Genomic DNA, 55,419 nt, shown 5'->3' with positions numbered 1-55,419 from the left:
GCGGCGGGAGGGCGCAGGGGCGTCAGGGCCGGGCGCCGTGGGGCGGCCGGAAGGATGCTCGTTCATGTTCCCCGTTCCTTCGAGTGCGGGAGTGCCGCCGTGCGGACGATCACGGCGGATCACGGGGAACAGTAGACGCGGCGTGCCCGGCCGGCGGACACGGAGACCCGATCGGGACAGGGCCGTCGCAAACGTGCCGGTCCTGTCACGCGCCGTCGACCCGGCGGTGGGCGGACGGCGCCTGCGCGCGCCGCCCGCCCACCGGGTCACCGCCAGGTCAGCCGGGAACGGCCGACCGGGCGGGAGCGGGGGAGGAGGTGACGACGACCTCGACCAGGGCCGGTTCGGACTCGGGAACGGGCGCCGGTTCGGGCGGCCGGACGTCGACCAGGATCGGCTGCGAGACCGGCTCCCCGAAGGCGTCGTCCGCGGCGGGCAGGGTGAACCAGACGACCTTGCCGCAGTCGCCGTCCGGACGCGCTCCCCAGCTCTCGCTGAGAGCGGCGATCATGGCCAGGCCGCGGCCGCAGGTGGCCAGGGACTCGGCCAGGGAGTCGGCGTCCCCCACCACGGGAAGCTGGGGGTCGTGGTCGTGGACCGACACGGTGAGCCGGTCGAGCAGGAGCTCGAGCCGCACCGTGCAGGTCTTGTCCGGCCGGGCGTGCCGGTGGACGTTGGTCAGCAGTTCGGTGACACCGAGCGAGGCCCGCTCGATGAGGGAGTCCAGATGCCAGTAGCGCAATTGTGCCGAGACGATTCTGCGGACCTGTCCGATCCGCGACGGCAGGGCCTGGAGCTCCACCGCGCAGTGCCTGCTCGGGTGACTGATCACGGCTGCAACTCCCCGACGTAGAGGTCCGGAAGATGGCGACGGCCGGGAGTCGGCGTGGTCGCCGGTAAACCGAGAGTGACGTATGGACAGCGTGACCCAGCGCCCGCGGCGCCGCAACTCGCGGCGTCCCGCGGGGCCGGCGGCCGCTCCCGCGGCGGACGATCGGGCCTGCTCAGTGGGGTCGGGCGGCCAGCCGGACCGTTCGGGCCAGGCGCGCCGCCGGGGATTCGACGCCTTCCGGCCGCCGCTCGACGGCCGCCTCGGCGAGGCCGAACTCGGGGTCCTCGTCACGGAGCGTCAGGAAGTAGTGGGCGCCGCCCAGCTCCAGCAGGACGCGGTCGCTCCGCCCGAACCGCATCCGCAGGAGCCTGGCCTTTCGCGCCGGCGCGGAGGCGAGGACGCGGCCTCCGCTGCTGAGCAGCTCCACCAGCCCGCCCCGCACCCGCACCTGGCCGGCGCGGGTCAGCGAGCGCAGGCCGCGCTCGATGCGCACGCCCGTCGCCGTGAACTCGACCTGACCTCCCGGCTGTTCCATGTCGTCGGGCCCTGTCGGGAGGAACTCCTCGGTGGTGGTGAACTCCGGCTCCGGCATGGGTGACGCCCCCCTTCGCGCTTGTCCGCTGCGTCCCGATGTACCCCCTACGAGCAGTCTGCCCGGACGCGCGGCCGGACGCCAGGGCCTCACGAGGTCCCGGGCGCGGCGCGCGCGGCACGCCGGCCGGGTCCACCGTGGTGTTTGTGCGCCCCTTGTCACCGGCGCGCTCCCAAGGCCGTGCTTGAGGACTCCAAAGATGCGTTTATGCAGGTGAGAAGCGTGTGCAAGGTGTCTATGATCGGGGCTCCCGGTGCTGCCGGGCCGTTCGAGGAGACCGCCATGCCCCGCCCCGTACCCCTGGTCGGCGCCGACGCCACGCCGGACGTCGACCGCAGTGACGTGACCTACCGCGCCTGGCTGAAGGAGGCGGTGCGCCGGGTCCAGGCCGACGCCAACCGCTCCGCCGACACCCACCTGCTGCGCTTCCCGCTGCCCGAGCGGTGGAACATCGACCTCTACCTCAAGGACGAGTCGACCCACCCCACCGGGAGCCTCAAGCACCGGCTGGCCCGCTCGCTCTTCCTCTACGGCCTGTGCAACGGATGGATCCGCCCCGGCCGGCCGGTGATCGAGGCGTCCAGCGGCTCCACCGCCGTCTCGGAGGCCTACTTCGCGAAGCTCATCGGGGTGCCGTTCATCGCGGTGATGCCGCGTACCACCAGTGCCGAGAAGTGCCGGCTCATCGAGTTCCACGGCGGCCGCTGCCACTTCGTGGACGACCCGCGCCGCATGTACGAGGAGGCCGCGCGCCTGGCGGCGGACTCGGGCGGCCACTACATGGACCAGTTCACCTACGCGGAGCGCGCCACCGACTGGCGGGGCAACAACAACATCGCCGAATCGATCTTCCGCCAGCTGGAGCTCGAGCGCTTCCCGGTGCCCGCCTGGATCGTCGCCACCGCCGGCACCGGCGGCACCTCGGCGACGCTGGCCCGCTACGTGCACTACATGCAGTACGACACGCGGATCTGCGTCGCGGACCCGGAGAACTCGGTGTTCTTCGACGGCTGGACGACCGGTGAACCCGAGCCGGTCTGCGAGGGCGGCTCGCGCATCGAGGGGATCGGGCGGCCCCGGATGGAACCCAGCTTCGTGCCCGGCGCGGTGGACCGGATGATGAAGGTGCCCGACGCGGCGAGCGTGGCCGCGGTGCGCGCGCTGGAGCGGGTCATCGGCCGCAAGGCGGGCGGCTCCACCGGCACGGGACTGTGGAGCGCCCTCAAGATCGTCGCGGAGATGGTGGCCGCGGGACGCTCGGGCAGCGTGGTGACGCTGCTCTGCGACCCCGGTGACCGTTACCTCGACAAGTACTACTCGGACGCCTGGCTGGCCGAGCAGGGGCTGGAGATCGGCCCGTACACGCAGGTGCTGGAACGGGTGATCAGCACGGGCGTCTGGCCGCGATGACCGGCGGGGCGGCCCGTCGCCTCAGCCCGCGCGGGGCGCCCGGTGGTTCTCCTGCGCGGTCTCCGGCGGCGCGGCGTCCTCCTCCCCGGCCACCACCAGCCGCAGCGGCAGCTCGGACAGCTCGGCGCGGGTGACCGCGGGCAGCCCGGCGTCGGTCACCAGGACGTCCACCTCGGACAGCGAGGCGAAGGAACTCAGCCCCACCGTCCCCCACTTGGTGTGGTCCGCGACCACCACGACGCGCCGGGCGGAGGCCACCAGCCGCCGGTTGGTCTCCGCCTCGGCGAGGTTCGGGGTGGACAGCCCCGCCTCCACCGAGATGCCGTGCACGCCGAGGAACAGCAGGTCGAAGTGGAGCGCGGCTATCGCCCGGTCGGCCACCGGGCCGACCAGGGAGTCGGAGGGCGTGCGCACGCCGCCGGTGAGCACCACGGTCGGCCCGCCCGCCTCCGCCCCGTCCGCGGCGCCGCCGGTGTGCAGCACGTCGGCCACCCGCACCGAGTTGGTGACCACCGTCAGGTCCGGCACCCCGGCCAGCACCCGGGCCAGCGCGTAGGTGGTCGTGCCCCCGGAGAGCGCCACCGCGGAGCCGGGGGTCACCAGCGAGGCGGCCGCGCGGGCGATCTCCTCCTTGGCGGCGGGCTCCCGGCCGGTCTTCTCCTCGAAGCCCGGTTCGTGCCCGGTGGGCTCTGTGCCCTCCACGGGCACCGCGCCGCCGTGCACCTTCTCCAGCGCGCCCAGGCGGGCCAGCGCGTCCAGGTCACGGCGCACGGTCATGTCGGACACGCCGAGCCGCTGGGTCAGCTCGTTCACCCGCACCCCGCCGCGGCGGCGGACCTCGTCCAGGATCAGCGCCCGCCGTTGCTCCGCGAGGAGGTTCTGCCGCTCAGCCACCTCTACCCCTCGTCCCTTCTCCCGCGCGGCCGCTCCCGCGCCCCCGGCCGCGCCCCTCGGGCGCTGTGACCAGGCGTTTCCCGCGCCGGCACCGGGCCCGGCGACATTCCATCCTCGCACGACACGCCGAAGCGCGGTCAGGTGACCGCAGGTGCCGCCGGATCACCGCACTCACCCGATCGGGGGGAGATTCGGTCACGAAGGGTTGAGGCGGTGCGGGAACGGAGATCCCACGGGCGGAGCACCGCATCACATGTTCGAATGTCACGGGCCGGGAGGGCACGCCGGACACCGCGGCCACCACACGTCACCGGGGGAGCAGCAGTGGTATCTGGACAGGCGACGCAGAGCACACCGGCGCCGCGGGCACAGAACCCGCCGGCGGACGGAGCCACCCTGGAACTGCTCGTGCACGGCGTGGGCGGCACCACCCCGGCGGAGATGCTCGACGACCCGCGGACGGTCCGCGTCACGGGCGACGGCACCGCGGCGGTGTTCCGGCGCGCCGACGACGTGGACGCCGAAGGCGCCGTCCGGACCGGCGCGACCGCCCCCGCGGGCGACGGCACCGCCCCCGTCCAGGAGGCCTATGTCTGGTGCAACCTCACCTCCGGCAACGGCAGCCGCGCGCTGTGGCTGCTGCTGCTCCCCTTCATGGTCGTCAACCTGGCCCACTGGATGCGTCCCGCCGCCCACGGCCTAGGCCGCGCCGTCCGTCTGCACGGGACGCTGGTGCGGCTCGCCGGGCTGAGCCTCACGGTGCTGCTGGTCGCCGCCGCCTGCGAGGTCGCCCTCGACCTGACCGCCTGGCAGTGCGCCGGCACGCCCGCCTGCGCGACCGCCCACTCCTGGCTCGGCTTCCTCACCGGGGGCTGGTGGAGTGCCCCGGGCCGCCGCCTGGCCCTGGCCGCCGTGGTGCCCACCGCCCTCACCGTGCTGCTCTGGTACCTCTCGCACCGCACCTGGAGCGAGTACGAGTCCCAGCAGCCGCCGGCCGCCGCCGAGCCCCAGGAGGGCGCCGAGGCCACACCGCTGGGGCGGCCCGGGTTCTGGTACGGCCGCCGCCTGGTCGCCCGGCTGCGCGCCGCGCACACCGCGGCCGCGCTGCTCACCGTCGCCGCGGCGGTCACCGCGGCCGCGGCCCGCCACGACCGCGGCCCGGGCGGCCCCGCCCTGCTCGACCTGCTCGGCCGGCTGCTGGAGACCACCCTGGCCGTCGCCGGCCTCGCCGTGGTGGCCGTGGTGTGCCGCCGCGGCCGCAGCGAGCACCGGATCGACCACGGCCTCGACGCCCGTCTGCAGCGGGTGCTGCCGCTCGGAGCCGCCGCCCTGCTGCTCCTCGCCCTGGTGTACGCCTCCTGGTCACGGCCCGGCTGGCGATCGGCCGGACTGCTGGCCGGGGACGCGGTCTTCGGGGCGATCTGCCTCGTCCAAGGGCTGCTGGTGGTGGCCCTGGCCGCCGTGGCCCGCACCCTGCATCGCTCCCGCCCCGACCCGCGCGCCGCCCTGCGCGGACTCGCGGGTCCGGCGGTCGCCCTGCTGGCCTGCGCGCTCGGCGGGGTGATGTCCGGCGGCGTCGCCCAACGGGTCGCCGACTGGCTCGACGGCCGCAGCGGCACCCTCGCCGGCCCGCCCGTGGTGCTGACCTGGCAGGCCTCCGTCATCCCGCTGCTGCCCGTCGTGGTCCTGGTGCTGCTGGCCGTCCTCGGCCACCGGGCCTGGCGCTCCGTGCGCGGCGAGATCCCCGCGGTGCTGCGCGACCACCCCGGCGAGCCGCACGACCCGGTGCGGGTGCGCCGGGTGGCCCGGGTCCGCGCGCTGGCCGCACTGACCGACCGGGCCCCGCTGATCATCGGCGTCGTCGCCGCCGTCACCTTCCTGCTCGGGGCCGGCGCGCTGGCCGGCGCCCTCGGCACCGGCCGGGCGCCCGCCGACGCGGCACAGGGCGCGCCCGCCCCCGTGGAAGGGCTCGCCGAGGTGGCCCAGGCCATCGGGTCCTGGCTGATCGGTCTGGGCTTCATACTCTTCGTCACCTTCGGCCGCCGGGCCTACCGGGACGCGTCCGCCCGCCGCACCATCGGCATCCTGTGGGACGTCGGCACCTTCTGGCCGCGCGCCGCCCATCCCTTCGCGCCGCCCTGCTACGCCGAGCGGGCCGTGCCCGACCTGACCTGGCGGATGGCGACCTGGACCGCCGCCACCGGCGGCCGGCTGGTGCTCTCCGGGCACTCGCAGGGCAGCGTGCTGGCCGCGGCGGCCGCCTGGCAACTGCCCGCCCCGGTACGGGCCCGGGTCGCGCTGCTCACCTACGGCTCCCCGCTGGAGCGCCTGTACGGGCGCTGGTTCCCCGCCCACTTCGGCCCCGAGGCGCTCGGCCGTCTGCACCAGGAGGTCGACTGCTGGCGCAACCTGCACCGCCGCACCGACCCGATCGGCGGCCCCGTCCTGGTGGGCGAGGGAGGAGGGAAGGACACGGCGGACGCGGCGCACGCGACGGATGCGGCGGCGGGCGGGGCCGGCCACGTGGGCTGCCCGCCGTGCGCGCCGGTCGACCGGGAGGCGCTCAAGGACCCGCTCTCCCTCGGCCGGACGGCCGAGCATCCGCTGCCCTCGCCCATCCTCGGCCACGGGGGCTACCAGGCCGACCCCGTGTTCGCCGAGGAACGCGCCGCGCTGCTCGCCCGGTTGCCGCACGGTCTGCCCGCGCCCCGTGACGGGGGCGGCGGGCAGGACGCGCCGGCGGGGACGCCCGTCAGTCCAGCGCCGGGAGATCCTCCGGGTGGAGCAGGCTGAGCTCCTCGGTGCTCGGGTCGGGGAGCTGCGCCACCCGGCCCGCGTGCCGTTCCACCATCGCCTCGAAGGTCTGGCGGGCGGTGCGGCCGTTGCCGAACGCGGGTCCCTTGGGGATCTCCGCGAAGTACTTCAGCAACGCCTCGTCCGTGCCGTCCGCCAGCCGGTACTCGTGCTCCTCGGCCTGCTGCTCCACGATCCGCAGCAGCTCGCCGGGCCCGTAGTCGCCGAACCTGATGGTCCGCGAGAAGCGGGACGCCACACCGGGGTTGACGGACAGGAAGCGCTCCATCTCCTCCGTGTAGCCCGCGACGATCACCACCACCGCCTCGCGGTGGTCCTCCATCAGCTTCACCAGCGTGTCGATCGCCTCGCGGCCGAAGTCCCGGCCCGAGTCCTCCGGCGAGAGGGCGTACGCCTCGTCGATGAACAGCACACCGCCCCTGGCCCGGTCGAAGGCCTCCTGGGTGCGGATCGCCGTGGAGCCGATGTGCTCGCCGACCAGGTCGACCCGGGACACCTCGACCAGGTGCCCCTTCTCCAGCACGCCCAGCGAGGCCAGGATCTCTCCGTACAGCCGCGCCACCGTCGTCTTGCCGGTGCCGGGGGAGCCGGTGAAGACCAGGTGACGGCGCACCGACGCCGCCTTGAGGCCCGCCTCCCTGCGCCGCCGGCCCACCTCGATCATGTCGGTGAGGGCCCGGACCTCCCGCTTGACGCTCTCCAGTCCGACCAGCGCGTCGAGGGCGCCCAGCACCTCCTGCGCGGCCCGCACCGGCGCGCCGCCGCCCGCCTCGTCCGCCGGACCGGCTGGAGCCCCGGCTCTCGGCGCCGGAACGGAACCGAGCAGCCCGCCCGTGCTCGCCCGCGCCGGAGCGGTCAGCACCGTGCCGTCGCCGGAGGCGGACTCCTGCGCGAGGGAGGAGCCGGCGCCGAGGCTCTCGTCGCCGGTGCAGTCCTCCACGTCAGGTCCGTCCGCGCCGCCCGCCCCGCCCTCCGCGAACTCGTAACCGCCGCGCGCGCACCGCTCGGTGCGGCACTTGCGCAAGGTGGTGCGGCAGCCGTCCAGCACGTGGAACCCGTAGCCGCCGCTGCCGGTCACCTTGCAGCCGACGAAGGTGCCCCGGCCGCCCGCCGACACGTAGAACCCCGCCTCGGCCGGCCCGTCGACGGTGCACCGCTCCACCGTCGGGTCCGCGCCCTTGGTGACGATGACGCCCGTCTGGGTGCCGTCCAGCGAGCAGTTGGCGAGCGTGCCTCCGCTGCCGTGGTCGCGGAACCAGGCGCCGGTGGCGGCGTCCCGGATGCGGCAGTCGTCCAGCTGCGCGGTCGCGCCGTCGCTGACCGAGACCGCCGTGTTGCGGACCTGGCTCAGGTCGCTGTCCACCACGTCCACCCGCGAACCGCGGTCCAGCACGAACAGCGCGTCCGGCACGTCGTGCACCCGGCAGGAGTCCAGCACCGCCGTCGCGCCGTCGCTCACCCAGACCGCCGGGTAGTCCCCGGTCGAGTCGAAGATCTCGCACCGATGGGCGTCGACCCGGGTCCCCGGGTCCCACACCGACAGCCCGTTGCGCCCGAACTGCCGGACGGTGGTGCGGGTGAGCGTCAGCACCGAACGCGAACGCAGGTCCATCGCGTTCTCGGGGATGTCGTGGATCCGGCAGTCGGCCAGCGTGAGGACCGCGTCGGTGTCCATGGTGACGCCGTCCCCGGCCGTACGGTGCACGTCGCAGTCGGTGAGCTGGCCGGTGGCCCGGCCGGTGATCTGCACCCCGCTGCCGCGCACCTCGTAGATCTCGCAGCCGACCGCCTCCACGAAGGAGTTCTCCCCGGTGGCGCTCAGGCCCGCCCCGGCGGCGTGGTGCACCCTGCAGCGCTCCAGCCGGGGCCGCGCCCCGCCGTGCACCGCCACACCCGCCTGCCCGGCCGCGGTCACCTCGCACTCCTCGAAGAGCCCGCCCGCGCCGTCGGTGACGGCGATGCCCACGCCCGCCGGGTTGTCGACCGAGCAGCGGCGCACCGTGGGGCGCGCGGAGCCGCGGACCTCGATGCCGGACGCCGAGCGGGTCATCACACGGATGTCGGAGATCTCCGGGGTGCCCTCCTCGACCAGCAGCGCCGGAGCCGAGGAGTCCTGCCCCTCCAGGTGCAGTCCCTGCACCACGGCGGACCCGCGCACCGTCAGCGGCACACCGTCGGCGGGCGCGATGCGCACGGCCCCCGGCTGTCCCTCGGGCCCCCGGAGCGTCACCGCCCGCTGGACGAGGAGGTTCTCCCGGTAGGTGCCGGGGGAGACGGTGAGCACGTCCCCGTCGCCCGCGGCCTCCAGGGCCGAGGCGAGCGAGGAGTACTCTCCCGTGCGGCGCCGCCACCGCGACGTGCCGGTGTGCGTCACCTGGACCGTGCCCTGTGCCATGGTGCTTTTCTGTCCCCACCTCGTCGTACACGGGATGTAGCGGATTGGGCCGAACGGGTCGGCCCGACCACCGTAGCGCGCGCGTCGCCGGTGGGTTGCCCGGTGAACGATCGTGATCAGCTTCCGGTACCGGCCCTGCCCCAGTCGGGTCCGGCCCGCTCCCACGCCCGGTCGAGCCGCTCGAAGCGAAGCCGCATCAGGTGACGAAGGGTCATGCGACGGGCTCCCTCGGCGATCGCCGTGGTCAGCAGGGCCGCGCCGACGCCGGCCAGACCGGCCTGCAGCGTCAGGTCGCCGGTGTCGAGGGGGCGGCCGGCGGGCCGTCCCCGGGTGTCGGTCCACAGCGTGAAGTGCCGCCCGGGGACCGGGACCCGCAGGTTCGTCCAGGTGTGCGCCTGCCGTGGGGTGCCGTCGGGCGCGGTCCAGGCGGCGAGCACGCGCTGCCGGTTGCCGCGCTCCGCGGTGCGGCCGGTCGTCGCGGGGAGCTGCGCGGAGACCGCCGGGTCCTTCAGGACGGTGGCCGTCACGCGGTGCCGCGAGGCGTGCTGCTGACGGGCCGTACGGCTGAGCGAGTCGTGCGCCGCGGAGCCCGCGAGCACACCGGCGAGCGGCGCGGCGACCGCGATCAGCAGCAGGGCGGCCAGCGCCGCCCACGCCTCCACCAGATCGGTCGTGCGCCGCAGCGGATTGTGCCGCCACCGCCAGATCCCACGCATCGCTCCCACCGCGTCCCCCCGTCTTCCTTCTCCGTGATAGCCCTCCCGCCGGCCGGTTACGCGCCGAACGCCTGCAAAGAGAGCGACCTCACCCTTTCGGTACATCGGCCCCGCGACCGTCCGCGCCCCGGCGCACCGCGACCGTCCGCAGCCGGTACCGGGCCCGAGCGGGCCGGGGACCCGGTCACTCCAGGACCGTGACCGGGTCCCCGACCCGCACGACGCCCGTGGTCAGGGGCACCAGGTACTGGCCGAACACCAGTTGCGAGCCGAAGCGGCGGACGCGGCCGAGGGTGAGCAGCGGCTCCCGCCCACGGCGGGCGGTCTCCTGGTCGGTGGTGGTCACCACGCACCGCCCGCACGTCCGGGCGACGCGGAGGTGGACGCCGCCGACGGCCAGGCGGTTCCATCCGTCCTCGGCCCAGGCCGCGAAGCCGTCCACCATCAGGTTGGGGCGGAAGCGGTTCATCGGCAGCGGGCCCTCCCCGGGGTGGTCGCCCCGCGCCACCTCCGCGTTGAGCGCCTCGAGCGAGGCGAGGGTGGTCAGCAGCAGGGGGTAGCCGTCCGCGAAGGAGACGGTCTCGCCGGGCAGGGCGTACTCGGGGTCGACCGGACGGACGACCGCCGGGTCGTCCATGTGCAGCAGGCGCACGGGGGCGTCCAGATAGGCGCTGCACCAGGCGTGCGCCGCCTCCTCGGCGAGCACTCCCCGCACCCGGGCGCCGAAGACGTCCACCTCCGCCGCCCCGGAGGCCGCCGGGTCGGGCACGGGAACCGACAGCGGCTCCATGCCGGGCGCGGACAGACGGACGCCGCCGGGCAGGAGCTCGGCGGCGGCCAGGGCCAGACGGGGATGCCGGCGCCGGGTGACGACCTTTCCCCCGTCGTCGACCAGGGCCCAGCGCCGGTCCCCCTCCGGCCCCCAGGGCTCGATCAAGGCCTCCCGGAGAGGGTGTCCCCGGAAGGCCTTGACCGGATGTACGTGAATCGAATGAACTTCCGCTTTCCCCATGCGGTCATCGTGCCATCGGGCCCGGACCGCCCTCCCGGTTCAGTAGCCGCGGTACTCCTGCTGGCCGTACTGCGGCTGGTAGGAGACCGGCGCCTGCTGGCCGTACTGCGGGGTGTACGGGGCCTGCTGACCGTACGGGGCCTGCTGCTGCGCCGGAGCCGGGGCGGGGCGCGGAGCGGCCGGACGCATCGCCTCGTACCCGGTGCCGGCGTGCGGCGCGGGACGGGGCTGCTGCTGCGTCGGGTAGCCGCGCGGTCCGGCCGCCTGCTGCGGGATGTACGGGGCCGGGACCGGCGAGGGCGCCGGAGGCAGCGCGGCCTGGGCGGCGGGGAGCGCCGGGTGCGCCTGCGGGTACCCGTAGGACGGCGCGGGCGGCTGAGGGGCCGGCGGCTGGTAGGACGGGCCCGACGGCAGGGCGGGCAGGGCCGGCAGGTGGCTGCCGCCGGCGCCGTAGGAGGAGTGGGTGGTGTACGACGGCGTGTCGTACATCGGCGGCACCCGGATGGGCGCGATCTGAGGGGTACCCCGCTCGGCGACCAGGGAGTCGTAGATCGGGGTGTCCGGGAACGCGGCTGAGGAATAGCCGCCGCCGTAAGGGGAGCGGGGGGAGGTCATACCCATAAGTTAAGCCCACGATGTGGTCGTTGGGGAGACAGATAAGAAGGTTGTTTTCCGTGTCGGCGGTGATGTTGGATACCCAATCCGAGCGAATTTGGCAAAAAGGGGCTTCCTGTCCATCGCGAATCGTGTATGAGGGCCGGTATCGGACACGTTACCCACGGTTAACTTCAGTCACGGGAGCGTTCCCTGAGAGCGTTACGGGGGATTTGTGGCAGTCCGTCAGGCGTCCTGGCCGCTGGTGCCCGTTCGGCCGTTCGGAGCCCTCCGCGAACGGGTGACGGAAAGGGGCTCGGGGCGGCCGTAGGTGCGCCCCTTCCAGGCCGCGCCCCGCCCCCGGCAGTGGCGCACCGCGGAATCCACCGTCATCAGCGTGTAGAGCGACGCGGTGAACGGCAGCAGCACCGCCGCCCAGGGCGGCTGCCGGTGGTACCGCACCATCGGCAGGTAACTCGCCGCCATCAGCAGCCAGGCCGCGCCCCCGCAGACCGCCGCGGCCGGCACACCCGCCACCAGACCGGCCGCCAGGGCCGCCGGCGGCGCCAGGTAGACCAGGCACAGACCCGCCGCCGTGCCCGCCAGGAGCGCGGGGCTGTGGCGCAGTTGGGCGTAGGCGCTGCGCGCCACCATCCGCCACAGGTCCCGCAGCCGGGGGTACGGGCGCACGCTGACCACGCCGTCGGCCAGCCCGAGCCAGATCCGCGCGCCGGGGGAGCGCCCCTTCACCGCACCCGCCAGCGCCACGTCGTCGATCACCGCGCCCCGGATCGACTCCGGGATCCCCGCCTCCTCGGCGGCCGAGGCGCGCAGCAGGACGCAGCCCCCGGCGGCCGCCGCGGTCCGGCACTCCGGCCGCGCCACCCGGCGGAAGGGGTAGAGCTGCGCGAAGAAGTACACGAAGGCAGGCACCACCAGACGCTCCCAGGCGCCCGCCACCCGCAGCCGGGCCATCAGCGACACCATGTCGAAGCCGCCGGTGACCGCGGCGGAGACCAGGGAACGCAGGCTGTCCGGTGCGTGCGCGATGTCCGCGTCGGTCAGCAGCACGAACTCGGGGGAGCCGGCACGCGCCACGGCGAGCCCGTGCCGGACCGCCCAGAGCTTGCCGGTCCAGCCGTCCGGCGGCTCGCCGGGCGAGGCGACGGTCAGCGGCAGCCCTCCGGGGCGGCGGGCCATCTCCCGGGCCAGGTCGCCGGTGCCGTCGGTGCTGCCGTCGTCCACCAGTACCACGGAGGCCTCGCCCGGATAGTCCTGGGCCAGCAGCGACGGCAGGCTGAGCGGGAGGACGTCCGCCTCGTCGCGGGCCGGGACCACGACCGCCACCCTCGGCCACGCCGCCGGCTCCCGCCGCTCGGGGAGCCGCACGTCGGTGCGCCAGAAACGCCCGTGGCCGAGCAGCAGCCAGAGCCAGACGGCGAGGGACACGGCGGAGATCCACACCACGACGCTCATCGCCGCAGTCTGCATCACGGAACCGGGCGCTCCACGCCCATCGACTATGGTGACGGAGTGAAGATCGCGCTCATGGACTCCGGAATCGGGCTGCTGGCGGCGGCCGCCGCGGTGCGCCGGCTGAGGCCCGACGCCGATCTGGTCCTCTCCTCCGACCCCGGCAGCATGCCCTGGGGCCCCCGCGGCTCCGAGGACATCGCCCGGCTCGCCCTGGCCGTCGCCGAGGCCGCCGCGGCCCACCGCCCCGATGCCCTGATCGTGGCCTGCAACACCGCGTCGGTGCACGCGCTGCCCACGCTCCGGGCCCACCTGGAGCCCGCGCTGCCGGTCGTCGGCACGGTGCCCGCGATCAAGCCCGCGGCCGCCGGCGGGGGCCCGGTCGCCATCTGGGCCACCCCCGCCACCACCGGCAGTCCTTACCAGCGTGGGCTGATCGAGCAGTTCGCCGCGGGTGTCGACGTCACCGAGGTGCCCTGCCCCGGCCTGGCGGACGCGGTCGAGCACGCCGACGAGACCGCCGTGGAGGCCGCCGTCGCGGCCGCCGCCGCACTCACCCCGGCGCGGGTGCGCACCGTGGTGCTGGGCTGCACCCACTACGAACTGGTCGCCGGACGGATCGGCGCCGCCCTCGAGCGCGTCGTCGGCCACCGGCCCGAGCTGCTCGGCTCCGCGGGCGCGGTCGCCGCCCAGGCTCTGCGGCGCGTCGGCGAGCGTCACGCCGCTGCGGGCGACGCCGGCGCGGAGAGCGGCGCTGCCCCGGCCGGCTCGGGCACGCTGACCGTGCTGCACGGCGGCGTCGAGTCGCGGCTCACCGAGGCCGCCCTCTTCTACGCCGAGGGCCGCGGACTCCGCGAGGTCAGCGCGGCGCGCTGAGCCACCATGGCGCCGGCCGCGCGGCCGGCGCGGAACCGGGGCGAGGCCGGCGTCGGGCGCTGAGGCGCCGCGCGGGCGATCGCGGTTCCGGGCGAGGCCGACGGCAGCGCCGAGATGCCGCGTCGGTGGCAGCCGGGCCGGGCGAGACCAACGTCACCGGACCGGGGCCGGGCCGGAGGCAGAGCGGCCCGGGTACCGTCGAAGCCGTCCGACTCCTCCCGGTTCTCGCCGGTTTCCGCCCGCCCGGCGGCGATACACCGTCCTCGGCACCCCGCCGACCGGTCCGCCGGCCTGATCCGGGCCTCTGACATGCGCCTTAGACTCCACCAGGTGACCGTCACCGCACCCACCACCGAAGCCTCGGGCGACCAGCCCGCGGGCGGGTCCGCCGCGCCCCGCGGCCGGACCGCGGCCCGGCTTCGCCGGCTCCTGCCGGCCGTGGCCGCCGTCCTCTCCGGCCTGCTGCTCTACGCGAGCTTCCCCCCGCGCACCCTGTGGTGGCTCGCCCTGCCCGCCTTCGCCGTCCTCGGCCAGGCGCTCCGCGGCCGCCGCTGGAAGCCCGCCCTCGGGCTCGGCTACCTCTTCGGCCTCGGCTTCCTGCTGCCGCTGCTGGTGTGGACCGGCATCGAGGTCGGTCCCGGGCCGTGGCTCGCCCTGGTCGCCGTGGAGGCCCTGTTCCTCGGCCTCACCGCGGTGGGCGTCGCGGCCGTGTCCCGGCTGCCCGCCTGGCCCCTGTGGGCGGCGGCGGTGTGGACGGCCGGCGAGGCCGTGCGGGCGCGTTTCCCGTTCGGGGGCTTCCCCTGGGGCAAGGCCGCGTTCGGCCAGGCCGACGGCGTCCTGCTTCCGCTGGCCGCCCTGGGCGGCACCCCGCTGCTCGGCTTCGCGGTGGTGCTCAGCGGCTTCGGACTCTGCGAGGCGGTCCGGCAGGCGTGGTCGGCACGCCGCACCCGGATCGTGCGCCGCGGCGCCGCGGTCGCCGCGCTGCTGAGCCTGCTCGCCCCGTTCGGCGCCGCGCTGGTCGCGCGCGCCGCGGTGGACGCCGGCGCCGAGGACGGCACGGCCACCGTCGCCGTGATCCAGGGCAACGTGCCGCGCCTGGGCCTCGACTTCAACGCCCAGCGGCGCGCGGTGCTCGACTACCACGTCCGTGAGACCGAGCGCCTCGCCGACCGCATCGCGGCAGGCGAGGCGGAGCGGCCCGACCTGGTGCTGTGGCCGGAGAACTCCTCGGACATCGACCCCTTCGCCAACGCCGACGCCGCCGAGGTCATCGACCGCGCCGCCAAGGCCGTGGGCGCCCCGATCGCCGTCGGCGGCGTGGTCGAGCGGGACGGCAAGGTCTACAACGAGCAGATCCTCTGGGACCCCGAGAAGGGCCCGGTCGACACCTACGACAAGCGGCAGACCCAGCCCTTCGGTGAGTACCTGCCGCTTCGCCCCCTGATCGGCGCGATCAACGAGACCTGGACCAGCATGGTCCGGCGGGACTTCAGCCGCGGCACCACCCCGGGCGTCTTCGAGATGAACGGCACCGGCGTCGGGCTCATCACCTGCTACGAGGCCGCCTTCGACTGGGCGGTGCGCGACACCGTGACCTCCGGCGCCCAGCTGCTCTCGGTGCCGAGCAACAACGCCACCTTCGGCCGCAGCGAGATGACCTACCAGCAGCTCGCCATGTCCCGGGTGCGGGCCGTCGAGCACGGCAGGACGGTGACCGTGCCGGTGACCAGCGGGGTCAGCGCGATCATCCTGCCCGACGGCCGGGTGACCGCGCGCACCGGCATGTTCGTCCCCGGCACCCTCGTGCAGGAGGTGCCGCTGCGGTCCTCCAGCACCCCGGCGACCACCCTGGGCACGCTGCCCGAGTGGGCCCTGGTCCTGGTCGGCGCCGCGGGCGTCGCCTGGGCGGTCGGGCGCACCGTGCGGACCCGGCGGGCCGACACGGGCCGATAGGGTTCGAAGCATGGCAACTCCGGACTTCATCCGCACGCTGCGCGCCAGCGCCGGGCACCAGCTGCTGTGGCTGCCCGGCGTCACCGCGATCGTCTTCGACGAGGACGGCGGCCGCGTCCTGCTCAACCGGCGCGCCGACACCCGCCGCTGGGCGGTGATCGGCGGCATCCCCGACCCGGGGGAGGAGCCCGCGGCCTGCGCCGTGCGCGAGGTGTTCGAGGAGACGGCCGTGCGCTGCGTCCCGGAGCGGGTGCTGAGCGTGCAGGCGCTCAAGCCGGTGACCTACGAGAACGGCGACATCTGCCAGTACATGGACATCACCTTCCGCTGCCGCGCGGTGGGCGGCGAGGCCCGGGTGAACGACGACGAGTCCCTGGACGTGGCCTGGTTCCCGGTGGACGCCCTGCCGGAGCTCGACGCGTGGGCCGTGACGCGGATCAAGCAGGCGCTGTCGGACGCCCCCACATGGTTCGACCCTATGAGCTGAGCCGGAAGTATGGTCGCTGACCACATGGGTCGGGGTGGGGCGGCTGCCTAGGGTCTGACCATGACCGAGCAGCCCAGCACCCCCGGGGGCCTCGACTCCCCCCTCGATCCGTCCCCGCCCGACCTCTGCGGCCGCACCGCCCTGGTGACCGGCGCCGCCGGCGGCATCGGGCGCGCCTGCACCCTGCGTCTGGCCGCGGCCGGCGCCACGGTGCGGGCGGTGGACCGTGACGGACACGGCCTCGCCGAGCTGGCCGGGCAGGCGTCCGGGCTCAAGGGGACCGTCGAGCCCCAGATCCTCGACCTCACCGACCTGGACGCCGCCGAGCGGGCCGCCGCCGGCGTCGACGTGCTGGTCAACAACGCCGGGATCCAGCTGGTGCGGCCGGTGCACGAGTTTCCGCCGGACGTCTTCCACACCGTGCTCACGGTGATGCTGGAGGCCCCGTTCCGCCTCATCCGCGGGGCGCTGCCGCACATGTACGAGCGGGGCTGGGGGCGCATCGTCAACATCTCCTCCGTGCACGGCCTGCGCGCGTCCGCCTTCAAGTCGGCCTATGTGTCCGCCAAACATGGGCTGGAGGGCCTCTCCAAGACGGTGGCCCTCGAGGGTGCGCCCCATGGCGTCACCTCGAACTGTGTGAACCCCGGCTATGTGCGCACCCCGCTGGTCGAGCAGCAGATCACCGACCAGGCGGCGGTGCACGGCATCCCCGAGGACCGGGTGGTCTCCGAGATCCTGCTCCGCGACACCGCCGTGAAGCGGCTGATCGAACCGGCCGAGGTCGCCGAGACGGTGGTCTTCCTCTGCGGCCCGGCCGCCGCCACGATCACCGGATCGTCGTACGTGATGGACGGTGGCTGGACCGCCCACTGACCGGCTTGAACCATTGCGCGCGGGGCGGCGGACCACTGCCGTCCCGCGCCCGAGAGGCCGTTGTCCACAGGGGTGTCCCAGGGCCCCGGCCATGGTGAATCCTGTGCCCATGCCCCACGATCACCCGCAGAGCGTGCCGCCGCCGGTCGCCCGGCCGTCCGCGGAACCGTCCGCTCCACCCCGGCCCGCCGACGCGGCGGCCGCGGCGCCGTCCGGCGCCCCCGACGCCGCGTCCGCCACGGGGCCCGTACCGGCGTCCGCCGTCGAGCCCGGTCCCGAGGCGGCGGCCAAGACCCCGGCCGTGCCCGGTCCGGCCGCGGCACCCGACGCCGGGGACGGCGAGGCGGCGGGCGGGGCCGAGACGCCCTTCCTGGAGCTGCTGGCCCGCGGCGCCTCCGCCGACGCCTACGACCGCCCGGTGCTGGTCGCCCGGGCCGAGGGGCGTCCCGCCCCCGAGGTCGCCGCCCTGCGCCGGGCCCGGGACCTCGCCCTGCGGGTGCGCTCCGAACTCGAGGGCCGGCGCCGCCGCGAGGAGGAGCTCTCCGCGCTCTTCGCCACCGCCCACGACCTGGCGGGCCCCCGCGACCTCGACGCCGTGCTGCGGGCCATCGTCCAGCGAGCCCGCTCCCTCCTCGGCACGGACGTCGCCTACCTCTCCCTGCACGACCCGGCCCGGGGCGACACCTACATGCGCGTCACCGAGGGGTCCGTCGCCGCTCGGTTCCAGCAGCTGCGCCTGGGCATGGGCGAGGGGCTCGGCGGCCTGGTCGCCCAGACGGCGCGGCCCTACGTCACCCAGGACTACTTCAAGGACGAGCGGTTCCTGCACACCGGGACCATCGACGCCGGCGTCCACGACGAGGGCCTGGTCGCCATCCTCGGCGTCCCCCTGATGCTGGGCGACCACGTCATCGGCGTGCTGTTTGCCGCGGACCGCCGCGCCCGCGTCTTCGAACGCGGCCAGATCGCCCTGCTCAGCAGCTTCGCCGCCCTCGCCGCGGCCGCCATCGACACGGCCAACCTGCTCACCGAGACGCGCTCCGCCGTCGCCGAGCTGGAGCGGGCCAACGAGATCATCCAGGACCGCAGCGCCGTGATCGAGCGCGCCTCCGAGGTCCACGACCGCCTCGCCGAACTGGTACTGCGCGGAGGCCAGGTGCACGACGTGGCCGCCGCCGTCTCGGAGGTGCTGGACGGCTCGGTGTCCTTCGCCGACATCACCGCCGTCCCCGCCCAGGCGTTGGAGGCGTCCCGCGCCGAGGGCCACGCAGTGCCGCACGGCGACGACTGGATCGCCGCCGTGACCGCGAGCCGTGAGCTCCTCGGCGCCCTCGTGCTGCGCGGACACCCCGTCCTCGACCCGGTCGACCAGCGCACCCTGGAGCGCGCCGCCATGGTGACCTCCCTGCTGCTGCTCGCCCGCCGTTCCGCCGCCGAGGCCGAGCAGCGGGTCCGCGGCGAGCTCCTCGACGACCTCCTCGACGCCCGCGACCACGACCCCCGGCTGCTGCGGATGCGCGCCGCCCGTCTGCACGCCGACCTCGACGTCACCCACGTCGTCCTCGCGGCCCGGCTGGACGCCACCGCGCCCGGCGGCGACGCGGAGGCCGAGGCCCGCCGCAGGCTCTGGTCCGCCGCCTCCCACCTCGCCTCCACCCGGCACGGCCTGGCCGCCGCCCGCGACGGCGGGACGGTGCTGCTGCTCCCGCTGCCGTCCGGCCACAGCGCCACCGCGCTGGCCCGCGACGTCGCGCGCAGGCTGAGCACGGCGGTGCACGACGCGGTCACCGTCGGCGCGTCCGCGCCGCAGGAGGTGCTGTCAGCGGGGCCCGACCAGGTGGCGGTCGCCTACCAGGAGGCCCGCCGCTGCCTGGACGCGCTGCGGCTCCTCGGCCGGCCCGGCGACGGCGCGGCCGCCGAGGACTTCGGCTTCGTCGGCCTGCTGCTCGCCGGTGACCGGGACATCTCCGGCTTCGTGGACCGCACGATCGGCGAGGTGATCTCCTACGACGAGCGGCGCGGCACGGACCTGGTGCGCACCCTCGACGCCTACTTCGCCTGCGGGATGAGCCCCGCCCGCACCAAGGACGCGCTCCACGTCCACGTCAACACGGTGGCGCAGCGCCTCGAGCGGGTGGGCCGCCTGCTCGGCGAGGACTGGCAGCGCCCCGACCGGGCCCTGGAGATCCAGCTCGCCCTGCGCCTGCAACGCCTGGCCTCGGCACCGCGCGGCTGACCCCGGCGTGGTGCGCGAGGTCCCGCGCACAACGCCGAGGCCCCGCACACCACTCGGGTGTGCGGGGCCTCCGCCGTACCCGGGGGCGGCCGGTGGGCCGCCCCCGGGCCGGGCGTCAGACGGTCTGCTCGCTGCGCGCCGCGTCGGCCGGCGCGGTGGGGGAGCCCGCCGTCGCGGTGCCGGTGCCGTCGATGTCGTTCAGGTCGCGGTCGCGAGTCTCCTTCGCGACGGCCACCGCGATCAGCGTGATGACCGCCGCGGCGATCACGTACAGCGAGATCGGCGTGGACGTGCCGTAGCTCGTCAGCAGCGCGGTCGCGATCAGCGGAGCCGGGGCGCCCGCCGCCACCGAGGCGAACTGCGCGCCGATCGAGGCGCCCGAGTACCGCACCCGGGTGGAGAACAGCTCGGAGAAGAACGCGGCCTGCGGCGCGTACATGGCACCGTGCAGGACGAGCCCCACCGTCACCGCGGTCAGCAGGGCGAGGAAGCTGCCCGAGTCGATCAGCGCGAAGAAGGGGAACACCCACAGGCCGATGCCGGCCGCGCCGAGCATGTAGACCGGGCGGCGGCCCCAGCGGTCGGACAGCGCGCCCCATGCGGGAACCGCGCAGAAGTGGATCGCGGAGCCGATCAGCACCGCGTTCAGCGCGGTCTGCTTGGACATCTCGGCCGCCTCGACGGCGTACACCAGGATGAACGCGGTGATCACGTAGAACGAGATGTTCTCCGCCATGCGGGCGCCCATCGCGATCAGGATGTCCTTCCAGTGGTACCGGAAGACGGCGACCAGCGGGAGCTTCTCGGCGGCGCCCTCGGCCTTGCGGGCGTCGGCGGCGGCGAGCGCCTGCTTGAAGACGGGCGACTCGTCGACCGACAGGCGGATCCACAGACCGACCATGACCAGCACGCCGGACAGCAGGAACGGGATGCGCCAGCCCCAGGACTCGAAGGCGCTCTCCGACAGGGTGGCGGTCAGCAGCGCCAGCACGCCGGTGGCCAGCAGCTGGCCGGCCGGCGCGCCGGTCTGCGGCCACGAGGCCCAGAAACCGCGCCGCTTGGGATCGCCGTGCTCCGACACCAGCAGCACCGCGCCGCCCCACTCGCCGCCGAGCGCGAAGCCCTGCACCAGCCGGAGCACCGTCAGCAGCACAGGGGCCGCCGCGCCGATCGTGGCGTGGGTCGGGAGCAGGCCGATCAGGAAGGTCGCGCCGCCCATCATCAGCAGGCTGATCACCAGCAGCTTCTTCCGGCCCAGCCGGTCGCCGTAGTGACCGAACACCAGGGCGCCCAGCGGGCGTGCCAGGAAGCCGACCGCGTAGGTCAGGAACGCCAGGAGGGTGCCGACGAGTGGGTCCTCGTCCGGGAAGAACAGGGTGTTGAACACCAGCGCGGCGGCCGAGCCGTAGAGGAAGAAGTCGTACCACTCGATGGTGGTGCCGATGAGACTCGCGGCGACGATCTTCTTCAGGCTGTTCGGCGTCGGAGGCGCGGGCGCGGCTGCCGGTGAGGCCATGGTGACCACTTCCAGAAAGGGGATGGGGACGTCTACGTGTCGCCACACCGTAGGAATCCGCAGGTCAGGCGCACATGTGGCGGGGCAACATAGTTCGGGGGTTGGTTATGCGTGTGGCCACCATGCCTGCCCAGGGAGCGAAACGGAGGGGCGGGGTGGTGGCCTACACCGCGTACGTAACGAAGCGCGCAGCCAGGAACCACGCCGACGCCCGGCAGCCCGACGCCCGGCTGCCCGACGCCCGGCGGCATGACGGCATGACGGCACGGCGGCACGGCGGTTCGACGCACGTCATGCCGTCAGGGGATCAACTCGACTCACGGACCACGAGTTCGTTCGGCATGATCACCGGGCTGGTGGGGCCGCCGTCGATGAGGCTGAGGAGGAGGTGGACGGCGGCGGTCGCCTGGTCGGCCATCGGGCTGCGCACCGAGGTGAGCGCGGGGGTGGTGTAGGAGGCGGCCTCTATGTCGTCGAAGCCGACGACGGCGACGTCTTCGGGGACGCGCCGTCCCGCTTGGTGGAGTGTGCGCAGGGCGCCGATCGCCATCAGGTCGTTGGCGGCGAACACGGCATCGAGCTCGGGGTCGTCCTCCAGGAGCTGGCGCATGGCCGCGGCGCCGGACGCCCTGGTGAAGTCCCCCAGTGCCACGATGGAACGCCGGCCGGTGCCGCGCAGAGTGTCGCGGTAACCGTCGAGACGTTCGCGGGCCTCGTGGAGCTCGAGCGGCCCGGTGATGGTGGCGATACGGCGACGGTCGCGCTCCAGGAGGTGACGCACGGCCAGTGCCGCTCCGCCGGCATTGTCCAGGGCCACGTACGGGACGTTCGGCGCGGATGTCCGGTTGAAGGAGACGACCGGCAGGCCCTGTCTGGCCAGGGCGGCGGGCAGCGGGTCCGTGCCGTGCAGAGCGACGAGCAGCACGCCGTCCACGTGCCCGCCGGCGATGTGCTGCTCCACTCTCGTGCGGCTCTGGTCCGATTCGGCGAGCATCAGCACCAGCCGCTTCCCGGCGGTCTCCAGTTCCCTGCTGACGGCACGGACCACGGCGGAGAAGAGGGGGTCGTCGGAGACGACTCCCTGGGGCGGGTCGGAGACGACCACGGCAAGGGTGTCCGTGCGACGGGTGACGAGGTTGCGTGCCGCCCCGTTGGGGACGTAACCCAGTTCCTGGACGGCTCGCATGACGATGTCGCGGATCTGGGGGGCGACCGTCGTCTCGCCGTTGATGACGCGGGAGACGCTCGACTTGGACACACCCGCCCGGGCGGCGACCACCTCAAGAGTGGGGCGCTTCATGCCTGTCCGTCCTTGGCGCCGTCGCCGGGGTCACTGCTCGGGGAGAGGTGTCTCATCAGGGTGACCTCCGGCTCTGCGTCATGGCGATGCGATCAGCGTATCCGCAGGCGAGAGCGGAGTGAGCGTCCTGAGACCTCAACTCTCTTTGCACGACGCCTGTGTTGTCCGCCCCGCGCGAGAGTCGTGAGAAATCGCTCCCCGGGCGGGACGCGCCGGTTCCGGCCACGTTCCTCCTGGATGACAGGTCCCTTGACAGTCGTGACCGACCCCTCCATTCTCCGTTGAGGGAGCGCTCCCTCAGCCCGCCAACGCCAGAGGAGTCGCACGTGCAAACCCTCTTACGTCGCTTCGGCCTGCTTCTGGCCGTCGCGTCCTCACTGCTCGCCTTCGTCGCCCTGCCGGCTCCCGCCGCTCAGGCGGCGGACGTGTTGCTCTCCCAGGGGAAGACCGCCACCGCCTCGAGCACGGAAGGCGTCTTCAGCGCCCGCAGCGCCGTCGACGGCGACGCCGGCACCCGGTGGTCCAGCGCGTTCGCGGATCCCCAGTGGATCCGGATCGACCTCGGAGCCACGGCCCGGATCAGCCGGGTCGCCCTCAACTGGGAGACCGCGTACGGCAAGGCGTTCAGGATCGAGGTGTCGAACGACGCCGCCAGGTGGACCGTCGTTCACCAGACGGCCACGGGTACCGGCGGCGCCCAGAGCCTGTCCGTCTCCGGCAGCGGGCGTTACGTCCGCATGTACGGCACCGAGCGAGCCACTGCCTACGGGTACTCCCTGTGGGAGTTCCAGGTGTTCGGCGCCTTCGGGTCCGGCGACCCGGGCGGTGACACCGACAAGCTGCTCTCCTACGGCAGGACGGGCGCGGCCTCTTCGTCACAGACCGACTCCAACTGCTGGGAGTGCTCGCCCGCCAGGGCTTTCGACCGCGATCCGGCCTCACGCTGGGCGACGAGTCCCACCACGGGGTGGACGGATCCGGGCTGGATCTCCGTCGACCTCGGCGCGACGGCGCAGATCGACAAGGTGGTGCTGCAGTGGGATCCCGCCTACGCCAAGTCCTTCCAGATCCAGGTCTCGCCGAACGGGTCCGACTGGACGCCGATCTATTCGACGACCGCCGGGACGGGGTTCAAGCAGACCTTGTCCGTCTCCGGCAGCGGGCGTTACGTCCGCATGTACGGCACCGAGCGCGCCACCCCGTACGGCTACTCGCTGTGGGAGTTCCAGGTGTACGGCACCGGCGGTGACCCCGTACCGGCCCCGCCCCTGCCGAGCGACCCCGCGAACCCGCCCCGGCTGGTGTGGAGCGACGAGTTCGACGGAGCCGCCAACAGCAGGCCCGACGCCTCGAAGTGGCGGCCGGACCCCGGCACCGGACCCAACAACGAGTTGGAGTACTACACCGACCGCACCGCCGCCCTGGACGGGTCCGGGCACCTGGTGATGGAAGCACGCAAGGAGACGACCGCCGGATCGACGTGCCCGCGTGATCCGCTGAGCGGGAGCGGCACCTGCCAGTACACGTCGGCGCGGATCAACACGGGTGCGACGTTCCAGTTCACCTACGGACGTGTCGAGGCCCGCATCAAGGTGCCCAAGGGCAACGGCCTGTGGCCCGCGTTCTGGATGATGGGCGCGGACTTCCTCACGGGCCGACCGTGGCCGTACAACGGCGAGGTCGACATCGTGGAGGTGCTCGGCAAGGACGTGAAGACCGCGTACTCGACCGTCCACGCACCGGCCTACAACGGTGGAGGCGGGATCGGAGCGCCGTACACGCTGCCCGGGAACGCCGACTTCTCCGACGACTTCCACACCTGGACCGCCGACTGGAACAGCAAGGGCATCACCTACAGCCTGGACGGCCGGACCGTTTTCTCCCTCGACAAGGACGAGGTGGAGCGGACCCGCGGACCATGGATCTTCGACCACCCGCACTACATGATCCTCAACCTGGCGGTCGGAGGGGACTGGCCGGGCCCGCCGGACGCCGGTACGCCCTTCCCCTCGAAGATGCTCGTCGACTACGTGAGGGTCTACCAGTAGTCGCTCCGGGCTCCGGGCTCCGGGCTCCGGGCTCCGGGCTCCGGGCGACGCGAAGCGCCCGCGCCGCACCACACCCAGGGCACGATCCTCCGGTCTGCTGCCCTGCCCCCTTATCCCACGGCCGTGCCCGCAAGGAGCCGGCCGTGCCGTTCCCTCTCGATCCGACGCACGTGAGGAAGTGACATGGGCAGACATTCCCTCTCGCTGTACACGCTGTTCGCGGGCGCTTTGGCGGTGGTGCTGGCCGCCGCCCTGAGTCTGACGGTCTCGGCTCAGCAGGCGCAGGCCGCCACGGTCACGGTCCAGGCCGAGTCCTACGCCGCCCAGTCGGGCGTCGTGCTGGAGGCGACCGGGGACACCGGTGGCGGGCAGAACGCGGCGTTCCTCGCCGACGGCGACTGGATGCGTTTCGACAACGTCGATCTCGGCGCGGCCGGTCGCCTGACCGTGTCCGCCAGGATCGCCTCCGCCACCGGCTCGGGCACGGTGGAGTTGCGCACCGGCAGCCTGGCCGGTCCGCTGCTCGCCGTCGTGCAGACGTCCCCGACCGGGGGCTGGCAGAGCTGGGTGACCCGGACGACCGAGGTCACCACCCACCCCACCGGGTCGCAGACCGTGTTCGCCGTGCTGCGCGGCGCGACCGGCGGCGACTTCCTCAACATCAACTGGTTCTCCTTCGCCGGTGCGGGGGACGGCACAGCGACCGGATGGGTCCCTGTCGACCAGGCCAGATGGAACGCCCAGCTGGCACAGTTCCGTGCGATGACTCCGGCCGCGGTGCCCGCCGGGACGGTCCGTGTTCCGGAGTTCAACGCCACCTGCACCTACAGCCACTCCAAGCCGGACGACCCCATCGTCCTGCCGGGCCTTCCCGGCGCGTCCCACATGCACAGCTTCTTCGGCAACAGGAGCACGGACGCGTTCTCCACCACCCAGTCGCTGCTGGCCGCCACACCGACCACCTGCGCCCCCGCCAAGGACCTCTCGGCGTACTGGATTCCCACCCTCTACGAAGGCGACAAGGCCGTCGAGGCAGAGGGCATGATCGTCTACTACGGTTCGCGGTTGCCCGATCCGTCGGTGACCGTGCCCTTCCCCGAGGGATTCCGCATGATCGCGGGCGATGCCAAGGCGCAGACGCCCACGCCCGCGGGATCTCCCGGACAGTTCTGGTGCGCCGGCGAGGGCGGCGAGACCGGCCGCAGCGCCGACGGCAACTGGCCGGTCTGCGCCCCGAAGGCCCACCTCACCCACCAACTCGTCTTCCCCGACTGCTGGGACGGGAAGCACCTGGACAGTCCCGACCACAAGTCGCACGTCGCGTTCGCCTACGACGGCAAGTGCAGCGGCGCCTACCCCGTCGCCATACCGAACCTCTCCTTCGTCGTCAGCTACCCCACCGGTGGCAGCGCGGCAGGTTTCCGGCTGGCCTCGGGCATGGCGTCGTCCATCCACGGCGACTTCTTCAACGCCTGGGACAACGCCGCGCTCGGGCAGCGTGTGAAGGACTGCATCACCCAGAAGGCCAAGTGCAACTCCGCCGGCACCTTCTGACCCTGCGGTCGGCATGCGCCGTGGCCGCGGTACTGCTGGCTGTCGGCTGCTCCACGCAGCCGCCGGCCGGCACGTCGCCGCAGGCCACCGGCGCATCGCCGGCGGCCGCCGGTGTGTCCCCGCCGGCCGGCGCGTCGCTGTCGGCGGCCTTCAACGCCACCGACACCGCGTGGATCCAGCTCATGATCCCCATGGCCGAGCGTGCGCGACTCCTGACCGATCTGGCGCCTTCGCGCACGGCCGACCCGGCCCTGGCGGCGCTGGCGGCCAGGCTCGGATCGGGACTGCGCGAAGACGAGCGACGCCTGCGCGCCTTGCTGGAGCTCTCAGGCGTCCCCGACACCCGCCCGCACGAGGGGCACGACATGCCGGGCATGGTCGCCCTCACCACCATCGAGAAGGCGAGCGCCGCGAGGGGGCACGAGTTCGACGAGATTCTCACCGAGGCGCTGCGGGCCCACCTGACGCAGTCCCGGACGCTCTGCGCCGGCGAAGGCGCCAACGGCCGAGCCGGAACGGCGAAGGAACTGGCCACGACCATCGCGAGGAACACGGCCGAACAGATCACCTGGCTGGACCGGCTGCGCCCGGCGCGACCTGGGCCGGACGGCACCACGGCGAGGCCAGGGCCGTAGACGGGCGGACGGGCTTGCGCCCGAAAGCCGATCGCGTCCCTGGTCCGTGCCCGTGGGGGAGGCGTCAGTCCGTGCCCGTGGGGGAGGCGTCCGCCGTGGTCCCGCTCTCTCCCCGGGTGAAGCCGTCGAGCGCCTCGGTCAGCCGGTCGAGCAGTGCGCGCAGCGCGAGGGCGTCCTGGTGGTCGAGGCCGGTGGCCGCGGCGATGCGGGGCGGGACCCGGCGGGCCCGCTCCCGCAGGGCCTCGCCCTCGGCCGTCAGGTGGACCTGGACCGACCGCTCGTCCTCGGCCGAGCGCTCGCGGCGCACCAGTCCCGCCGCCTCCAGGCGCTTGAGCAGGGGGGACAGCGTTCCGGAGTCGAGCCGCAGACGCTCACCCAGGCCCTTCACCGGCGTCGTGCCGTGCTCCCACAGCACCAGCATCACGAGGTACTGGGGGTAGGTGAGGCCGAGTTCCTTGAGCACGACGCGGTAGACGCCGTTGAAGGCCCGCGAGGCCGCGTTCAGGGAGAAGCAGATCTGGCGGTCCAGGACGAGGAAGTCGTCCTCGAGGGCGGCGTCACCACGGCCGGTGTCGGCGGGGCGGGGCTCCTGGTGGCTCATGGGGACAAGCCTAGCCAAGGACGAGCCGCGTGCATTTTGATTGTGCGCAACTTAATTGTGTGCTTCACTTGGTCGTGCCGCGGTCACCCGACCGCGGGAACACCTGGGGAAGGCATGCACATGGACGCGCTCTACACCGCGGTCGCCACCGCCACGCACGGCCGGGACGGCCGGGCGGTCGCCTCCGACGGAAAGCTGGACGTCCAGCTGGCGTCGCCGCGTGAGCTGGGCGGCAACGGTGAGGGGACCAACCCCGAGCAGCTCTTCGCGGCGGGATACGCCGCCTGTTTCGCCAGCGCGCTGGGCGCGGTCGGCCGACAGGCGAAGATCGACGTCTCGGACGCCGCGGTCACCGGAGAGGTGTCGATAGGCAAGGAGGGCGTCGGCTTCGCCCTGGCCGTCACGCTGCGCATCGAACTGCCCGAGTCGGTGGACGAGGAGACCGGCCGCAAGCTCGTCGAGCAGGCCCACCAGGTCTGCCCCTACTCCAACGCCACCCGCGGCAACATTCCGGTGGACCTCGTCATCGAGTAGTCACGGTCCCGCGGACGGCCGTCCGTCGACGCCACGCCGACCCGCCGACCTGCCACCGACGCCCCGGCCCCTGCGGCCCGGGGCGTCAGTGGCCTGCCAGCAGTTTGACCGAGACCACCGCCAGGCCGATCACGGTGTTCAGGACGGCCGTCACCGTGGCGCGCCACGGCCCCGCCCCGACCCGCCGGCCTCCCGCGAACCCCCACAGGGCCAGCGCCGCGACCTCGCTGCCCACCGACACCCACAGTGCCGTCGTCAGTCCCAGCAGGCCGGCCGCGGACAGGCCGATCATCAGCACGGGGCCGACGGCGCAGGTCAGCAGCGGGCTGCTGGTGAACAGGACGTGCTTGACCTCCCGCGGGGTCGGCCACCGCCGGTGGGCGACCGGGTGGGCCTGCAGGTCCGCGACCAGCGTCGCCAGCCACAGGCCCAGCGCGGTCACCACGACGGAGACCAGGGCGCCCGCGTGAGTGGGGTGTCCGCCCTGCGCGAGTCCCACCAGTACGGCCAGCAGGGTGAGCGAGGCGTAGATGCGCTCCTTGAGCCGCTCCTCCAGCACCTCGGCACGGCCACCGTGCGCGGCGTCGTGCGGCGGCGTGCTTCCGCTCATGGGCGCACCCCGGTGCCGCTTCGCGTCGTGATCGGCGTGTGCACCCTGGGAGCGTAGCCGGTCGGCTCCGGCGCGCCGGCCATGACCGGGGCGAGGTGCGGCACGGTCACGGGGGCGTCGGAACGCCGGGCGGAGTGGACGGCGACGAAGCGGGTGCACGGTGTGCGGACCTGCACTCCCTCAGGAGTTGGCTCCCCCGTCGGCCGACCAGGTGAAAGCCGGCCTTGGTCCATGCCTTGACGGCCCTGCGGTTGGACGCCTCGGGGTCGACGGTCACCCGGTCCCAGCCCACGACGGTATGGAGGTGCCGGACGAGGGCCCGGGCGGCGTCAGGGCCGAGCCCTCGGCCCTGTACGTCGGGCAGGAGCACCATGTCGACACCGCCTTCGTGCGGGCCGGAGACGACGTGCTGGGCGTAGCCCACGGGAACGCCGTCATCGAGCACCAGCAACGAGACCACAGCAGGGCGCCGCCCTCCGATGTACTTGGCGGCCACCTCCTCACGGGTGAGGGGCCGTCCGCCCCAGCCACGGACGAACTCGGGGTCGGCGAACCACTCGGCGAGCAGTGTCAAGTGCTCCTCCGTGGCGGGAACGAGCACCGTGGCCTCGCCCGCGATGCCGCCCATCGGAGTGTTCTGCATGGAAGCCGACTCCTTCTCCGCGCGTGTCCCGGCCATCCTTCCAGAGCGGAAATACGCGTTGCGCCGCTTCCAGGTGAGGGAGGATGCTGACTCGTCGGAGGTGGACCAAGTGACCACTCTTGCCTTGGAGCTGACCGTCCGTGACCTCGTGCAGGCGGACCTGGCGGCGTGCGGATGGGCCGGCTCCGCGCGTCATCTCGCCGTAGTGGGTGAGCAGTTGGAGCGCAGGCGGCTCGGCGAGGTGGACTACCTGGCGGTCTGCGCCCGCGCGGACGTTCCGATCGCCAAGGGCGGTGTCGACTACCGGGCCAAGGAGGGCGTGGGCACACTGTGGCAGCTCGCCGTCCACCCCGCACTGCAGTCCTGCGGCGTGGGCACGTTTCTCATCGAGGCCGCGGAGCAGCGCATCAGGGACCGAGGGTCCACCCCCGGGCGGCCTTCGTGATCCGGCCGTCCGGGGGCGGAGCGGGTGAGGAGACGTCAGCGGGAGACGTTCTCCGAGGCCGTGAGCAGGCCCAGTTCGCGGCGGGTCGGCAGACCCTCCCAGTCGCCCGGGACCGTACAGGCGAAGGCCCCGGTCGCGGACGCCGTGGTCAGCCGCTCCGACAGCGGGCGGCCCGCTAGGAGCTCGGCCAGGTAGCCGGCCACGAAGGCGTCGCCCGCCCCCACCGTGTCCACCGCGTCGACCCGCAGCGCGGGCATCCGCACCCGCTCGCCGTCCGCGACCGCCGCGCACCCGTCCGCGCCCAGCTTCACGACCGCCTGCGACGGCCCCAGCGCGCACAGCGCCGCGGCCACCTCGAGCGGATCGTCGTCCGCGGCCACGAACAGCTCGGCCTCCTCCGGCCCGGCGAACACGACGTCCGCCTCCCGGACCAGCCAGGCCAGCGCTTCCGCCGCCTGGGCCGGACTCCACAGCTTGGTGCGGAGGTTGACGTCGAAGGACACCAGCAACCCCCGCTCCCGGGCCGCCGACACCGCGTGCCGCACCGCCTCGGCGGCCGACGCCGACAGCGCCGGGGTGATGCCCGTGACATGCAGCAGACGCGCGTCGTGGAAGACCTCGTCCGGCACGTCGGCCGGGGAGAGGCGGGACCCCGCGCTGCCCGCGCGGTAGTACCAGACCCCCGCCGTCCGGGCCGTACGCCGCTCCTTGACCATCAGCCCGGTGGGCGCGCCAGCGTCCACCACCGCCCGCACGTCCAAGCCCTCGCCGCGCAGCTCGCGCAGCACCCGCTGCCCGAACGGGTCGTCGCCGACCCGCCCGATCCAGGCCGCGGACACGCCGAGCCGCCGCAGGCCGACGGCCACGTTGCTCTCCGCGCCGCCTATGCCCAGGCTCATCCCCGGCACGTGCGCCAGGGCGCCCACCCGGTCGGGCGCGAGCAGCGCCATGGTCTCCCCGAGGGTGACGACCTCAGCCACCGGACACCTCCGCCGCCGCCTCGCGCACGCTCCGCACGACCTCGCGCGCCCGCACCCGCAGCGCGCCCAGGGCGCCGCCGGACAGCGCGTCGCCGAGCAGCGGACCGCCCAGGCTGACGGCCGGGCAGCCGACCCGGATCCACTCGCCGGCACTCGCGCGGTCCACGCCGCCGGACGGGATCACCGGCATCGCCGGGAACGGCCCGTGCAGGTCCTTCACGTAGCGCGGCCCCACCGCGGACGCCGGGAACAGCTTCACCGCGCTCGCACCGGCCGCCCAGCCTGTGCGCAGCTCGGTCGGCGTCAGCCCGCCGGGCACGATCGGCACGCCCCGCTCCACGGCCGCGCGGATCAGCTCCGGGTCGGTGTGGGGCGTGACCACGTATCGCGCCCCCGCCGCCAGCACCGCGTCCAGGTCCTCGAGCGTGAGGACGGTGCCCGCGCCCACCTCGACGTCGGGCCCCAGGGAGGTCGCCAGCTCGGCGATCGCGTCGACGCCCCCGGCGGTCGTCAGCGTCACCTCGAAGCTGCGCACCCCCTCCTCGGCCAGGGCCTCCGCCGCCGGCCGCAGGTACGAGGCGTCCGCGGCGCGCAGCACCGCGATCACCCGGCTCTCCAGCAGGATCGGACTCAGGGGAATGCTCATCGGTGCTGCTCCTTCGTACGGGGCCGGCGGCGCGGAGGTGCGGAGTCCTCGCCGTCGAACAGTTCGGGGTGGCGGTCGCGGATGGTCTCGACGTCGGCGAACACCTGCCGCAGGTGGCCGCGGAGCGCGCCGTCCGCGCCGCCCTCGTCGCCCCGCTCCAGGGCGTCGACCACGTCGGTGTGCTGCTGCACCAGCAGTGTGATCCGGTCCTCCAGGGGGAGGGACAGCCGCCGAGCCCGGTCCAGGTGCGCCTTGGCGTGGCCCACCACCGACCAGGCGTCGCCGTGTCCGCCGACCGCCATGAGGCGGGCGTGGAACTCTTCGTCGAGCCGGAAGAACGTCTCCGGGTCGCCGCGCCGGTCGGCCTCGGCCTGCCCGGCCAGCAGGGCCCGCAGCTCCAGGACGTCGCGCTCGGTGGCCTGCGCCACGCCGTCGCGCAGCGCGGCCAGCTCCAGGGCCTCACGGACGAACTGGGCCGAGGCCACGGCCTGCGGCCGGATCCGCGAGACGAAGGTGCCCAGCTGCGGATAGACGTCCACCAGGCCCTCCTCGCCGAGCAGTATCAGGCTCTCGCGGACCGGGGTCCGGCTCACGCCAAGCTCGGCGGCCAGGTCGTTCTCCGACAGTGCCGCGCCGGGGCGCAGCTCCAGCCCGACGATCCGTGCCCGCAGCAGCTCGTACACCAGCTGCCTGGTGTTCCGCCCCCGCGCCCGCGCCGCGTGCAACCCGTTGACCGCCGAAGCCATCCCGGGCCTCCCCTCTTGACGTTGTCCGGTGTACTTGTATGGTAGCCGACGAACTCAGGGGCCGCAGGCATCCCGGGCGCTTCTCCCCAGCTCCCTCCCGTCCATGCGGCCGCCCCCCTGCAAGGAGGCAGGCAGATGAGCAACACCCCCGCCACGGCGTCCCCGGCCACGGCGCCCCCCGAGCCGGCGACATCCAAGGACGTCCGCCGCACCGTCGGCGCCTCGGTCGTCGGCACGGTCGCCGAGTACTACGACTTCTTCATCTACGGCACCGCGTCGGCGCTCGCCTTCAACAAGGTGTTCTTCCCCGAGGTCGACCCCACCGTGGGCACCCTCGCCGCGTTCTCCACCTACGCCGTCGGCTTCTTCGCGCGGCCCCTCGGCGGCCTGGTGTGGGGTCACATCGGTGACCGGGTCGGACGCAAGAAGGCACTGGTCTTCACGCTGCTGCTGACCGGCCTGGGCACCTTCGCGGTCGGCCTGCTGCCCACCTACGACCAGATCGGCATGTGGGCCGCCGTCATCCTGGTCCTGGTCCGCCTGATCCAGGGCTTCGGCGTCGGCGGCGAACAGGGCGGCGCGGTCCTGCTGACCGCCGAGGCGGCGCCGCCCGGCAGGCGCGGCTTCCTCGCCAGCTTCGTCCAGCTCGGCTCGCCGGCCGCCTACCTCATCCCGACCGGCCTGTTCGCACTGCTCACCACGCAGCTCTCCGAGGAGGCGTTCCTCTCCTGGGGCTGGCGGGTGCCGTTCCTGCTCAGCATCCTGGTCGTCGCCGTCGGCGTCTTCATCCGCCTGCGGGTCAGCGAGTCCGAGACCTTCCAGAAGGCCAAGGAACAGCAGAACACGCACCAGAGCGCGCCGCTCAAGCTGCTCGCCCGTGACCACAAGCGCGAACTGTTCGGCGGCCTGTTCACCAAGTTCGTCGAGGCCGCGGTCTTCCCCTTCTACACCGTCTTCCTCGTGACGTACGCCAAGGAGCACGGCGTCGACGAGGGCATGGTCCTCAACTCCGTGCTGATAGCCATCGCCTGCGAACTGCTCGCCATCCCGCTGCTCGGCCGCCTCACCGACAAGGTGGGCCGCAAGCCGGTCTACCTCACCGCCGCGGTCCTCAACCTGGTCCTGGTCGTCCCCGCGTTCAAGGCGATCGAGAGCGGCGACATGGCCGTGATCGTCGCCCTCCTGATCGCCGGCCTCGCCCTGGGCCACGCCGGCACCTACGCGCCGCAGGCCTCGTACTTCCCCGAACTGTTCCCGGCCCGCGCCCGCTACAGCGGCGTCTCGGTGGTCTGGCAGTTCGGCTCGATGATCGCCAGCGGCCCGTTCACCGTCGTGGCGGCCGCGCTGCTGATCGCCGGTGACGGATCCTTCACCTGGGTCGCCGTGTACGTCACCGCGCTGATCCTGGTCAGCATCATCGCCCTGTACTTCATGCCGGAGACCGCCCCCGGTCGGCGTGGCGGCGCCGAGTACGCCGACTGGGGCCGCGGCGAGGACGCCGCGAGCGCCTCCGCGGCCACCGCCGCCGCACCCGCCGCGCGCGTCACCACGCACGCCGGCAACTGATCCACCACACTCCCACGCTCCCCGGGAAGGGCTGCTCCATGGCCACCATCACCGAGGCGAAGGTCGTCGTGACCTCGCCCGGCCGCAACTTCGTCACCCTCAAGCTCACCACCTCCGACGGGGTGACGGGGCTGGGCGACGCCACCCTCAACGGCCGTGAACTCGCCGTCGCCTCCTACCTCCGGGACCACCTGGCCCCGCTGCTGATCGGCCGCGACGCCGACCGCGTCGAGGACATGTGGCAGTACCTCTACAAGGGCGCCTACTGGCGCCGCGGCCCCGTCACCATGACGGCCATCGCCGCGGTCGACACCGCCCTGTGGGACATCAAGGGCAAGGTCGCCGGCATGCCGGTCTACGACCTGCTCGGCGGCAAGGCCCGCGAGGGCGCCCTGGTGTACGGCCACGCGAGCGGCGCCACCGTCGGCGAACTGCTCGAGGACGTCGCCCGGTTCCAGGAGGCCGGCTACCGCGCGATCCGCGCCCAGGCGGCCGTGCCCGGCGTGGCGGGCACGTACGGCGTCCGCAAGGGAGCCGTCTACGAGCCTGCCGCGGCGGCCCTTCCCGAGGAGCAGCTCTGGGACACCGAGAAGTACCTGGACTTCGCTCCGCGCTACCTCGCCCGCATCCGGGAGGAGTTCGGCTTCGACTTCCACCTGCTGCACGACGTCCACCACCGGCTGACCCCCACCGAGGCGGGACGGCTCGGCGCGCGGCTGGAGGAGCTGCGGCTGTTCTGGATGGAGGACCCGAGCCCGGCCGAGCTGCAGGAGAACTTCCGGCAGATCCGGCAGGCCACCACCACGCCGATCGCGGTCGGCGAGGTCTTCAACTCGATCTGGGACTGCCAGCAGCTCATCACCGAGCGGCTGATCGACTACATCCGCTGCTCGGTCGCCCACGCCGGCGGCATCACCCACCTGCGGCGCATCTTCAACCTGGCCGAGCTGTACCAGGTCCGCACCGGCTCGCACGGCGCCACCGACCTCTCACCGGTCAGCATGTCCGCCGCCGTCCACCTGGACGTCACCGTGCCCAACTTCGGCATCCAGGAGTACATGGAGCACGACCCCGTCACCCACGAGGTGTTCCGCCCCACCTACGAGCTTCGCGACGGCGCCCTGCACCCGTCCGACGCTCCGGGACTCGGCGTGGAACTCGACGAGGAGGCAGCCGCGCGCTTCCCGTACGACCCCAGGTACCTGCCGGTGGGCCGCCGTTCCGACGGGTCGGTGCACGACTGGTGAGCAGGCTCCGTCTCGGCGCGCTGGCCGGACTGCCGAAGGGGACCGGCCCCCTGGTCGACCCCCGCTCCCTCGGCACGCGCGTCGTCCACCTCGGCCCGGGCGCCTTCCACCGCGCCCACCAGGCCGTCCACACCGAGCAGGCCGAGGCGCTGCACGGCGGAGGCTGGGGCATCGCCGGCTTCTCCCAGCGCGGGCGCGGCGTGGTCGAACAGCTCGCCCCGCAGGACGGGCTGTACTCGCTGACCCTGCGCACCCCCGAAGGACCGCGCACCCGCGTGGTCGGCCAGCTCCGCGAGGCGCTGCACGCGGCCGACGACGCGGACCGGCTGCGGGCCCTGCTCGCCTCCCCGGCGGTCACGGTGGTCACCCTCACCGTGACCGAGAAGGGCTACCGCCGCGCCCCCGGTGGCGGTCTCGACACCACCGACCCACTGGTCGCCGCCGACCTGGCCGGCGCGCCCGCCCCGGCGAGCGTGCCGGGGCAGCTGGCCCACGGGCTTCGCACCCGGCGCGTGGTCTGCGGGGCTCCGCTGAACGTCGTGCCCTGCGACAACATGGCCGACAACGGGCAGGTGGCGGCCCGCCTGGTCCGCGAGTTCGTCGAGGCGTCCGGCTGGGACGACCGCGACACCCTGCTCGCCTGGATCGACGAGGCCGTCGCCTTCCCCTCCACGGTCGTCGACCGGATCGTCCCCGCCGCGACCGACGCCGACCGGGACGCCGCGAGCGAGCTCCTCGGCGTCCGCGACGAGGCGGCGGTCACCGGTGAGCCGTTCACCCAGTGGGTCCTCCAGGACGCCTTCGCGGCGGACCGGCCCCGCTGGGAGGACACCGGCGCGCTCCTGGTCCCGGACGTCGCGCCCTACCAGGTGATGAAGCTGCGGCTCCTCAACGGCAGCCACACGCTGCTCAGTTGCCTCGGCCTCGCCGACGGCCGGGAGACGGTCGCCGACGCGATGACGGCGCCGTGGGCCGAGCCCGTGCTGCGCGCCTACGCCGCCGAGGTCGCGCGGAGCCTGCCGGCCGGCCTCGACGTCGACGGCTACGTGGACGGGCTGGTGGTCCGGTTCGCCAACCCGGCGATGCGCCACCAGCTGCGGCAGATCGCCACCGACGGCTCCCTCAAGGTGCCCGAACGCTGGCTTGCCCCGCTGCGGGAGCTGCGCGCGGCGGGCCACGCGGCCCCGATGCTGGCCGGCGCCGTCGCGGCGTGGGCCCGCCACACCCGCGACGAGCGGCTCGACGACCCGGCGGCGGACCGCCTGCGCGCCGCCTGGCAGGGCCACGCCGACCGGGCCGTCCCCGCCCTCCTCACCGTCCTCGGCGCCGAGGACCTCGCCGGGGACCGGCACTTCGCCGCCGAGGTGCGCGAACGCCTCGCCGCGCTGGACGCCCACGGGGCCGCGGCGCTCCTCTGACCGCGACGGCGGTCCCGCGTGGGGCTGCATGGAGCGTCGGCCCGTCACCCACGTGGTGGTGACGGGCCGACCCGGCCGGGCCGGGTCACTTCCCGGTGTGCTGCTCCACCACGTCGCAGTCGGTGTAGACCGGAGGCCGGGTCATCAGGGCCGAGAGCTGCTGGGCCAGTTCGCCGGTCTCGGGCGCGTCACTGTTGGCCATGGCCGTCTCGTGGTCCGGGAACTCCACGACGGCGAGGTAGCGGTTGCCGTTCGCCCGGTCCTTGAGCAGCATCCGGGCGGTGGGGGCCGTGGTCCGGCCTTGGGTACGGGACTGCTCCTCGTACTCGTCCATCCGCCGCCGCACCTCGTCGATGCGCTCCGTCTCGAAGTCGATGATCTGCACGAATTTCATGTCGGTGGCCACTCCTCCTGGTGCACTGACCTGCGGCTGGTGACGCCCTCCGGCCTGCGCGGCCCGGCGCCACCAGGCCAACGACCGCCCGGTCACCAGGCAACGGGAGTTCCGCCACCCGGGGCGGTCCGGGCGCCGTTCGACGGATCGGGCCGTGCCGTTCGCACGCTTCCACGGCCCTCAGCGTCCCGCGGTCCTCCGGAAGTCCAGGTCGGCATGGCGGACGGCGTGGGAGGCGGTGGAGACCGTCGCGCCGAGCATGCTGACGCAGCCGAAGAGGAGGAAGGTGGGGCCGGCGCCCCACAGCTCCACCAGGAGGCCGAAGAGCGGGAACATCACCGGGGTGATGCCGACCGCGCTGAGCGCCTGGACGGCGGCGACCCGGCCCTGGTAGGCGAGGGCGGTGTTGGCCTGCATCAGGGCCATGGCCAGACCGCCGCACAGGCCGGACACCAGTCCGGAGACGAGCGCCACGGCGACCGCGAGGGCGAGGTTCGGCATGACGCCGATCAGGCCGATGCCGGCCGAGGCGACGAGCAGGGTGATGTTGTGCCAGTGACCGGCGCGGGGGAAGCGGCCGCGCACGACGAGCAGGAGCGAGGTCGTGCAGACGCCGGTGCTGAGGGCCGCGTTCACCCAGGCACCGCCGGATGGGCCCCAGCCGCGTTCCTCGGCGAGCAGGATGACGCCGATCGCCATCGGTGGGATGCAGCCGATCATCGAGAGCAGTCCGGAGAGGACGAGCGGGCCGACGACGGGCTCATGGCGCAGGTAGACGATGCCGTCGACCAGGTCGCGGCGGGCGGTGGAGTCCGCGGCGGGCAGTTCCTCGGGCGGCAGCGGGGCGAGCCGGACCGCGACCAGGAGGAGCAGCGAGAGGGCGAAGAGGACGCCGGTCACGGCGAACGCGCCGGCGGGCCCGCCGAGCCCCATCGAGAACCCGGCGAGCGGCGGGCCGGCGATGTGGCCGGACCGCTGCACCAGGTTGCGCAGGCTCTGCACCCGCATCAACTGGTCGCGGCCGGTGAGCCGGGGCGGCATGGCTCCGACCGCCGGCATGAACAGGGCGTCCACGACGCCGAAGACCAGGGCGAGTGCGACGAGCAACCAGAGGCCGGGCGTACTGAAGGCGAGGGCCGCGGCCGCGGCGAGGATCACCACGGCGCGGACCGCGTCGGAGGAGACGACCACCAGGCGCGGGCCGAACCGGTCGGCGATCACCCCGCCGCCGAGCATGAGGATCGCCCGGGGTATCGCGCCGACCGCCATCACCAGGCCGACCTGGGCAGGCCCGGCCACCTTCTGCGCGGCCCAGCCCAGCGCCACGAAATAGGCGGCGTCGCCGACCACGGAGAAGGTGTAGGCGACGAGCCAGCGCAGGACGTTGCCGTCCCGGTGCGCCGGGGTGGAGGGAGTGACGGCCACGGCGGGCGGGGCCCCTACGTCAACGGGTTCTTCTGCTCGTGAGGTCACAAGGGCGCATGGTCTCCCACAACGCAGGTCCGCCACAACGGAGTTACGGGTCGGCTGCCATGACCCTCCGGCGACTGACCGGGGCCGCCGCCGCGGGCAGCCGCCGACAGCGGACCGGGAGCCGGCGGGAGTGCCTTCCCGTCCTGGGAGCCCCGGTTAGGCTCAGGCATGCGATCTCGGACGGACGGCATGTGGTGGGGGACGACGATCGAGGCGCCGGACCCCGCAGGTCTGGCGAAGTTCTATGCCGCGCTCCTCGGCTGGCGCGTCGGGCACGAAGAGCCGGGAACGTCCGTTGTGGCCGCCTCTCCGCAAGGACCGTTCCTCGTCTTCCAGCAGGCGGAGGGTTACCGGGCTCCGGTGTGGCCGCCTTCCGACGGTGACCAGCGTCCGATGATGCACCTCGACTTCCAGGTCGGTGACCTGGACTCAGCGGTCGCCGAGGCGGTCGTCCTGGGCGCCACCGTCGCGCGGTTCCAGCCCCGGGAGAACGTCCGCGTGCTCTTCGACCCGGCAGGCCATCCGTTCTGCCTGTGCCGCGACGACGGGTGAGCACTGCGTTTCTCCTGCTTCGTGGGAGGCGTGGGCAGGCGCCGTCCAGGCGAAGCGCCGCGGGGCGAAAAGCGGGAGTGCCCGCTACCCGAGCATGTCCAGCCACGCGCGGGACCCGCCGCCGAAGGGTCCCGTGCCGTCCCGCAGTGCGGCCCCTAGCCACTCCGCCGCCGCGGGGTAGGTGACGACGTCCGCGTGACCAACCGTCTCGGCGCGGTGATCCCGGCCCAGAGGACGCCCTGGCATCATGAGCCCCGTGCCGACGCCCCTCCGCACCGCCGGCCGTCACCGCCCGGCCGGCTCCGGCGTCCCGGAATGCTGTCGGACGGCGGCGAGGGTGGGGTAGTCGGTGTAGCCGAGCTCACCGCCCGTGTACATGAGGCCTTGGTCCCGTACCTGGTTGACCGGGGCTCCGGTGCGCAGACGCTCGACCAGATCGGGGTTGGCGAGGAAGGGGCGGCCGAGTGAGATCAGATCGGCTCCCGCGGCGAGCAGCCGCTCGCCTGCCTGCCTCCCGCCGTCGGCCGGCAGTGGCTGACCCCAGCCGAGGACCGGATTGGCGATCAGCGTGGCGGGCCAGGCCCGGCGGATCTCGTGGAAGAGCCCCTGCTCCGGGTCGGCGAAGACGACGTGCAGGTAGGCGAGGCCGGCTTCGGCCAGGGCAGCCACGAGCGCCGGGTAGATGTCCTCCGTGTCACCCTCCTCCACGCCGTTCACGGTGACTCCGGGAGAGATCCGCACGCCGACCCGATCGGGGCCGATGGCGTCGGCGACCGCCCGGGCCACCTCGACCACGAAGCGGATGCGGTGGGCGACGGAACCGCCGTAGGCATCGGTGCGCCTGTTCGTCCCCTGGGCCAGGAACTGGTGCAGGAGGTACCCGTTGGCGGCGTGCACCTCCACCCCGGCGAAGCCCGCGTCGACGGCGTTGCGGGCGGCGGCGGCGAAGTCCGCCACGGTGCCCTTGATTTCTTCAGCGGTCATCGCGCGTGGGATGACGGCAGGTTGTGGCCCGCCGGGGGTGTGGACGGGCTCCGGGAGCGGGACGGGCGAGGGGGCGAGGGGAGTGTGTCCGCTGGTGTCGGGGTGGCCGACCCGGCCGCCGTGCTGCAGTTGCAGGAACATACGGCCGCCCGCCGAGCGTACGGCGTCGGTCACCCTTCGCCAGCCGACCACGTGCCTGGCGTGGTGGACAGCGGTGATGTTCGGGTACGTCTGCCCCACAGCGTTCGGGGTGGAGGCCTCGGCGACGATCAGTCCGGCCGAGGCGCGCTGGGCGTAGTAGGTGGCCATGACCGGTTGCGGGACTCCCTCGGCGTCGGCGCGGTTGCGTGTCATGGGAGCCATCACCAGGCGGTTGGGCAGGTCCAGGCCGCCGAGGCGGGTGGGGGTGAAGAGCGTCGACTGTTCTGCCGTGTTCGTCATGACGGTACGGTAAAAGCTGACACCGGCGGCAAGTTCAAGCCCTCAACCGGGCACGGCGTGCCGGGGACGGGGTGACACCATGCGCATCGGCGAGCTGGCACGGCGCAGCGGGGTGAGTGAGCGTTCGCTGCGCTACTACGAGACACAGGGCCTGCTGAGGGCCGAGCGCACGCCGGGTGGCCACCGGCATTACGGCGAGTGGGCCGTCGACCGGGTCATCCGCGTCCAGGCCCTCTATGCGGCGGGGCTCAACAGCAAGAAGATCGCCCAGCTGCTGCCCTGCATACGCGACGTGGACGGTGCTCCGAGCGAGATCGCCACCCGCCGGCTGGTGGACGATCTTTCCGCCGAGCGGGACCGCATCGATCGCATGGTCGCCGACCTGCTCCTCTCCCGGGACATCCTGGACGAGGTCATCGCCACGGCCTCGGCCGCGCCCCACTTGCGGCAGTGAGGGTTCCGGTCGGGCAGGACCTCGGCGCGGCGGAGGGGGTCGTGGGCGGGTGAGGGCGTGGCGTCGGCGCACAACCGCCGCCGTCGACCGGTTGACGGGGCGTTCAACCAGGCGACGATGGCCAGCGGGGCAACCAACAACGCGGCGGCGGAGCCGGAGCCGGTGGCAGGCCTACCGGCTTCGACCGCAACCGTTACCGGCGCCGTAACGGGTCGAGAGAACCGTCAACCGGGCCTGCGTCCTTCCACGGTACCGTCCCCGCCGCAGCGATCCGGTTCGGGCTCCGCCGATGATCCGCGACAGACCTAGTGATCTGAGTCAGAGATTCGTCGGCAGTATGCGGCGACTTTGTCGAGGATCTCGTCTGCGGTCTTCGTCCAGACGAAGGGTCTGGGGTGCTCGTTCCAGTCGGCGAGCCAGGCCCGGATGTCACGCTCGAGGGCCTGGACGGAGCGGTGGACGCCACGCTTGAGCTTCTTCTGGGTCAGCTCGGCGAACCACCGCTCGACCAGGTTGAGCCAGGACGCGCTGGTGGGCGTGAAGTGCATCTGAAAGCGGGGATGGGCCAGGAGCCACTTCTTGATGTCGGGTGTCTTGTGGGTCGCATAGTTGTCGAGGATCAGGTGGACCTGGAGGTCGGCCGGTACTTCCTTGTCGAGTTTGGCGAGGAACTTCTTGAACTCGGCGGCCCGGTGGCGGCGGTGGAGCGAGCCGATGACCTTGCCGGTCGCCACTTCCAGGGCGGCGAACAAGGTGGTGGTGCCGGCGCGGACGTAGTCGTGGCTGCGGCGTTCGGGGACGCCGGGCATCATCGGCAGGACGGGCTGGGACCGGTCCAGTGCCTGGATCTGCGATTTCTCGTCCACGCAGAGCACCAGCGCCTTCTCCGGCGGGTCGAGGTAGAGGCCGACGACGTCACGGACCTTGTCGATGAACAGCGGATCCGTGGACAACTTGAACGTCTGCGACCGGTGCGGGGCCAGGGCGAACGCCCGCCAGATCCGCGAGACCGTCGACTGCGACATCCCTGTGGCGGCTGCCATCGACCTGGTCGACCAGTGGGTGGCGTTCTTCGGTGTCTCCTCGAGCGTCTTGACGATGACCCGCTCGACGTCCGCGTCGGTGATCTTGCGCGGGACGCCCGGACGCGGGTCGTCGCACAGGCCGTCCAGGCCCCGTTCGAGGAAACGGCGTCGCCAGGTGCGGACGGTGTCCGGGGTGATCCGCAACCGGCGGGACACTTCCATGATCGAGTGTCCCTCGGCGCACTCAAGCACGATCCGCGACCGCAGGGCCAGGGCCTGGGCCGTCGTGCGACGACGGACCCATCCCTCCAGCGCGGCTCGTTGGGCATCAGTCACCGACAACGGCGGAATCTTCGGACCCGGACGACTCATGCCCAACCAACGACAAATCTCCGACTCGGGTTACTAGGGCGCGTCGACCAGGGTGCGGCCGCCGGCGGTGGCGGCCGCGGTCAGGGCGCCCGCGTAGAAGGACTCGACGCGGGCCTGCTCCGTCGCGTTGGGTACCGCGTTGGTGCAGCTGGTCCCCGCGCTGGAGCCGGACATCAGCTGGGTGCACGGGCCGGGCTTGGTGTCGGGCAGCCCCAGGCTGTGGCCGAGCTCGTGGGCCGCGATGCGGGTCTTGTTGTACCCCTGCGCCACGGCCTGGCTGCCGAGTTCGACCCGTACCTGGCCTCCGGGACGCACCGGGCCCAGGTACGCCTGCGGCCAGCCGGTGGTCGCGACGATGACGATCTCGGCGCGGGTGCCGGCCGGGGCCTCGACCAGCTGGACGTTGTCGACGTTCCGGTTCCAGGAGGCGACTCCCGCGGCGATCGCCGACTCCCAGCCGGCGGCCCGGCTGTCGTCGTAGCGGAGCGTCACCGCCGCGGCGGCGCGCGCCGTCCCGGCCGGTGCGGGGGCCGCCTGCGCGGCGGCCGTCGCGGCGAAGGTGAGAGCTGCGGCGGCGCCGGCCGCCTTGAGCCACAAGGACTTCTGCATGGCTGTCCATTCGGTCACGGGTTCCGGCCCTGTCCGGAACCGGGGTGGGGGGTTGCGGCACCGCGCCGGCAGGTGACCTGCCGTCAGTCCCGTCGTAGGTTCTCCCAGGGGCCCCAGGACACTGCCCAACCGGGCCGATAGGTCATGCTCATGTCAGCAAGGTCGGCCGGAATGCGCCCACCCGCGGTCACGAACCGGCCGCGGGGCAACCCGGTCCCGCCCGCCCGGCCCGTAGGATCACCGCAGGCAAGGCCGTAGCGCAGTGGTCGTCGCACCCGAGCTCCAGGCTGGTGGACGTCGGTTCGAATCCGACCGGCCTTGCCGTCCACATCGTGCGGGGAAGAGTCGGCCGGGGGAGTGAGGGAGCGGGATGAGCGCCATCACGCCCGTGTGCCGCCCCGCGGGAGGGGCCAGGGAGCGCGCCGCCGGTGCCCGCCCCCACCCGCGTGTGGTCAAGGGCGCCGACCGGTGATCGGACAGGACCCCGTGGACACGTCGAGCTGGCGGCGGGTCCGCCGCTACGCCGTTCCGCGCACGATGATCGAGCACGCCACCGAGCGACGCCTGGCCGGCGACTGGGCCGGCGCCTGCGCGGCTGCCGACGTCGACGTGGGCCTCGACCTGCGTGACGTCGCCGCACGGCACGGCGCCGACGTCGCCGCAGCGGTGGAGGACGACCTGCGCCATCTCGTCCCGGACCTGCTGCGCTGGCACCTGCCGCGCACGCTCGGCGGGCGGACCACGCTGGCCACCGACGTGGCCGTGCTGCTTTCCCGGCACGCCTCGCGCGTCGACGGACCGGTCCTCCTGTACGTCCGAACGCCCACGACGATCGACGGCCCGCAGCGTCTCGCGCTGCGCCTGGGATCGCCGCAGGCGGAGCGGTGGCCGAGGGTCCGGGCCGTCACCTGCGAGGACTGGTCGACGGCACGCCACCTCTGGGACGCGCGGCACACCGCCGAACTGCGGGAGCGTTGCGGCGGCGGACCCGACCGCCCGCCCTTCATGGAGGCCGACGGCACCCCTCGCGACCCCTCCCGCCTGCCCGTCGTGGACCCCGGCGACGGCCCGGGCGTCGACCCCGCGGCGCGTACCGAGTGGACGGTGCTGCTGCAGCAGCGGGGGCGCACGGCCGAGGCGTTCGCCGCTGCGGGCATCACGCTGGACGGCGCACCTCCCCGGTTCGCACTCACCCCGCACGTCCTCACCCTCACCAGGCTGGAGGACGAACTGCGGCGGCTCGCCGCCCAGCAGTCCGGGAGCCGGTTCCGGCTCGACGCCGGCATGCGCGGGACACTGTTCCTCGAACCGGCGGACCGGGCCGAGGGCACGGTGCGGGCCCAGGTGGCGGAACCGCCGGGTGACACCCCGCTCCTGCCCCGGTGGCTGCACCGGCCGCTGCCCGACCTGCAGTTGCTGCGGGCCGGCCACCTCGCCCCTGCCGAACTCCACCCGCTGGTGGGCGCCTCGCTGTTCCCCTCGCTCCCCGTCCCCGAAGGGCCGCCGGGCCCGCGTACGCCGGAGCCGGTGCGCGTGAGGTGCGGCGGGGCGTGGCACGAGGTGGTCTCCCGCGGCGGACAGCTCGACATTCCGCACGGCGAGCAGGAGCAGCCGCCGGTGCGTGCCGCCTGCGGCCTCCCCGCCGCCTGCGACCTTCCGGCCGACTGCCGTCGCCTGCTCGCACGGCCGCGGCCGACCGACTGCTTCGCGGTCCGTGAGGCGTGGACGACGGGGAGGGGCCGGCTGCCGAAGGCGCTGCGGGCGCAGCGGGCCGAGCTGTTCCAGCGGGCGCAGCACGGTGACACGGCGGGTGTGCTCGCGCTGCTGGACGCCGGTGTCGACCCGCGCGTGCGGGACGGCGGGCGCCGGAGCCTGCTGCACGTCCTCCACCTGCTCGACCACGAGGCGCTGCTGCCCCGGCTCGTCGAGGCGGGGCTCGACCTCGAGGCCCAGGACTGCCGGCAGCGGACGCCGCTGTACGCGGCGGTGTACGCGGGGGGCTCGCCCGCCCTGGTGCGGACGTTCCTCGCCCTGGGCGCGCGCATCGACGCGGTCGACGACCGGGGCCTGACGATGGCCCAGGTGATCCGTCCGTACGGGCGCAGCGACCTCGCCTTCCTGTGCGAACGCGTGGAGCGGGAGCACCCCCATCGCGGCAGCTGGTGGTCAGGGATGACGCCGGACGAAGAGCCCGTCTGGAAGCGGCGAGGCCTCAGGAAGTAGACCCCGGCCCGGCCCCGGCCCCGGCCCCGGCCCCGGCCCCGGCCCCGGCCCCGGCCCCGGCCCCGGCCCCGGCCCCGGCCCCGGCCCCGGCCCCGGCCCCGCTCCGGCCCCGGCCCGGCCGGGAGCCCTGCCGGACGGGCCGAGGACCGGTTCCGGACAGTCCGGCCCGGCCGCCCTTGACCCAGACATGCCACGCACTCACGATGAGCGCCACCGCACCCGCACGTCGTACGCGCACGTCGCACCGCCCCGCTCCACTCCCTCAGGCCGGACAATCCCGGTACTCCCGGAGAATCAAGGAGACTTCATGCGACTCCGCCCCCACGGCACGGGCGCCCGCCACCGCGGACGCACCGCCGCCCTGGCCGCCCTGCTGGCCCTGGCGCTCGCCGCACCCGTGTCGGCCACGGCCGACGACACGCCGACCACGACCGCCGCCGCGTCGGTCGCGGCGGACGAGGTCCGCCAGTACGAGATCACCCTGCACTCCACCCCCGAGGACCGCACCGCCCTGCAGCGGACCGGGGTGACCGTCGACGAGGTGCACGGCCACGGTGTCGTCGTCTCGGGCCGCGCCGACCAGATCAGGAAACTGCGCTCGCTCGGCTACGACGTGACGCCGCTCGGCTCGGTCCCCGACCGGTCCGCCGGGGAGGACGACGTCCGCCCCCTCGACTTCCCGACGGCCGACGCGCGCTATCACAACTACGCGGAGATGACGGCCGAGATCAACGCGATCGTCCAGGCCAACCCGCAGATCGCCTCGCAGCGGGTGATCGGCACCTCGTACCAGGGGCGCAACATCGTCGCCGTCAAGATCAGCGACAACGTCGCCACCGACGAGGCCGAGCCCGAGGTGCTGTTCACCCATCACCAGCACGCCCGCGAGCACCTCACCGTCGAGATGGCGCTGTACCTGCTGCGGGAGCTGACCGGCGACTACGGGACCGACTCCCGGGTCACCGACATGGTGAACGGCCGCGAGATCTGGATCATCCCGGACCTCAACCCGGACGGCGGCGAGTACGACGTGGCCACCGGCTCCTACCGCTCGTGGCGCAAGAACCGCCAGCCCAACTCGGGCTCCAGCTACGTCGGCACGGACCTGAACCGCAACTGGGCCCACCGCTGGGGCTGCTGCGGCGGCTCCTCCGGCTCGACGTCCTCCGAGACCTACCGCGGCACCGCGGGCGAGTCGGCCAAGGAGGTCAAGGTGGTCGCCGACTTCGTGCGCGGGCGTGTGGTGGGCGGCAAGCAGCAGATCAAGGCGGGCATCGACTTCCACACCTACAGCGAGCTGGTGCTGTGGCCCTACGGGTACACCACGGCCGACACCGCGACCGGTCTGACGGCCGACGACCGCAGCGCCCTCGCCACGGTGGGGCAGAAGATGGCCGCCAGCAACGGCTACACCGCCGAGCAGTCGAGCGACCTGTACATCACCGACGGGTCGATCAACGACTGGCTCTGGGGCACGTACAAGATCTTCTCGTACACCTTCGAGATGTATCCGTCGTCCAGCTCCGGCGGCGGGTTCTACCCGCCCGACGAGGTGATCGACCGCGAGACCTCCCGCAACCGGGACGCGGTGCTGCAACTCCTGGAGAACGCGGACTGCATGTACCGCTCGATCGGCAAGCAGGCGCAGTACTGCGCCTGACGCCGGCCTGGCCGGTGACGTGGCGACTCCGACGGTGACGTCGCGGCTCGGCCGCTGACGTCGCAGCCCCGCCGCGTGCACGACGCGGCGGGGCTGCTGCCGTCCTGGCCTCAGTGCTGCTTGGCCAGCCACTCCTCGAAGGTGGTCGGCGCGATGCGGGCGTCCGGACCCGGCAGCATCACGTCACCGGCCATCTCCGTGCCGAACAGCCCCGACCAGGTCGGCACCAGCCGGACCGCGCGGCCGCGCGCCTGATGGGTGCGCCGGGCCATGTCCACCAGGTCCTGCGGGTCGGGCCCCGCGACGTCCCGGTACATGCCCTGCGGAGCGCCGGTGGCGATCTCGGCGAGGACGTCCGCCACGTCCTGCGGAGCGATCGGGCGCAGCAGCAGCGGGGCGACGGTGGCGACGCCGTCCTGCTCCGTCCACCCCGTCACCATCTCGGCGAAGTCGTGGAACTGGGTCGCCGGGACGATCGTCCAGGGCACCAGGCCCTCGGAGACGAGGCGCTCCTGCTCCCGCTTGCCGGCGTAGTGGGCGTTGCCCTCGACGCGGTGCAGGCAGGCGATCGACAGCAGCACGTGGTGCCGGACACCCGCCCGTGCCTCGGCGGCGAGCAGGTTCCGGGTGCTGGTGCCGAAGAACGCGATCGCTTCGTCACGGTCGGCCGCGGGACCGTTGGTGGCGTCCACGACGGCCTCGACACCGGTCAGGGCGGCGTCGAGGCCCTCCCCGGTGGTCAGGTCGACGCCGAGCGAGCGGCTGACGCGCACGACCTCGTGCCCGGCCTCCTCCAGGGCGGCGACGGTCAGGGCGCCGATGTTGCCGGTCGCGCCGGCGACGGCGATCCGCATGATGGGCTCCTCCGTGTCAGGAGTGGTGAATGGTCTCGCCGGTGATCCCGGCGAGGACGTCCAGCAGACGGTCCTGGACGTCCAGGTCGTAGGCGGCCGGATTGGCCCGCAGGGAGACGCGGTGCTTGAGGTACCGGCCGGTCACCAGGGCGTCCGGCTCGTCGGACGAGGCCAGCCACACCTGCGTCTCGGCCCCGTCGGGCAGCGCGTCGGTGGCGTTCGGACCGCCCATCCGGGTACGGACCCAGCCGGGGTCCACCGCGTTGACGACGACGTCCGGCCACCGGCGCGCCAGGGCGAAGGCGAGCGCCACGTCCATGAGCTTGCTGTCGGAGTAGGCCTGCATGCCGTCCCACGCGCGCTTCGCGAAGGTCAGGTCGCCGAAGTCGAGTCGCCCCGCGGACTCCAGTCCCGAGGTGAGGAGGACCAGGCGCGCCGGGCGGGGCGAGAGGGCGGTCAGCAGGTAGGGCGCCACCACGTTGACCTGGAAGATGTGTTCCAGTCCGTCGCCGGTCGTCACCCGCTCGGAGGCGCCGCCGCCCACCCCCGCGTTGTGGATCACGGCGTCGAAGGGGCCCGCCTCCGCGGCCGCCGAGGCCAGCGAGCGGGTGCTCGCCAGCGAGGCCAGGTCGCCGGTCAGCACGGCGGCGGCGCCGGGCAGGGAGGCGCGGAGCTCGGCGGCGCGCCGCTCGTCGCGGGCGTGGACGACCACCCGGTGCCCGGTGTCGACCAGTGCCCGGGCGGTCTCGTGGCCGATGCCCTGGGCCGAACCGGTGACGAAGACGCTGCTCACGATGGCCTCTCCCCGTGACGGAGCGGCCGCGGCCGCTCTTGACGATCCGTCACCCACCCTACGAGACTCCGACGGTGACTGCGCCGACCCTACCCAGCCTGCCCTTCCCGCTCGCGCCGGAGGGCGGGCCGCCGTGCGTGTTCGATACGTCCGGCGGAACCCTGCGGCTGACCGGACAGGCCGGCACCGACCTCTTCCTCGACCCGGCGGGCGGCGGCACGCCGCCGGACGCGGGCCGGCTCGCCGGTGTGCCGCCGGAGGGCGACTTCAGCCTGGCGGCCCGGGTGCGGGTGGAGTTCGCCTCCGCCTTCGACGCCGGAGTGCTGCTGGTGCACGCGGCCGAGGACCGCTGGGCCAAGCTCTGCTTCGAGTACTCCCCGCAGAAGACCCCGACCGCGGTCACCGTCGTCACCCGCGGCACCTCCGACGACGCCAACGCCTTCGAGGTGTCCGGCGACACGCTGTGGCTGAGGGTCACCCGCGCGGGCCGCGCCTGGGCCTTCCACGCCTCGACCGACGGACAGGGGTGGCGCCTGCTGCGCTACTTCTCCCTGCACGAGCACGAGCACGAGCACGAGCACGAGGCGGATGCCCGGCGCACCACCGTCGGCTTCCTCGCCCAGTCGCCCACCGGCCAGGGCTGCACCGCCTGGTTCGAGGACGTCACCTTCACGCCCTCGGCCCCCGCCGACCTGCGCGACGGCTCCTGAGAGGGCCGCGAACGCGCAGGTGAAAGTGGTTTGCCGGGGTCGTCGCGGGCCGGTTAGCGTCACCGCGTGACCCCGACACTGCACACCGCCCGCCTGCTGCTCGAGCCCTACCACCGTGAGGACGAGGAGGACTTCGTCGCCCTGTTCCTCGACGAGAGGGTCTCCCGCTGGATGGGCGACGGCCCCGAGCCCGAGGCGGAGTACCGCGCGCTGTTCGGGCGGGTCTTCACCAAGGTCTACGCCCAGGAGCTGTTCGACGTCTGGGCCGTGCGGCGGGACGGGCGCCTGGTCGGGCACGCCGAGATCAAGCCCAACGAGGAACTGGGCGGTCACGAGATCATCTACGCTCTCGCCCCCACGGCCTGGGGATCGGGCCTGGGGCGGGAGCTGGCCGAGGCCATCGTCGCCCACGGTTTCGGCGCCCTCGGCCTCACCGAGGTGCATGCCACCGTCGCCGAACCGAACACCGCCTCCCTGGCCGTGCTCGGCAAGCTCGGCTTCGCACACGTCCGGGACGTGACCGAGGACGACGGCTCCGTCACCCGGGTCCTGACCTGCCGCGACGCCGACCGGTAGACCCACGGCGACGGCACGGCCGGGTCCGCGGGAGCGGCCCGGCCGGCTCCGCGGGGACGGCGCGGGCGCGAGCACGTGCCCCCGGGGAGCCGCGCGAGGCGCTCCGCGCGCGCACGTCAGGACGTAGGCGGCCTGGTGCCTGGGCGGGAGAGGCACTAGCGTCCCGGCGGGGCACATGTGTAGTACCGATGCGGCAGGGGCCCGCGACCAGGCGGGTCCGCGCCGCTCTGTCCGCTCTCCCGTACGAACGCAGGAGCCGTACATGCTCAAGAGACGATTACCGCGCCGCCGCTGGTTAGGTCTGCTGCTCGCCCTTCCCCTGTCCGTCACCGGCCCGTTGTCCCTCCCGGCCGCCTCCGCCGAGGCCCCGCCCGCCACGGAGGCGCGGACGGCCGCCGCCGCGGTGCCGCCCATGGAGGAGGTCCTCGCCACCACCACCCAGGTCGCCTCCGGCCTGCGGCGTCCCACCGCCATCGTCGCCCCGAGCGACGGCACCGGGCGGCTGTTCATCACCGAGAAGTCCGGACGGGTCCGCGTCTACCAGCCCAGCACCGGCCTCTCCTCCACCCCCCTGCTGGACATCGTCGACAAGGTCGACGAGACGGGCAACGAGCGCGGCCTGCTGGGCATCGCCCTGCCGCCCGACTTCAACACCAGCAAGAAGCTCTACCTCACCTACACCGCGCTGCCCGACGCCGCGGTCACCCTGGCGCGCTACAACCTCGCCGACGGGAAGCTCGAGGTCCTGCTGCAGCAGCCGCACGCCGACTACAGCAACCACAACGGCGGCCAGCTCGCGTTCGGCCCCGACGGCAAGCTGTACATGGCGATCGGCGACGGCGGCGGGTCCGGTGACCCGTTCGACACCGGCCAGCGCAAGGACACCCTGCTCGGCAAGATCCTCCGCGTCGACGTGAGCCGCAGCTGCGGCTCGCTCCCGTACTGCATCCCGGCCGACAACCCGTTCGTCAACACCGCCGGGGCCCGGGGCGAGATCTGGCTCTGGGGCACCCGTAACCCGTGGAAGTTCTCCTTCGACCCGGCGGACGGGTCGATGTGGGTCGCCGACGTCGGTCAGGGACGGTGGGAGGAGATCACCAACCTGACGCGCGCCGAGCAGGCGGGCGCCAACCTGGGCTGGTCCTGCTACGAGGGCCCCCAGGTCTTCGACGAGGCCCAGTGCGCCTCCGGAGCCCGCTACACCCCGCAGGACTACTACTACTCGCCCTACAACGGCAACTGCGCGGTCATCGGCGGACAGGTGTACCACGGCAAGCAGTTCGCCGACCTGGTCGGCGGCACCTACATCGCCACCGACTACTGCTCGTCGCAGGTCTGGGCGCTGCGTCCCGACGGCAACGGCGGCTACCGCCAGGCCGACATCGGTGACTGGCCGACCCAGGTGACGGCGATCGGCGCCACTCAGGAAGGCGAGTTCTACGTCGTCAACGACCTGCCCGGCGGCCTGCACAAGGTGTCCTTCGAGCGGACGAAGCCGCCCTGCAAGGTCGACGTGAAGAAGACGGCCTGGGGCACCGGCATGACCGTCGACCTCACCGTCACCAACACGGGCACCACCCCGCTCGACGGCTGGTGGCTCCAGTTCTCGCTGCCCTACGGGCAGAGCGTCACCTCGGACTGGAACACCGACCTCACCTCCCTCGGCGACATCCACACCGCGTCCAACGCCAGCCACAACGCGGCGATCCCGCCGGGCGGTTCGGTCACCCTCGGCTATCTGGTGAGCCACACCGGCAACGCCGCCGCACCGGGTCGCTTCACGCTCAACGACGTGCCCTGCGCCCGCACCGGCAGCAACTGACACCACCAGGGCAGCAGCGCACGACACGGACGAAGGGGGCCCGTGCCACGGCGACCGGCCGCGGCGCGGGCCCCCGGCCGCGCACCGCCGGCGCGGCACGGGCCGCGCCGGTCAGCGCAGCACCGCGGCCAGCAGGTCGGAGCCCAGCGCCGACACGGCGGGCAGATCGAGCGCGTGACGGACGTGACGGCCGTGCCGCCCGGCCGACAGCAGACCGGCGCGGCGCAGGACGGCGAGGTGACGCGAGACCTCCGGCAGGGACAACTCCCAGATGTGCGCCAGCTCCCCGGTGGTGTGCGCGCCGCGCGCCAGGGTGCGCAGCAGCCGCAGCCGCACCGGGTGGGAGAGCGCCGCCAACCGCAGGGCCACCGTCTCCAGCGGCACCGGGGCGGCCGGCTCAGGTCCCGTCACCGGGTACTGCACCACGGGGCGCCAGCCGGGGGAGTGGACCACCACCAGATGCGGGTGCGCGAACACGCTGGGGATGAAGGTGAGGCCGGCGCCCCGCGCGGAGACAGCCCTGTCCTGGAGCTTGTCCACGACCAGGCGGCCGCCGTCCGGGGTGAGGGAGAGGGCCCCCGACACCGAGGCGAGCGCCGGGCCGACCCCCTGACGCCGCAGCAGGTCGTCCTTCACCCGCAGGTCGGCGGCGAGCCGCCCGGCGACGTTCGCCCAGACGGCGTCGAAGAACGCCTCCGCGCACTGCTCGAGCGTGCGCCGGACCCGCGCCCGCACCCTGCCGGGATCAACCAACAGCCGTGCCGTGAAAGCCTCCTGGCGCTCCCCGCGGGCCTGGGCCAGCCGCAGCACCCGCTCCCGCGCGCCGCTGTCGGCCAGCGGGGACGGGCCGGCCAGGCGGTCGGGGCGGCCGCCGCACGTGGAGACGAGCGCGGCGGTCACGTAGGTCTCGTCGTCGAGCCGGTCCACGTCGTCCAGTTCCTCGCCGAGCGTGGGCCGCGGGCGGGCCGGGAGCAGGAAGTCGGCCTGGGAGGACCGCCAGAGGACGTCCGCCTCCCGCAGCCGCTCCGCCAGCTCCGGCCGCAGCCCCGCCCCGGCCTCGGCTGCCCGCGCGGCCAGGCGCGGATGGTGATCCGGCTCGGCGAGCACGTGCAGCATCGCGGTCAGTTCGGCCAGCGGCGAGGCGGCGAACCGCAGGGCCCCGGCCGGCAGACCACGGATGTCGATGCTCAGCGTCACCCGCCCATCATCGTCCCCGCCACGGGCGGGCGTCGACGTGTCGCTTGACGGTGATCGTCAACCCACGTGCCCCGCACGGCCCGAGGCCGCGACCGTGGGGCCATGACGACCACCATGAAGGTCCGCCCCCGCGCCCTCGTGCGCGCCTCGGGGGGACCCCGCTACGCCGTCGCCCTCGGCGTGGACGCCCTGGGCACCGGCATGCTGCGCCCCTTCCTCCTGCTGTACGGGCTGACGGTGCTGCGGCTGTCCGCCCCGGTCACCGGCGTCGCGATGACGGTCGCCGTCGTCACCGGCCTGGTCTGCATGCCCGCCGTGGGCCGGTGGATCGACCGGGGCGCGCGCAGCACGGTCGTTGCGACCTCGATGCTGGTGCGGGTGGCGGGAGTCGCCGTGCTGCTGGCCACCCCGGAAGGCACCGTGTGGATGTTCGCGGCGGCCGCGCTCCTGCACGGCGTCGGCAACCAGGCATGGCCCGCCGCCCACGCCGCCGTGGTGGCCACCGTCGCCCACGGCCGCGAGCGCGATGCCGCCCTGGCGGCCGGCCGCACCCTGCGCAACGCGGGCCTCGGCGTGGGCGCCCTGGTGGCCACCGTCTGCCTCGCGGGCGGCGCCCCGGCCCTGCGGGCGCTCGCCGCGGCCACCGGCCTCGCCTACCTCGTCGCGGCGGCGCTCGCCTGGTCCGTGCGCCTGCGGATGCCTCCGGCCACCGGTCCGCAGCCCGACGGCGGTCACGGGTCCGTGCCGCGGATGCCCGCGCTGCTCGCGGCCAACGCCGTCTACGTCTTCTGCCTCAACGTCCCCGAGATCGCCCTGCCGCTGGTGCTGGTGACGCAACTGCACGCCTCCCCGGCCTGGTCGGCGGCCGTGTTCGTGACCAACACGGTGCTGGTGGTCGCTCTCCAGGTGCCGGTCACCCTGCTGCTCGCCCGCTACCGGCGACGGTCCGTGCTGGCCCTGGCCGGCGTCCTGCTCGCGGTCTCCTACCTCGGCTTCCTGCTGGTCACCGCACCGGGTGACGGCCCGGCCTGGGCGGCCCCGGCGGTCCTCGCGGTGTCGGTGCTGTGCACGGTCGGTGAGATCGTCCACGCCGGCAGCGCCACCGCGCTCGTCACCCACCTGGCCCCGGCCCGCCACCTGGGGCGTGCCCTGGCCCGCTTCGAGCTCTCCACGGGGCTCGGTCTCGCCGTGTCGCCCGCCGTCATCACGGCGCTCGCCCCACGCGGCCCTCTCGCCCTCTGGGGCGGCCTCGGCGCCGCCACGCTGCTCGCCGCAGCGGCGGTCGCCGGGGAGAAGGACGCCGTCGACGCCGCCCCGCGATCCGCTGACGGGGCGTCGGCGGCCGACGGGCCGGCCGGAGCGCCGCGGCGGGACGGACCCGCGGACCGGGCGCCTGTCCGCCCCGGGCCGAGCAGCGGTGAGCGGAGCGGCGGCGATGTCCGAGCCGCTCCGTAGGGTGGGGTGATCCGGCCCCGCTCCGGAGGACGTCATGACCCGGCACACCCCGCCCCGGCCCGGCGACGAGACGTCTGCCCCGGCCGGCCGGGGCTGCACCGCTTCGACCGCTCCTGAACGCGCCGGGGCCCGCCCCGGACGCCGCACGTCGGGTGCCGCACCTGAGTACCCGTACTCATGACCTCCGGCGCTGCCTCGGCGACGCTGGTCGCGCACGACCACACAAGGGGGATCCATGGACAGGCCGCTGCTCTACCTCGACGTCGACGGGCCGCTCAACCCGTATGCCGCCGCGCGGCCGCGTCCCCTGCCCGGCTACCGGGCACGTCCGGTGCCCGGAACCCTCAGGGCCCGCCCGTGGCGGCTGTGGCTGAACCCGGCGCACGGACCCGCGCTGCTGTCCCTCGGCTTCGACATCTGCTGGGCCACCGCCTGGACGGCCCACGCCAACCGGCACATCGCCCCCGTCCTCGGCCTCCCCGAGCTCCCCTTCGTCGACTTCGGCGACGACCTGTTCCGGGAGCGACCCGACGGCGTCCACTGGAAGACCGCCGCGATCGTGGAGCACGCCGCCGGCCGCCCGTTCCTCTGGGTGGACGACGAGCAGAGCGTGCTGGACGAGCTGTACATCGACGCCTGCAGCCCCGCGCCGGCGGCTCTGCACCACGTCGACCCGCGTCTGGGTCTGCGTCCCGAGGACTTCGTCGCGCTGGCCGATCTCGCGGACGGCCTGACCGGCCGCGCCGCGCTGCGGGAACCTCCTCTCGCCTGCAACTGGTAGTTGGCTGATCATTTTTTATAACTGGATACCTTCGTGGAGATGGCCAATTGATCATCTTCCGTCATTCCCGATCAATCTTTCTTCGCGCCGGATCACTCCGCGTACGTTGCGATCGCAGGCGGGCCCGGAACCGGGGCTCGTACCGCCGACACACAACGGAGGCCGCGATGGCGAGCGTGGAAGTTGCACTCAAGGAACTGATGACCGAGGTCGAGGGCTCGCTGGGCGCGGCCGTCGTCGACTACACCAGCGGTATGGCCCTCGGCACGCTCGGTGGCGGGAAGGAGCTGGACCTGACCGTCGCGGCGGCCGGCAACACCGACGTGATCCGGGCCAAGGTGCGCACCATGGAGCACCTCGGGCTGCAGAGCCAGATCGAGGACATCCTCATCACGCTGGGGACGCAGTACCACCTGATCAGGCTGGTGACGGGCCGCAACGGAAACGGCCTGTTCCTCTACCTGGTGATCGACAAGGAGCGTTCCAACCTGGCGATGGCCCGCCACGTCCTCAAGCGGGTCGAGGCGCAGCTGGAAGTCTGACCGCTCCGCGACCCGGCAGACGCATGCCCACGAATTGAAGAATTCTTCAAGTCATCACTTGGAGATCATTCCAACTGGTGCACGTGAGCTGCACGGATCGAGAAGATGAGCGGATAAACCCATGGCGCGGTGGGGGAGCGCCGCGCCATGGGAGCCAGCCACCCCGACCGGCAGGAAGAGCGCCATGCAACTGCCCCTCTACCAAGCCAAGGCAGAGTTCTTTCGCATGCTGGGGCACCCGGCACGCATCAGGGTCCTGGAACTGCTGCAGCACGGGCCGGTCCCGGTGCGGGACCTGCTCGCCGACATCGAGATCGAGCCGTCCAGCCTGTCGCAGCAACTGGCCGTGCTCCGCCGCGCGGGCATCGTCGTGTCCATCCGGGAGGGCTCGACCGTCAGCTACGCGCTCGCCGGCGGCGACGTGGCGGAGCTGCTCCGCGCGGCCCGCCGCATCCTCACCGAGCTCCTGGCGGGGCGCAACGAGCTCCTCGCCGAACTGCGCGAGAGCGACCCCGCCCCGCCGGTCCCGGCGGTGGCCGAGTAGCCGAACGGAACTCCTCCCGCCGTTTCCGGCGACCGGTCGCGGGCAGACGAACCGGTGACCGCCTACGAAGGGAGTAGCCATGAGTGCCGAAGAGAAGGCCAAGGCCAAGGGCGAGCAGATCGTGGGCAAGGCCGTACGCAAGACCGCCCACGCCGCCGGCGACGACAAGACGGCGGCCAAGGGAGGCGCCCTGGAGGGCCGCGGGCACGCCCGGGGCACCAAGGAGAAGGGCAAGGACGCCTTCAAGCGCTGACCAGCCGACCTCGCGGGGCGTACCCGCGACCGACGGCCCGCCGTGCGACCGCGCAC

Annotated in this window: 51 protein-coding genes, 1 tRNA gene and 2 pseudogenes (1 of these 54 only partly in view); 29 read left to right on the top strand and 25 right to left on the bottom strand. The window is 73.5% G+C overall.

The genetic code is table 11. The features are described 5' to 3' along the window. From ACFRAV_RS13020 to ACFRAV_RS13010, 3 genes are all read right to left on the bottom strand, one after another. On the bottom strand, positions 1-66 hold the 5' end (the start) of the coding sequence (locus tag ACFRAV_RS13020) for a PQQ-binding-like beta-propeller repeat protein (protein ID WP_382554520.1). Its footprint begins 1,206 nt before the window's first position; the window shows 66 of its 1,272 coding nt (coding positions 1-66); the start codon lies at positions 64-66; the stop codon falls past the left edge of the window. A 211-nt stretch (positions 67-277) separates the two neighbouring features. Next, positions 278-832 (bottom strand): ATP-binding protein, encoded by a 555-nt coding sequence (locus ACFRAV_RS13015; RefSeq protein ID WP_382554519.1) that lies wholly within the window; start codon positions 830-832, stop codon positions 278-280. Between the two features lie 172 nt (positions 833-1,004). Continuing rightward, entirely contained in the window at positions 1,005-1,424 is a 420-nt protein-coding gene (locus tag ACFRAV_RS13010) for a hypothetical protein (protein ID WP_382554518.1), read from the bottom strand. A 282-nt stretch (positions 1,425-1,706) separates the two neighbouring features. Here ACFRAV_RS13010 and ACFRAV_RS13005 point away from each other — a divergent pair, with 282 nt between their 5' ends. Beyond that, positions 1,707-2,834, top strand: a complete 1,128-nt coding sequence (locus ACFRAV_RS13005) for a PLP-dependent cysteine synthase family protein (RefSeq protein WP_382554516.1) — start codon at positions 1,707-1,709, stop codon at positions 2,832-2,834. A 21-nt stretch (positions 2,835-2,855) separates the two neighbouring features. On the opposite strand, the gene ACFRAV_RS13000 is transcribed toward ACFRAV_RS13005, so the two are convergent. After that, a complete protein-coding gene (locus tag ACFRAV_RS13000) occupies positions 2,856-3,728 on the bottom strand; it encodes a DeoR/GlpR family DNA-binding transcription regulator (RefSeq protein ID WP_382554514.1) in 873 nt (290 codons plus the stop codon). Between the two features lie 261 nt (positions 3,729-3,989). On the opposite strand from ACFRAV_RS13000, the gene ACFRAV_RS12995 reads away from it, so the two are divergent. Continuing rightward, the gene (locus ACFRAV_RS12995) at positions 3,990-6,521 is read left to right on the top strand and encodes a hypothetical protein (protein ID WP_382554512.1); all 2,532 of its coding nucleotides are present in this window, start codon (positions 3,990-3,992) and stop codon (positions 6,519-6,521) included. Here the strand turns inward: ACFRAV_RS12995 and ACFRAV_RS12990 are convergent. The 5 genes from ACFRAV_RS12990 to ACFRAV_RS12970 form a co-directional block, all read right to left on the bottom strand. Beyond that, on the bottom strand, positions 6,481-8,937 hold the full coding sequence (locus ACFRAV_RS12990) for a right-handed parallel beta-helix repeat-containing protein (protein WP_382554510.1): 2,457 nt from the start codon (positions 8,935-8,937) through the stop codon (positions 6,481-6,483). The genes ACFRAV_RS12995 and ACFRAV_RS12990 overlap by 41 nt on opposite strands. Before the next feature lie 116 nt (positions 8,938-9,053). Further along, positions 9,054-9,653, bottom strand: coding sequence for a hypothetical protein (locus ACFRAV_RS12985; RefSeq protein WP_382554507.1), 600 nt, complete (start codon positions 9,651-9,653; stop codon positions 9,054-9,056). Positions 9,654-9,837: 184 nt separating this feature from the next. After that, complete coding sequence (locus ACFRAV_RS12980; protein WP_382554504.1) at positions 9,838-10,665, bottom strand: MOSC domain-containing protein; 828 nt, start codon at positions 10,663-10,665, stop codon at positions 9,838-9,840. A gap of 39 nt (positions 10,666-10,704) precedes the next feature. Continuing rightward, on the bottom strand, positions 10,705-11,280 hold the full coding sequence (locus ACFRAV_RS12975; RefSeq protein ID WP_382554503.1) for a DUF6643 family protein: 576 nt from the start codon (positions 11,278-11,280) through the stop codon (positions 10,705-10,707). Between the two features lie 225 nt (positions 11,281-11,505). Beyond that, positions 11,506-12,735: a glycosyltransferase gene (locus ACFRAV_RS12970; RefSeq protein ID WP_382554500.1), complete on the bottom strand. Its 1,230-nt coding sequence runs from the start codon at positions 12,733-12,735 to the stop codon at positions 11,506-11,508. A gap of 57 nt (positions 12,736-12,792) precedes the next feature. Between ACFRAV_RS12970 and ACFRAV_RS12965 the strand changes: the two genes are divergently transcribed. From ACFRAV_RS12965 to ACFRAV_RS12945, 5 genes are all read left to right on the top strand, one after another. Then, on the top strand, positions 12,793-13,608 hold the full coding sequence (locus ACFRAV_RS12965) for a glutamate racemase (RefSeq protein WP_382554499.1): 816 nt from the start codon (positions 12,793-12,795) through the stop codon (positions 13,606-13,608). 330 nt (positions 13,609-13,938) lie between these two features. Further along, positions 13,939-15,561 (top strand): apolipoprotein N-acyltransferase, encoded by a 1,623-nt coding sequence (lnt, locus tag ACFRAV_RS12960; RefSeq protein ID WP_382554496.1) that lies wholly within the window; start codon positions 13,939-13,941, stop codon positions 15,559-15,561. Positions 15,562-15,571: 10 nt separating this feature from the next. After that, entirely contained in the window at positions 15,572-16,048 is a 477-nt protein-coding gene (locus tag ACFRAV_RS12955; protein ID WP_351117917.1) for an NUDIX domain-containing protein, read from the top strand. A 60-nt stretch (positions 16,049-16,108) separates the two neighbouring features. Then, positions 16,109-16,924 (top strand): 3-hydroxybutyrate dehydrogenase, encoded by an 816-nt coding sequence (locus ACFRAV_RS12950; RefSeq protein ID WP_382554494.1) that lies wholly within the window; start codon positions 16,109-16,111, stop codon positions 16,922-16,924. A gap of 109 nt (positions 16,925-17,033) precedes the next feature. Next, entirely contained in the window at positions 17,034-19,160 is a 2,127-nt protein-coding gene (locus ACFRAV_RS12945) for a helix-turn-helix domain-containing protein (RefSeq protein ID WP_382554491.1), read from the top strand. Positions 19,161-19,275: 115 nt separating this feature from the next. Here the strand turns inward: ACFRAV_RS12945 and ACFRAV_RS12940 are convergent, their stop codons facing one another. Next, positions 19,276-20,676, bottom strand: coding sequence for an MFS transporter (locus ACFRAV_RS12940; protein WP_382554489.1), 1,401 nt, complete (start codon positions 20,674-20,676; stop codon positions 19,276-19,278). Between the two features lie 307 nt (positions 20,677-20,983). Further along, positions 20,984-21,976 carry a LacI family DNA-binding transcriptional regulator gene (locus ACFRAV_RS12935; protein WP_382554487.1) on the bottom strand — a complete coding sequence of 331 codons (993 nt, stop codon included), beginning with the start codon at positions 21,974-21,976 and terminating at the stop codon, positions 20,984-20,986. 326 nt (positions 21,977-22,302) lie between these two features. Here ACFRAV_RS12935 and ACFRAV_RS12930 point away from each other — a divergent pair, with 326 nt between their 5' ends. From ACFRAV_RS12930 to ACFRAV_RS12920, 3 genes are all read left to right on the top strand, one after another. Then, positions 22,303-24,024: a discoidin domain-containing protein gene (locus ACFRAV_RS12930; protein WP_382554485.1), complete on the top strand. Its 1,722-nt coding sequence runs from the start codon at positions 22,303-22,305 to the stop codon at positions 24,022-24,024. 183 nt (positions 24,025-24,207) lie between these two features. Continuing rightward, positions 24,208-25,578 (top strand): DUF1996 domain-containing protein, encoded by a 1,371-nt coding sequence (locus ACFRAV_RS12925; RefSeq protein ID WP_382554483.1) that lies wholly within the window; start codon positions 24,208-24,210, stop codon positions 25,576-25,578. 20 nt (positions 25,579-25,598) lie between these two features. After that, on the top strand, positions 25,599-26,213 hold the full coding sequence (locus tag ACFRAV_RS12920) for a DUF305 domain-containing protein (protein WP_382554481.1): 615 nt from the start codon (positions 25,599-25,601) through the stop codon (positions 26,211-26,213). A 64-nt stretch (positions 26,214-26,277) separates the two neighbouring features. On the opposite strand, the gene ACFRAV_RS12915 is transcribed toward ACFRAV_RS12920, so the two are convergent. Beyond that, positions 26,278-26,814: a MarR family winged helix-turn-helix transcriptional regulator gene (locus tag ACFRAV_RS12915; protein WP_382554480.1), complete on the bottom strand. Its 537-nt coding sequence runs from the start codon at positions 26,812-26,814 to the stop codon at positions 26,278-26,280. A gap of 120 nt (positions 26,815-26,934) precedes the next feature. Between ACFRAV_RS12915 and ACFRAV_RS12910 the strand changes: the two genes are divergently transcribed. Next, positions 26,935-27,348, top strand: coding sequence for an organic hydroperoxide resistance protein (locus ACFRAV_RS12910; protein ID WP_382554477.1), 414 nt, complete (start codon positions 26,935-26,937; stop codon positions 27,346-27,348). 85 nt (positions 27,349-27,433) lie between these two features. Here ACFRAV_RS12910 and ACFRAV_RS12905 read toward each other — a convergent pair whose 3' ends face one another. Continuing rightward, a complete protein-coding gene (locus tag ACFRAV_RS12905; protein WP_382554475.1) occupies positions 27,434-27,958 on the bottom strand; it encodes a hypothetical protein in 525 nt (174 codons plus the stop codon). Positions 27,959-28,064: 106 nt separating this feature from the next. Beyond that, positions 28,065-28,601, bottom strand: coding sequence for a GNAT family N-acetyltransferase (locus ACFRAV_RS12900; RefSeq protein ID WP_382554473.1), 537 nt, complete (start codon positions 28,599-28,601; stop codon positions 28,065-28,067). Positions 28,602-28,674: 73 nt separating this feature from the next. Here ACFRAV_RS12900 and ACFRAV_RS12895 point away from each other — a divergent pair. After that, a pseudogene (locus ACFRAV_RS12895) lies at positions 28,675-29,022 on the top strand (GNAT family N-acetyltransferase); the annotation flags it as partial. A 59-nt stretch (positions 29,023-29,081) separates the two neighbouring features. Here the strand turns inward: ACFRAV_RS12895 and ACFRAV_RS12890 are convergent. The 3 genes from ACFRAV_RS12890 to ACFRAV_RS12880 are packed head-to-tail and all read right to left on the bottom strand — an operon-like array spanning position 29,082 to position 31,418. Further along, complete coding sequence (locus ACFRAV_RS12890) at positions 29,082-30,026, bottom strand: sugar kinase (protein WP_382554471.1); 945 nt, start codon at positions 30,024-30,026, stop codon at positions 29,082-29,084. Further along, positions 30,019-30,672, bottom strand: a complete 654-nt coding sequence (locus ACFRAV_RS12885; protein WP_382554468.1) for a bifunctional 4-hydroxy-2-oxoglutarate aldolase/2-dehydro-3-deoxy-phosphogluconate aldolase — start codon at positions 30,670-30,672, stop codon at positions 30,019-30,021. The genes ACFRAV_RS12890 and ACFRAV_RS12885 overlap by 8 nt, the downstream gene beginning before the upstream one ends. Beyond that, entirely contained in the window at positions 30,669-31,418 is a 750-nt protein-coding gene (locus tag ACFRAV_RS12880) for a GntR family transcriptional regulator (RefSeq protein ID WP_382554465.1), read from the bottom strand. Before ACFRAV_RS12880 ends, ACFRAV_RS12885 begins: the two co-directional genes overlap by 4 nt. A 135-nt stretch (positions 31,419-31,553) precedes the next feature. Here ACFRAV_RS12880 and ACFRAV_RS12875 point away from each other — a divergent pair, with 135 nt between their 5' ends. From ACFRAV_RS12875 to ACFRAV_RS12865, 3 genes are read left to right on the top strand one after another with little or no spacing between them, the layout of a single operon-like run. After that, complete coding sequence (locus ACFRAV_RS12875) at positions 31,554-32,984, top strand: MFS transporter (protein ID WP_382554462.1); 1,431 nt, start codon at positions 31,554-31,556, stop codon at positions 32,982-32,984. 38 nt (positions 32,985-33,022) lie between these two features. Beyond that, positions 33,023-34,231 (top strand): D-mannonate dehydratase ManD, encoded by a 1,209-nt coding sequence (gene manD, locus ACFRAV_RS12870; protein WP_382554460.1) that lies wholly within the window; start codon positions 33,023-33,025, stop codon positions 34,229-34,231. After that, on the top strand, positions 34,228-35,649 hold the full coding sequence (locus ACFRAV_RS12865; protein WP_382554457.1) for a mannitol dehydrogenase family protein: 1,422 nt from the start codon (positions 34,228-34,230) through the stop codon (positions 35,647-35,649). The genes manD and ACFRAV_RS12865 overlap by 4 nt, the downstream gene beginning before the upstream one ends. Positions 35,650-35,734: 85 nt before the next feature. Here ACFRAV_RS12865 and ACFRAV_RS12860 read toward each other — a convergent pair whose 3' ends face one another. Both ACFRAV_RS12860 and ACFRAV_RS12855 read right to left on the bottom strand, forming a co-directional pair. Continuing rightward, on the bottom strand, positions 35,735-36,043 hold the full coding sequence (locus ACFRAV_RS12860; protein WP_382554454.1) for a hypothetical protein: 309 nt from the start codon (positions 36,041-36,043) through the stop codon (positions 35,735-35,737). A 180-nt stretch (positions 36,044-36,223) separates the two neighbouring features. Further along, positions 36,224-37,468 carry an MFS transporter gene (locus ACFRAV_RS12855; RefSeq protein WP_382554451.1) on the bottom strand — a complete coding sequence of 415 codons (1,245 nt, stop codon included), beginning with the start codon at positions 37,466-37,468 and terminating at the stop codon, positions 36,224-36,226. A gap of 216 nt (positions 37,469-37,684) precedes the next feature. Here ACFRAV_RS12855 and ACFRAV_RS12850 point away from each other — a divergent pair, with 216 nt between their 5' ends. After that, on the top strand, positions 37,685-38,068 hold the full coding sequence (locus ACFRAV_RS12850; RefSeq protein WP_382554448.1) for a VOC family protein: 384 nt from the start codon (positions 37,685-37,687) through the stop codon (positions 38,066-38,068). A gap of 285 nt (positions 38,069-38,353) precedes the next feature. On the opposite strand, the gene ACFRAV_RS12845 is transcribed toward ACFRAV_RS12850, so the two are convergent. After that, positions 38,354-39,493, bottom strand: a complete 1,140-nt coding sequence (locus tag ACFRAV_RS12845) for an alkene reductase (RefSeq protein ID WP_382554444.1) — start codon at positions 39,491-39,493, stop codon at positions 38,354-38,356. Between the two features lie 79 nt (positions 39,494-39,572). Here ACFRAV_RS12845 and ACFRAV_RS12840 point away from each other — a divergent pair, with 79 nt between their 5' ends. Then, on the top strand, positions 39,573-39,947 hold the full coding sequence (locus ACFRAV_RS12840; RefSeq protein WP_382554442.1) for a MerR family transcriptional regulator: 375 nt from the start codon (positions 39,573-39,575) through the stop codon (positions 39,945-39,947). 107 nt (positions 39,948-40,054) lie between these two features. After that, a pseudogene (locus ACFRAV_RS12835) lies at positions 40,055-40,240 on the top strand (IS5/IS1182 family transposase); the annotation flags it as partial. 12 nt (positions 40,241-40,252) lie between these two features. Here ACFRAV_RS12835 and ACFRAV_RS12830 read toward each other — a convergent pair. Next, entirely contained in the window at positions 40,253-41,344 is a 1,092-nt protein-coding gene (locus tag ACFRAV_RS12830; protein ID WP_382554439.1) for an IS630 family transposase, read from the bottom strand. A 33-nt stretch (positions 41,345-41,377) separates the two neighbouring features. Further along, positions 41,378-41,953, bottom strand: a complete 576-nt coding sequence (locus ACFRAV_RS12825; RefSeq protein WP_382554436.1) for a snapalysin family zinc-dependent metalloprotease — start codon at positions 41,951-41,953, stop codon at positions 41,378-41,380. A gap of 248 nt (positions 41,954-42,201) precedes the next feature. Between ACFRAV_RS12825 and ACFRAV_RS12820 the strand changes: the two genes are divergently transcribed. From ACFRAV_RS12820 to ACFRAV_RS12810, 3 genes are all read left to right on the top strand, one after another. Further along, positions 42,202-42,274: transfer RNA gene (locus ACFRAV_RS12820), tRNA-Trp, on the top strand. A gap of 147 nt (positions 42,275-42,421) precedes the next feature. Further along, entirely contained in the window at positions 42,422-44,176 is a 1,755-nt protein-coding gene (locus ACFRAV_RS12815) for an ankyrin repeat domain-containing protein (protein ID WP_382554433.1), read from the top strand. A gap of 307 nt (positions 44,177-44,483) precedes the next feature. Continuing rightward, positions 44,484-45,836, top strand: a complete 1,353-nt coding sequence (locus tag ACFRAV_RS12810) for a M14 family metallopeptidase (RefSeq protein ID WP_382554432.1) — start codon at positions 44,484-44,486, stop codon at positions 45,834-45,836. Positions 45,837-45,946: 110 nt separating this feature from the next. Here ACFRAV_RS12810 and ACFRAV_RS12805 read toward each other — a convergent pair whose 3' ends face one another. Further along, positions 45,947-46,690 carry an SDR family oxidoreductase gene (locus ACFRAV_RS12805; RefSeq protein WP_382554430.1) on the bottom strand — a complete coding sequence of 248 codons (744 nt, stop codon included), beginning with the start codon at positions 46,688-46,690 and terminating at the stop codon, positions 45,947-45,949. A gap of 16 nt (positions 46,691-46,706) precedes the next feature. Then, on the bottom strand, positions 46,707-47,483 hold the full coding sequence (locus ACFRAV_RS12800) for an SDR family NAD(P)-dependent oxidoreductase (protein ID WP_382554427.1): 777 nt from the start codon (positions 47,481-47,483) through the stop codon (positions 46,707-46,709). A gap of 74 nt (positions 47,484-47,557) precedes the next feature. Between ACFRAV_RS12800 and ACFRAV_RS12795 the strand changes: the two genes are divergently transcribed. The 3 genes from ACFRAV_RS12795 to ACFRAV_RS12785 all read left to right on the top strand — a co-directional run bounded on the left by ACFRAV_RS12795 (position 47,558) and on the right by ACFRAV_RS12785 (position 50,591). After that, positions 47,558-48,193 (top strand): DUF1349 domain-containing protein, encoded by a 636-nt coding sequence (locus ACFRAV_RS12795; RefSeq protein WP_382554425.1) that lies wholly within the window; start codon positions 47,558-47,560, stop codon positions 48,191-48,193. A 66-nt stretch (positions 48,194-48,259) separates the two neighbouring features. Then, entirely contained in the window at positions 48,260-48,769 is a 510-nt protein-coding gene (locus tag ACFRAV_RS12790; RefSeq protein ID WP_382554422.1) for a GNAT family N-acetyltransferase, read from the top strand. Positions 48,770-49,031: 262 nt separating this feature from the next. Next, positions 49,032-50,591: a PQQ-dependent sugar dehydrogenase gene (locus tag ACFRAV_RS12785; protein ID WP_382554420.1), complete on the top strand. Its 1,560-nt coding sequence runs from the start codon at positions 49,032-49,034 to the stop codon at positions 50,589-50,591. Between the two features lie 111 nt (positions 50,592-50,702). Here ACFRAV_RS12785 and ACFRAV_RS12780 read toward each other — a convergent pair whose 3' ends face one another. Continuing rightward, complete coding sequence (locus tag ACFRAV_RS12780; RefSeq protein WP_382554418.1) at positions 50,703-51,788, bottom strand: DUF5937 family protein; 1,086 nt, start codon at positions 51,786-51,788, stop codon at positions 50,703-50,705. Between the two features lie 102 nt (positions 51,789-51,890). Here ACFRAV_RS12780 and ACFRAV_RS12775 point away from each other — a divergent pair, with 102 nt between their 5' ends. The 5 genes from ACFRAV_RS12775 to ACFRAV_RS12755 all read left to right on the top strand — a co-directional run bounded on the left by ACFRAV_RS12775 (position 51,891) and on the right by ACFRAV_RS12755 (position 55,363). After that, positions 51,891-53,243 (top strand): MFS transporter, encoded by a 1,353-nt coding sequence (locus tag ACFRAV_RS12775; protein ID WP_382554415.1) that lies wholly within the window; start codon positions 51,891-51,893, stop codon positions 53,241-53,243. Between the two features lie 235 nt (positions 53,244-53,478). Then, the gene (locus tag ACFRAV_RS12770) at positions 53,479-54,024 is read left to right on the top strand and encodes a hypothetical protein (protein ID WP_382554413.1); all 546 of its coding nucleotides are present in this window, start codon (positions 53,479-53,481) and stop codon (positions 54,022-54,024) included. 167 nt (positions 54,025-54,191) lie between these two features. Further along, positions 54,192-54,566, top strand: a complete 375-nt coding sequence (locus ACFRAV_RS12765; RefSeq protein ID WP_108955907.1) for a hypothetical protein — start codon at positions 54,192-54,194, stop codon at positions 54,564-54,566. 184 nt (positions 54,567-54,750) lie between these two features. Then, positions 54,751-55,110: a metalloregulator ArsR/SmtB family transcription factor gene (locus tag ACFRAV_RS12760; protein ID WP_351116539.1), complete on the top strand. Its 360-nt coding sequence runs from the start codon at positions 54,751-54,753 to the stop codon at positions 55,108-55,110. 79 nt (positions 55,111-55,189) lie between these two features. Beyond that, positions 55,190-55,363 carry a hypothetical protein gene (locus tag ACFRAV_RS12755; RefSeq protein ID WP_351116541.1) on the top strand — a complete coding sequence of 58 codons (174 nt, stop codon included), beginning with the start codon at positions 55,190-55,192 and terminating at the stop codon, positions 55,361-55,363. The last annotated feature ends 56 nt before the right edge of the window (positions 55,364-55,419 follow it).

It is taken from the genome of Streptomyces sp. NPDC056600, from assembly GCF_042792855.1.
GTDB lineage: Bacteria > Actinomycetota > Actinomycetes > Streptomycetales > Streptomycetaceae > Streptomyces.
This window is presented reverse-complemented; position numbering and strand designations above follow the sequence as displayed.

Excerpts from the sequence above, each read along its gene's own strand:
- ACFRAV_RS13010 (WP_382554518.1), bottom strand. The coding sequence starts at position 1,424 with ATGCCGGAGCCGGAGTTCACCACCACCGAGGAGTTCCTCCCGACAGGG.
- ACFRAV_RS13005 (WP_382554516.1), top strand. The coding sequence starts at position 1,707 with ATGCCCCGCCCCGTACCCCTGGTCGGCGCCGACGCCACGCCGGACGTC.
- ACFRAV_RS12995 (WP_382554512.1), top strand. The coding sequence starts at position 3,990 with ATGTCACGGGCCGGGAGGGCACGCCGGACACCGCGGCCACCACACGTC.
- ACFRAV_RS12990 (WP_382554510.1), bottom strand. The coding sequence starts at position 8,937 with ATGGCACAGGGCACGGTCCAGGTGACGCACACCGGCACGTCGCGGTGG.
- ACFRAV_RS12985 (WP_382554507.1), bottom strand. The coding sequence starts at position 9,653 with ATGCGTGGGATCTGGCGGTGGCGGCACAATCCGCTGCGGCGCACGACC.
- ACFRAV_RS12980 (WP_382554504.1), bottom strand. The coding sequence starts at position 10,665 with ATGGGGAAAGCGGAAGTTCATTCGATTCACGTACATCCGGTCAAGGCC.
- ACFRAV_RS12975 (WP_382554503.1), bottom strand. The coding sequence starts at position 11,280 with ATGACCTCCCCCCGCTCCCCTTACGGCGGCGGCTATTCCTCAGCCGCG.
- ACFRAV_RS12970 (WP_382554500.1), bottom strand. The coding sequence starts at position 12,735 with ATGAGCGTCGTGGTGTGGATCTCCGCCGTGTCCCTCGCCGTCTGGCTC.
- ACFRAV_RS12955 (WP_351117917.1), top strand. The coding sequence starts at position 15,572 with ATGGCAACTCCGGACTTCATCCGCACGCTGCGCGCCAGCGCCGGGCAC.
- ACFRAV_RS12950 (WP_382554494.1), top strand. The coding sequence starts at position 16,109 with ATGACCGAGCAGCCCAGCACCCCCGGGGGCCTCGACTCCCCCCTCGAT.
- ACFRAV_RS12945 (WP_382554491.1), top strand. The coding sequence starts at position 17,034 with ATGCCCCACGATCACCCGCAGAGCGTGCCGCCGCCGGTCGCCCGGCCG.
- ACFRAV_RS12940 (WP_382554489.1), bottom strand. The coding sequence starts at position 20,676 with ATGGCCTCACCGGCAGCCGCGCCCGCGCCTCCGACGCCGAACAGCCTG.
- ACFRAV_RS12935 (WP_382554487.1), bottom strand. The coding sequence starts at position 21,976 with ATGAAGCGCCCCACTCTTGAGGTGGTCGCCGCCCGGGCGGGTGTGTCC.
- ACFRAV_RS12925 (WP_382554483.1), top strand. The coding sequence starts at position 24,208 with ATGGGCAGACATTCCCTCTCGCTGTACACGCTGTTCGCGGGCGCTTTG.
- ACFRAV_RS12915 (WP_382554480.1), bottom strand. The coding sequence starts at position 26,814 with ATGAGCCACCAGGAGCCCCGCCCCGCCGACACCGGCCGTGGTGACGCC.
- ACFRAV_RS12910 (WP_382554477.1), top strand. The coding sequence starts at position 26,935 with ATGGACGCGCTCTACACCGCGGTCGCCACCGCCACGCACGGCCGGGAC.
- ACFRAV_RS12905 (WP_382554475.1), bottom strand. The coding sequence starts at position 27,958 with ATGAGCGGAAGCACGCCGCCGCACGACGCCGCGCACGGTGGCCGTGCC.
- ACFRAV_RS12900 (WP_382554473.1), bottom strand. The coding sequence starts at position 28,601 with ATGCAGAACACTCCGATGGGCGGCATCGCGGGCGAGGCCACGGTGCTC.
- ACFRAV_RS12885 (WP_382554468.1), bottom strand. The coding sequence starts at position 30,672 with ATGAGCATTCCCCTGAGTCCGATCCTGCTGGAGAGCCGGGTGATCGCG.
- ACFRAV_RS12880 (WP_382554465.1), bottom strand. The coding sequence starts at position 31,418 with ATGGCTTCGGCGGTCAACGGGTTGCACGCGGCGCGGGCGCGGGGGCGG.
- ACFRAV_RS12875 (WP_382554462.1), top strand. The coding sequence starts at position 31,554 with ATGAGCAACACCCCCGCCACGGCGTCCCCGGCCACGGCGCCCCCCGAG.
- manD (WP_382554460.1), top strand. The coding sequence starts at position 33,023 with ATGGCCACCATCACCGAGGCGAAGGTCGTCGTGACCTCGCCCGGCCGC.
- ACFRAV_RS12860 (WP_382554454.1), bottom strand. The coding sequence starts at position 36,043 with ATGAAATTCGTGCAGATCATCGACTTCGAGACGGAGCGCATCGACGAG.
- ACFRAV_RS12850 (WP_382554448.1), top strand. The coding sequence starts at position 37,685 with ATGCGATCTCGGACGGACGGCATGTGGTGGGGGACGACGATCGAGGCG.
- ACFRAV_RS12845 (WP_382554444.1), bottom strand. The coding sequence starts at position 39,493 with ATGACGAACACGGCAGAACAGTCGACGCTCTTCACCCCCACCCGCCTC.
- ACFRAV_RS12840 (WP_382554442.1), top strand. The coding sequence starts at position 39,573 with ATGCGCATCGGCGAGCTGGCACGGCGCAGCGGGGTGAGTGAGCGTTCG.
- ACFRAV_RS12830 (WP_382554439.1), bottom strand. The coding sequence starts at position 41,344 with ATGAGTCGTCCGGGTCCGAAGATTCCGCCGTTGTCGGTGACTGATGCC.
- ACFRAV_RS12825 (WP_382554436.1), bottom strand. The coding sequence starts at position 41,953 with ATGCAGAAGTCCTTGTGGCTCAAGGCGGCCGGCGCCGCCGCAGCTCTC.
- ACFRAV_RS12810 (WP_382554432.1), top strand. The coding sequence starts at position 44,484 with ATGCGACTCCGCCCCCACGGCACGGGCGCCCGCCACCGCGGACGCACC.
- ACFRAV_RS12805 (WP_382554430.1), bottom strand. The coding sequence starts at position 46,690 with ATGCGGATCGCCGTCGCCGGCGCGACCGGCAACATCGGCGCCCTGACC.
- ACFRAV_RS12785 (WP_382554420.1), top strand. The coding sequence starts at position 49,032 with ATGCTCAAGAGACGATTACCGCGCCGCCGCTGGTTAGGTCTGCTGCTC.
- ACFRAV_RS12775 (WP_382554415.1), top strand. The coding sequence starts at position 51,891 with ATGACGACCACCATGAAGGTCCGCCCCCGCGCCCTCGTGCGCGCCTCG.
- ACFRAV_RS12770 (WP_382554413.1), top strand. The coding sequence starts at position 53,479 with ATGGACAGGCCGCTGCTCTACCTCGACGTCGACGGGCCGCTCAACCCG.
- ACFRAV_RS12765 (WP_108955907.1), top strand. The coding sequence starts at position 54,192 with ATGGCGAGCGTGGAAGTTGCACTCAAGGAACTGATGACCGAGGTCGAG.
- ACFRAV_RS12760 (WP_351116539.1), top strand. The coding sequence starts at position 54,751 with ATGCAACTGCCCCTCTACCAAGCCAAGGCAGAGTTCTTTCGCATGCTG.
- ACFRAV_RS12755 (WP_351116541.1), top strand. The coding sequence starts at position 55,190 with ATGAGTGCCGAAGAGAAGGCCAAGGCCAAGGGCGAGCAGATCGTGGGC.